The sequence below is a fragment of the Winogradskyella sp. genome (assembly GCF_045105575.1).
Classification (GTDB): Bacteria; Bacteroidota; Bacteroidia; order Flavobacteriales; family Flavobacteriaceae; genus Winogradskyella.
Genome location: NZ_JBGCDQ010000030.1, coordinates 1 through 54,393, shown reverse-complemented (window position 1 = coordinate 54,393; position 54,393 = coordinate 1). Strand labels below are relative to the sequence as shown.

Below are 54,393 nucleotides of genomic sequence, written 5' to 3'. Positions count from 1 at the left end.
TAGAGGTAGAATTTAGACGTGATGAGCGTTTTATGCGTTACTTAACTGTGAGTTTAGACAAACATGCTATTTCATGGGCTGAGAGAAGAAGAGAAAAAATGAAAGTTAAAGCAAAAGCAAAAGCGTAATTATGTCATCAATAGAACAACAAGCAAAAGGAAAAAAGGACGGAGAAATTAGATATCTTACTCCTTTAAACATAGAAACTTCTAAAGTAAAGAAGTATTGTCGTTTCAAAAAATCTGGAATCAAGTATGTAGATTATAAAGATGCAGATTGGTTATTAGGTTTTGTAAACGAACAAGGTAAATTGTTACCAAGACGTTTAACAGGAACTTCTTTAAAGTACCAAAGAAAAGTATCTGTAGCTGTAAAAAGAGCAAGACACTTAGCTTTAATGCCATACGTAGCAGATTTATTAAAATAAAATATCATAACAATGGAACTTATATTAAAACAAGACGTTGAAAATTTAGGATTTAAAGACGATATTGTATCTGTTAAGAACGGTTATGGTAGAAACTTTTTAATTCCTCAAGGACATGCTGTAATGGCAACATCTTCTGCTAAAAAAGTATTAGCAGAAACTTTAAAGCAACGCGCTTATAAAGAGAAAACGATTATTGCTGATGCAGAACAAACTGCTGAAGCTTTAAGAGCGTTAGAAATTAAAATCACAGCTAAAGCTGGTACAGGTGCAACTGCTGGAGATAAATTATTTGGTTCTATTACCAATATGGATTTAGCTGCTGCATTTAAAAACGCTGGTCACGATGTTGATAAGAAATTTATTTCTATCAATGGTGGTAACATTAAGCGTTTAGGTCAGTATGAAGCAGCAATTAGATTACACAGAGCCGTAACAGTCGATTTAACTTTCGATGTGGTAGCAGACGCCTAATCTTTTTAAAATTATTTTTCAAAAAACCGTTTAGTTTTCTAAGCGGTTTTTTTGTAACTTTTTTTTGACTGAGTAGGTCTTTAATGTTAGCCTATGATAAAGTAGATTTTAACCTTTCAGGTTTTTAAAACCTGAAAGGTTTTGCTGAAAAAATATACTATTTTCATTTCTATATCAAGGTTTAAACTAAAACAAACGTGCGCATTGGTTTTATTACCGAGGAAAATGATTATAATCGAACAGTTCCTATAGTTATAGGAATCTCCGCAAAAAAATGAATAAAACACATGAAACACTTTTTTTTAATTTTTTTAGTTTGTGCTTTTGTTGGATGCAAACAATCTAAGGAGCCAGCAACTACGGTTGATGCAAAACCGTCTAAACTTATAGCACTTTTTAAAGCCTCTAATTCTGATTATCCAAATATTAGCGTGCATCGTGGTGGTAGAGGTTTATTAAATTATCCTGAAAATTGTTTAGAAACATTACAATATATTAATGATAGAATTTCAGGTGTTTACGAAATTGACGTAGTGCAAACAAAAGATGGACAATTGGTTTTATTACACGATAAGTCCATCGACAGAACCACAACAGGTACTGGTAAAATTGATGAGCTGACATACAACGAACTGGCCGATTTTAATTTGGAAGACGATTATGGAAATGCAACACCATATAAAATCCCGTTATTTTCTGAAGTGCTAGCATGGTCTAAGCAAAATGACGTTATTCTAACAGTAGATATTAAGCGCAGTGTCAGTCAGGAAGCCGTTGTTAACGCAATTAGAGCAGCGAAAGCCGAAGATATAAGCATTATAATTACATACAGTATTGACCAAATAAAATCAGCTTACGACTTAGCGCCAGAGTTGTTATTTTCTGTATCCGCAAGAAATAACGAAGAATTTGAGCGTTTACTAGACGCTAAAATTCCAACTAAAAATATGTTAGCTTTTACAGGAACACGCCTGTCTGATGCTTCATTATTTAAACGTTTACATGATGAAAATATCGTTTGTATGCTCGGAACACTTGGGAATTTAGATAAAAGTGCAGCTGCTAATGGAGACCAATTGTATCGTCAGTGGCTAGAAAATGGGGCTGATATTATAGCAACCGATAGACCTTTTGAAGCTTACAAGGCCATAAATAATTAACTTAAAATTTTATAATTTTGCTGTCATATTGAGTGCAGTAGAAATCCTAAAAAAAATATAAATAAGAATTAAACAAATTCTGCATGATGTGCAGAGTGACACTTAATGAGATACTGAAATAAATTCAGCATAAATGAAATACACAAGATTATCCAAAGAACAATTTGAAGAATTACATCAAGAATTCATCAATTTTTTAGCCACACAATCTATTACAGCAGATGAGTGGGAAGACATTAAAAAAAACAAACCAGAGGCTGCTGAACAAGAATTAGATGTCTTTAGTGATTTGGTCTGGTTTGGTGTTTTAGGTAAAGTGGAATATTTAGAGCATATCTCGCCACAACAAATTCACTTATTTCAATGTAATGAAAAAAGCATGCGTTTAATTGCTTTAAAAATTGAAAATGAGGCTGTAGATTTTACCACCAAGGAAGGATTTGAATGGTTAAGAAACAATCTATTATCAGATGCTATTGAATTTTTTAATGCGAAAAAAGAATACTCAGAGGATAAGCATTTAGATTTATTCAAAATGATTCAGTCTGGAGCGAATATCACAAAAGGTGAATTGTTTACTTATTTTGCGGATTTGATAAAGGGTTAAATGCCATAATTCCTTTGAAAAAAGGAATCTCTTATTAAAAAAGAAACCATGTTAGTCTATACTCGAGTTGATAGCAAACCTATTTTTTACAAATCTGTTACCCAGAGGGATTAAACCTTTGTAAAAAGAGTTTAATGTTTCTTGATATCGACTCCAGAGGAGTCGTACTTTTTTAGACAGTTTTCAATTAAGATGGTTCCACTCCTCTGGAGTCGCAAGAAATGTAAGTATTAGTTTGTTATAAACGTTTGATGCCTCTGGCATCAGAAAAAATATTAGAATTGTTATAAATGTTATTTGTAATTAATGGTAATTACGCTAGCATTGTTATTCTTTTTCACTAACAATACTAAATATTAAAGTAAAAAATAATACTCGTCATACGAAACAAGAAATCATGTTAGTCTCGACTCGAGTTGATAGCAAACCTACTTTTTTAAAATTCGCTATAATCCCAAAGGGATTAAACCTTTGTAAAGGAGTTTAAGGTCTGTTGGTATCGACTCCAGAGGAGTCGTACTTTTTTAGACAATTTTCAATTAAGATGGTTCGACTCCTCTGGAGTCGCAAGAAATGTAAGTATTAGTTTGTTATAAACGTTTGATGCCTCTGGCATCAGAAAAAAATGATCTAATTGTTATGAATGCTATTTGTCATTAATGGTAATTGTGCTAGCATTGTTATTCTTTTCCACTAACAATACTAAATATTAAAGTAAAAAATAATACTCGTTATATTTCGATAATGAGATTCCTGCCTTCGCAGGAATTTGTTACTCGTAGCGCAGAGATTCAATAGGATCTAGCTTAGCAGCTTTTGTCGCAGGATACAATCCAGAAACCACAGCTACAATAAACGCAATACTCGTGGCCCAAATCATAGCAACCCAAGGCGTAGAGAAATCGAGTTCAAAACCACTCGCTACAGCCATGCCAATAAGTATTCCAAGTAAAATACCTAAAATACCACCAAGTTGACCAATAATGATGGTCTCCATAAAAAATTGAAATGCAATGGTTTTACTTTTTGCACCAAGTGCTTTACGGACTCCAATCTCTCGTGTACGTTCACTTACGGAAACGAGCATAATATTCATTAAGGCAATCGTAGAGCCAAAAATGGTAATGATACTAATAATCCAAGCTGCAACATAAAGCGCATCTATATTTTGTGTAGCTCGTGTTAACAAATCATCACTGCGAACAATACCAAAATTATTTTTTTCAATTGGGTTAAGTCCTCTAATATTTCTAAACGTTAAAATAGCATCTTCTTGAGCGCTTTCTAACATATCCTTATTATCAACTTTAATACTTAAGTCGTAATTAATATTTGGGTTGGTATAAATAGAGCGCGCTTTTTGAATGGGAAGAATCACTCTTAAATCTTGATTATTTCCAAATGTGGCTCCTTTTTCTTTCAGTACTCCTACGATTTTAAATTTAGAGCCTCTTATGCTAATAGTTTTATCAACAGGGTTTTCATCAGGAAATAGTGCCTTTTGTAAATCACTACCAATCACACAAACTGAATTACTGTTTTTAACATCAAAAATGTTTAACGACCGACCATTATCCACTTCTAAACCAGCATTTTCAATATAAAAGGCATTGGCACCTAAGACACCAACTTCAGGATCTGTTTTTTTACTATCATATTTTACCTCCGCTCGTGATGTTCCGAAAAAAGAAACACCAACAGTGGTAAATGGAAACTTATAATTATCCTCAAAATCCTTTATATTTCTATAATCAATAACAGGATTCACTTTTTGGCGCTCTCTACTACTTTGGCGTGAAGCGGTAAACTCATAACGCTGAAAATTAAAGGTATTAGAACCCATCGACGAAAAATTACTAGAGATGGTATTTTCTAATGCAGACACACCACTTAATATTCCAACCAAAGCCATAATACCGATAGCGATAATTAAAACCGTAAGAATGGTACGTAGTAATTGACTTTTTATAGAATCGAACGCAATTCTGATATTCTCTCTAGCTAATGAAAACATAGTTTTTCTGGAGTTAGTTGAATCGTTTAAAAGTATAAGACTATTAAAACATGATAAAGTTACTATAAAATTGAAATAAGATAGGAAAGGCTCTGAAAATTATAATATTTTTGTGACTTAAGAGCGTGAACTTCGAAGTTCACACACTTAAGTCACACTGAGCGTCGTCGAAGTGTTTTTGAAATAAAGAATAAAGTTTCACTAAAAAAGATGCCTGCCTTCGCAGGAAATGATATGGCACAAAAACCAAGCATACCAAAAGGCACTAGAGATTTTAATTCTGAAGACGTCGCGAAGCGTTCTTATATCATGGAAACGATAAAAGAGCAGTTTCAAGTTTATGGATTTCAACCGATTGAAACGCCAAGCTTCGAAAACTCAGACACCTTAATGGGAAAGTATGGTGATGAAGGGGATCGTTTGATTTTTAAGATTTTGAATAGTGGTGATTATTTGAAGAAAGTATCAGATGAAGATTATAAAACAAAATCTGAAAGTTTAATTACGCCTAAAGTTTCAGAAAAAGCCCTAAGATACGACCTTACAGTCCCTTTCGCAAGATACGTCGTACAACACCAAAACGACATAGAATTCCCTTTCAAACGTTACCAAATGCAACCCGTTTGGCGCGCAGACCGTCCACAAAAAGGACGTTTTCGAGAGTTTTATCAATGTGATGCCGATGTGGTAGGTTCAAAATCTTTGTTTCAAGAAGTAGAATTCATACAATTGTACGATGCGGTATTTTCAGCTTTAAAATTAGATGGAGTTACAATTAAAATCAATAATCGTAAAATTTTATCTGGTATTGCTGAAGTGATTGGTGCGCAAGATAAACTCATCGACTTTACTGTCGCTTTAGATAAATTAGATAAAATAGGAGAGGAGAAGGTAAAAGATGAAATGCGAGGCAAAGGTATTTCTGAAGAAGGCATTTCTAAGCTTCAGCCTTTATTCACGTTAAAAGGTGATTTTGGAAACCAGATAGAAAGTTTAAAATCTATGTTAAGTTCATCTGAAATCGGTTTAAAAGGCATCGAAGAACTCGAATTTATAAACACAGCCATTTCAAACTTAAAACTAAAAACCGCAACGTTACAGTTAGATGTCACTTTAGCAAGAGGTTTAAACTATTATACAGGAGCTATTTTTGAAGTCTCAGCACCAGAAGGTGTAAGTATGGGTTCCATTGGAGGAGGTGGTCGTTATGATGATCTTACTGGTATCTTTGGCCTTAAAGACATGAGTGGAGTAGGGGTTAGCTTTGGTTTAGATCGTATTTATTTGGTGTTGGAAGCGTTAGGTTTATTTCCTGATACTATTGCTGATAGCACTAAAGTTCTTTTTATCAATTTTGGAGAAAAAGAGGCTATGGCTTGTTTACAAGCGGTGACCAAATTAAGACAAGATGATGTGAAGGCGGAATTGTATCCGGATGCTGCGAAGATGAAAAAGCAGATGAATTATGCAAATCGTCGTAACATTCCTTTTGTGGTTTTGGTGGGTGAAGAAGAATTGAATTCGGGTGTCTTCACATTAAAAAACATGACTTCGGGTGAACAGCATAAAGTAGAATTTTCAGAGTTGTTGAAGTTATTAAAATAAAGAAAGCCTCAACCTTACAAGGATTGAGACTTTCTCATCACTAACTAAAAACAATCAACTATTTCACTATAATTTTTTTGGTTATGCTACGATCTGTAGCGGTTTGTAATTTTATAATATAAGTACCAGGACTTAAATTATCTATTTGGTATTCTGAATAATTCTGGTCTGAAATATGATTTTCAAAATAAACGGATTGCCCGAGTATATTGTATACTTCCATACTATTTAGTTCTACTAAACTTGGATTTACAATCACAATTTTTTCAATAGCACTAGAGTATAATACATTTACCTTATTGGTAACGTCATCTTCAATACTCAACGCAAGGTTTGGATTACTGAATGTAATTTCAAAACGATTAAGATATTCGCCTGCATTTAAGAAAATGTCGTAATTACTGGTTCTTAAATCGTGATAAACATCTAAATCTATATCGTGTAAATACACATTAAGATTGTTAGGGATATTTTCCAAAGCATCAATCATTATGGTATTTATGCCATCTGTATTTGTTTTAATTCCTAAAGGATATGTCGTTTCAACTTCAGTCGAATTACTGGCTTGGATAATATAAGATTCGTCATTAATAATCCAATACATATCATCCATTTGGGTTTCGTTGAGAATGCCATCATAAGCCCAATCAACGTTTGGTGTGGCATTGTCATCAATAGTTAATAATAATTCACGTTTTATGGTATTCACAGAATTGAAACCTATTCTAAATTTCATTCGTAAGTCTTCTTCTACGTTTTCTGTTGTTGTATTAGTCGGATTTTGAGACGTTGAAACAAATGCGCTACTTATAAATATTGAGTTATTGCCTTCTTTTCTAAAAATGCGTTGTGAATTATTAAATTTTATAGTACCAGAATTTTGACCTACGATAAAGAAACCTTGACCAACAGGAATGTAACGTCCAGGTTTTTCTGTAGGATTTGATCCAAAAGCTAAGTCTGGATGGTTATTACCTTTATAAGCAGCACGAACACCTCCAGAATAGTTATAAGTTGCATAACCACCTTGATAATCTTGTAAAAAATGAGAACCTCCTGACCAATGTTCCCAAAAGTAAAGGGTCCCAGTTATTAAAGGAGTAGATCCTGAAATTGGTCTACCGTTAATACCTAACTCTGGTCCATTATCTCTAATGAATCGGTTAGCATCAATGGCTGAAGGGTATGGATTTCCTAATAAATAATCATTATTTGCAGCAAGTGGGAGGTTGATATCTCCGTTGTTTGGCATACCAGAAAACACATAGTTTTGAGGCGTGTCTATGGATCCTGTTCCTGGACCTTTCATGGTAAATCCTTCACCAGGAAAGATATTACCAGTACGTCTTATATGTTGCCAAGCCGAATATGTGTTAGATGGTAAATTGGCATATTTCCAAATCCAATAATCCGCAATTTGAATAGGGTTTGTTCCAGCTCCGTCATATCCTGAGGATGAAAAATTAATTGCTTCAGGATGGTTAGAGTCAGAGCCATCATGCATGACATCCATAATTCTAAAATTATCAGATGCTGAATTTTGTCGTTTTACTGGTGAAGACCAATAATTGTAAGTAAAGGTATCCGCAGTACCTTGTTGATCGCGTTCAATTTTACCAATACTCGTTGAATCGAGCATACTGTCTTCTCCTTGTACTAATTGCGATTCTCCTTCGAGATCAATAAAACCATCTAGTTTTAAATACCAAGAGACATTGAGTTCTGAGTCGTTTGTAACATGAAATTCTATTGGGTTAGCAAGCGCGTCATGTTCGTTTATTACTAAGGAGAGGTGTTTTTGTGTAGCATCAAAAGTAACATCATTGTGGGTAATGTTTACTATGGACCAGTCGTAGGTGATAGCGTCATATCCATTAATACCATGTTCTATATTTGTAAGCGCAGAAGCAAGATGACCACTACTTTGAGATCTAAAAGGCATTGGTGCTGTTTGAGGTACTATTTGAATCATATTATGAAGGCGAGCACCTGTTGTAACGTCAATATCTGGTGTTGTTAAATTATCAGTAATTGCACCTCTAAAACTATCAAAACGATAATATTTTATAAGATGATCCCAAGAAAGTGTCGTTATGTTCCTCGGTACTTCTGCACCACGAATGGTTCCTCCATTTTGAATTTCTTGATATACCATTTTTTGAATTTCGTCATCCGAAAGCCCTTTGTTAAATAGTCGTACTTCGTCAATATGTCCTTTAAAATACCAATGATTTGTACCTTCGTGTTTTCTTCCGATATAAAACGGAGTGTTATCTTCTTTCAGCGCTCCGGTAAACTCTTTATGTGTAACTTTTAAACCATTCACATAAAGTTTAAGTGTGTTAGTTTCATTACTAAGAACAGCACTAAGATGTACCCACTGGTTCGTAGGAAGTGGAGTTGAATATTTTAAACTAGTATCGTTGGCTCTTATAATGACGCTGTTGTTGTTGGATAATATGACGCTAAAATTGTTTTGACCAAATACAACTTGAGATTCATTTACTGTAGGGTCTATTTTTATCCAACCCATTAAGGACACGTCAGTCCACTCACTTAGTAATGAGGTATCTTCAATATAATCATCGATACCATCAAAATAGAGTTGAAACTTACCGTCCAGATTTTCCGTCTCATTAGAGGTGTAAGAATTTAAGTCATTTGTAGGTGGTACAAGGCTATTTTGTATTGTATGTAACGAGAGGGACGCTATATCTTCAGATGTAATGCTAGTGTCGAATAATGTATTTTGAGCAAACATTACCAGACCGAACATAAGTAAGGTGCACAACAGAAAGCGTTTCAGTAAAATAGTAATACTGATCATAAGTAGTTAAATTTTAGTTTGGGACTAAATTCTTCGACAAACATACATCTTTAATCTTTAAAACGCAAATAAATCAGTTAAAATGCATTTTTATATCAGAATTTAGAACTGTATAAAGTTTGTAATGTCGATTTTTCCAACATAAGTTGTGACTGAAATAGTATTTTAGGGAGAAATGATGTAACAAAAAATCTTATTATGATGTGTAACTTATCTTATTTTTAATTAAACCATACATCAATTAGAAAAAAATAGCTGAATAGATGACGTGTTGTTAGCACTGATTATCCAAGATGTTGTCTCTAGCTCAATCATTTATAGTCTCTTTACTGAGAAATCTTAAAATTTATTAACAAACTAGCATGTTTAGTCGCATCTTATTAACAAACTCTTGTTTTTGATTTTTCAATTCTAAGATTTTAGTAACTTCAAAGGCTTTAAGGGATTAGCTATTATATTATGAGGGAAGTGAAAAATGGTCTGTTACTGGCTGTTGGTCTTATTTTTTGTGTAGTCAGTGCGTTGACCATTTCAGAAAAGGGTATTTTAAATATAAGTACTCAAGATATCTCATACGCTATTGTATCTATTGAAATGCCACCAGAGGCCACTATTACTGGAGGAGATGTAACAGTCTGCCAAAATGAGAATCCACCACCACAAATTACATTTACAGGTGATTTAGGCGTGCAGCCTTACACATTTACATATAGAATAAATGGAGGCTTGCTGCAAACGGTTATAACAGAAGATGCCAATGATTCCGTATCTATAAATGCCGATATTAGTGCTGTTGGTACATTTACATATACGTTGGTTTCAGTTGCAGATGGAAATGGCGATTCTCAAAATATAAATGCAACCACACAAATAGTGGTTATTCCGTCACCAGATGGTTCATTAGGCGGCACAGGATCGGGTACATTTTTTAATGGTTTACCTGTGTTTAGACAGTGCATCGATATGAATTCTGTTTTCACATTTACCAACCTGTCAACCACACCAGGACTTAATGTGAATTATAATATTAGTTGGGGAGACGGCTCACCAGATTTTAATCAAGCAAACTGGACCACAACCACACACAGTTATGACGTTGGGATATTTAATTTAGTTTATACTATTGAAGGAAGTAATGGCTGTACTAGTGTCACAAATTATACGGTATTTGTTGGTTCTAATCCAGGAGTTTCTCTTGGAAATCCAGGAAGTACGAACATTTGTGATGTAAGTCCATTAACCTTCCCTATAACAGGAACTGAAAATAATCCACCTGGTACTATTTATACCGTAACATTTAATGATGGCTCAGATCCTTTTATATTAACGCATCCTCCGCCAGCTACCATTACGCATACCTTTGTAGAATCGTCTTGTGGTACAGTAAGTTCTGATGGTACTAACTTATATGAAAATTCATTTTCAGCGATAATTGTAGCATCAAATCCTTGTAGTACATCATCAGTCGGAGTGGTTCCTATATACGTATCTATCGCTCCTGAAGCAAGTTTTACTAGTCAAGCCATTGCCTGTACAAATACAGCGGTGTGTTTTAACAATACCTCTATTGGAGATGAAAATAATGGTTCAGGGAATTCTTGTGATGCGAGCCCAAATGTAATTTGGGACGTTGTACCTGCTACAGGTTTTACGGTGACAAATGGTGATTTGGGTAATGATTTTGGCTCTGATACTCCAAGTGTATGGTTAGCAGGAACAGATAATATTTGTTTAAATTTCACCAATCCTGGAACCTATGCCGTAACGTTAAAAACAGGAAATCGATGTGGCTTAGATGAAGAAGTTAGAATCATTTGTGTTGAAGAAGATTTAGTTCCTGTTTTTAGTACTAGCGTAAACGAAGTCTGCACGTCCTTAGAAGTGACCACTACAAATACAACGGACGAATCTCAAAGTTGCGCACCAGTAACTTATTTATGGGAAGTGAATTATTCTGAAGCGTTTTGTGGTACAGCTCCTAATTGGAATTTTACTAATGGCACAAATGCAACTTCGGCAAATCCATCGTTTCAATTTGAAACGGCTGGGACGTATGAATTAACAATGACAGCTTCAAATTTTTGTGGTGATTTTACAACCTCGCAAGTTCTGGAAGTAAGGCAACCACCTACGGTAACCATAGATCCTGTTGCAGATACTTGTGGTTCTGCTAGTTTTACTCCGACTGCTATGGTAGATTCTTGTGCAGATCCTGCGGATACCATAACTTATAACTGGTCATTTCCTGGAGCTGTTCCGGCAACATCGAATCAATTAAATCCTGGTATCATAAATTATCCTGCGGTTGGTGATTATACCATTTCATTTAGTGTTACAAACAATTGTGGCACAACGACTGTAACAGAACTATTTTCTATTGTAGAACCACCAGTGTTAACAAATACAAACGTTTCACAAATAATATGTTCTGGAGTAGCATCAACTGCTATTAATTTAACAGCAGATGACCCAAATGCAACATTTTCTTGGGTTTCAAATGCTCCATCAGGTCTTACAGGTTATATTCCTAATGGTACAGCAAATAATATTCCTGCACAAACTATTACCAATTCAACAAATGAACCAATTACGTTAATATATGAGGTGATTCCTGAAATTCCAGCGTGTGAAGGTTTACCTGTTATATTTGAAATTATTGTAGAGCCAGAACCATTCATCACTTTACAGCCTGTATCGAGTGTGGTATGTCAAAACGGGAATGTAAATGATTTAGCAGTAGATTTTCAAGGTGCAGGAGCTCCAAATTATCAATGGTATCAAAACAACGCAAATAATACCACGACAGGAACGGCCATTGCAGGAGCAATTAATCCAACATTTTCTCCATTAACAAATACAGTAGGCACTACTTATTACTATGCCATTATATCATTTTCAACAGGTGGTTGTAATCCAATAGTGTCAGATATTGCAGTGATTGAAGTCGCACCAACTACCCAAATAGATGTACAGCCTTTAAATACACAATCGATTTGCATTGGAGGGAATCCAGAAGCACTTTCTATTGATGTTTCAGGAGGTGCAGCCAACCCAACTTATCAATGGTTTAGTAATACCGAAAATAGTAATGTTGGTGGAACTTTAATTCCCGGTGAAATCGCAGCGACCTATTCTCCTCCTTTGGCGGCTGCAGTAGAAACTTTATATTATTACGTTGAGGTGAATTATGCCACTAACGGTTGTGCAACTCTTGTAAGCGATGTGTCGGAAATAAATGTTGTTGCAGATCCGATAGTTATAATGCAACCACTGTCATTTCAAAGTTTATGTCAAAATACAGACGCAGATGATTTAGAAGTTACGGTCTCAGGTGGTTTAGGAGAATTAACCTATCAATGGTTTGTAAATACTGTAGATAATAATAACTCTGGTTCTGAAATAACTGATGCCACTACAAGTCTGTTTTCTCCGCCAACGACGACCATTGGCATATTGTATTATTATGCGGTAATTACTCAAAATGTATCGGGTTGTGAGGTTACAAGTAATACGTCTCAGGTTGAGATAACAGCTTCAGCACAGTTTAACGCTCAGCCTATTTTAGACGAGTTATGTTTAGGAGAGACTACGAATCCTTTATTTGTTTCATATACTAATGGTACAGGGAATCCGTCTTATCAATGGTATCAAAATTCAGATGACGACACACTAACAGGCACTCCAATTACTGGTGCAAATAATGCCACTTATAATCCTGATGTTAACACTGTTGGTAGTACCTATTATTATGTAATTATTACGTTTGATAGTGGAGGGTGTTCAGAAATTATTTCTGAAACCGCAGAGATTATCGTTAATGAAACCGCAAGTATTAGTGACGCACAGCGCTTAATTTGTAGTGGTAATTCATTTGAATATTTACCAGATACTACAAATGGCGATGTAGTACCGTTAAATACAGTTTACACTTGGTCTAATCCAACAATATTGCCAACAGGAAGCGTTACAGGCACAACAGTACAAAGCACACCAGTAACTTCAATTTCAGAAGCGTTAGAGAATATCACTTCAAATCCTGCAATCGTAACCTACACCATAACGCCAGTTACAGGTAATTGTGTGGGTGAAAATTTTGAAGTTGAGGTCACTGTTAACCCAACCATTTCTATTGATGCAAACGTCATTCAGAATTTATGTTTTGAAGCGAATACAGCATCCATTGAAATTGATATTTTTGGTGGTGTACCGTTTATAACAGGAGATGATTATACCATTTTATGGACAGGTCCTAACGGATTTACAAGCGCAGACGAAGATATTTTTAATCTTGAAGCTGGTACTTATGTTCTAGATATTCAAGATAATGGCGGTTGCCCATATGTGGAAACTTTTACCATAACAGAGCCACCATCTTTTATATTTAGTAATGTAGATTTTGATCCAGAAACCATTTCGTGCTTTAATGAAAATGATGGTACCATTGCAATAGAAGTTTCGGGTGGTGTGCCACCTTATATGTACTCTTGGACTTTAGATGGATTGCCATTTTCAACAGATCAGAATCTTTCAAATCTAGCACCTGGAAATTATAATATATCTGTTACAGATAGCAATAATTGTGGGCCGATAAATCTTGATTTTAATATTGAAGAACCACAGGAGTTACAAGTTACCTTGCAAGAACAAATCAACGTTTTATGCTTTGGCGATGCTACAGGTTCTATTACTGTAGATGTGACAGGAGGTAGAACAGATTATATCTTTGCTTGGATAGGACCAGATGGTTTTACTAGTACTAGTCAAAATATAACTTCTTTGTTTCAAGGAGTCTATAATCTTACGGTTACAGATCGTTTGGGTTGCACAGATATGATCCAAGTTGAAATTATTCAGAATACACAAATTGAAGTTGATCTTACAGTAACACAAAATAGTTGTGACGGAGACAACAATGCATCTATTACAATAGATAATATTTCAGGCGGAGTTGCTCCTTATGATATCGCTTGGAGTAATTTAGGAACAGGCAATTCTCAAACAGATTTATCTGGTGGACTTTATACAATTACAATAACCGATGATTTGGGTTGTGAGCGACAATTTACAACAGAAATCATTGATCCACCTGCCTTTTTTATAGATCCAGAAGTTACACAAATGTCTTGTGCAGGTGAAAATGATGCAAGTATTTCACTTAATTTTCAAGGAGGAGTAGATCCTGTTAATTTGGTTTGGACTGATGATCCTTCTGCAGGCATGGAACGTAATAATTTGTCATCAGGTGAATATGAAGTAACCATAACAGATGGTTCTACTTGCGTTATTCAAGAGAGTTTTATTATTATTGATTTAGTACCGCTATCAGTATCTGCGAACGTCACAAATGCGCTTAATTGTGAAGATACCAATTCTGGCAGTATTAATTTACTCATTGAAGGCGGAACACCACCTTTTGATGTCATTTGGTCAAATGGAGAAACATCTGAAGATTTAACAGGTTTGCTGCCAAATATTTATGCTGTAATTATTACCGATGCAAGAGGTTGCGAAGTAGAAGGATATTGGGAGGTCACTCGATTTGAACCATTAGAGCTTAATGTGCAAGATCAGTCAAATATAGACTGTGAAGATGGTATTGTTGGCAGAACATTTATAGCTAGTGCAAGTGGAGGAGTACCGCCTTTTCAATACAATTGGTCTAGTGGAACAGTCACTGGTGAGCATAACGAAATGATGACCACAAACCAGGCTGGCTTAGTTATTTTAGAAGTTGTAGATAGCTTGGGTTGCACAGCAAATTATACCTTTAATGTAGATACAATCACATTTGGTGAACCCGATTTTGAAACCACGTCTTTTGGTTTTTTGAATTATGGTGTTTATGCCATACAAGATCCTATTGAATTTATAAATTTAGCCACAGGTAATTATCAAAGTATTTTGTGGGATTTTGGTGATGGTAGGTTTTCAGCAGAAGAAAATCCGTTTCATACCTATGTTGTGCCAGGAGATTATCTGGTGACACAATCGGTAACTTACGATTTTGGTTGCGTTTTATCCAAAGAATTATTCCTGAGGGTAGAAAAAGGATATAAAATTGTAGTACCTGACGCATTTACACCAAATGAAGATGGTATTAATGATTTTTTCGCGCCAGTGTCTTTAGGATTAAATACGTTAGAAATTAATATTTATGATACTTGGGGAAGTCTTATTTATAAGGAGTCTGGAGATACGATTAGAGGTTGGGATGGTAGGGTAAAAACAGAAGAAGCAGAAAATGGAAATTACTATTACACATTTTCGGCCAAAACATTTTATGGTGAAGACATAACTAAACAAGGAGCTTTTGTATTTATCAAATAAAACAGCAATGACCATTAAAGTAATCAGCGCCATTATAACTGCGGTTTTATTTGTACAAATCTCCAACGCCCAAGATCCCATATTTACGCAATCTAATTACATACAAGAAACCATAAATCCTGGTTTTTCTGGTTTTGAAGATAATGATAGAATTAGCGCTGGTATTTTAAGCCGTACGCAATGGCCAAATTTAGATTTACAGGTTAGTACACAATATTTTTATATTAATAAATCTTATGAAAACAGAAACAGTTCTGGTTCTGGTATAGGTTTTAATGCACTTTGGCAAAATGAATCGTTTACCAACTATAATTATTATCAGGCTAATGTAAATTACATGCATCGCGTTAATCTCAGTGGAGGTTGGTTTTTTAGACCTGCAATCGAAGTTGGTTTTGGGTTTAAGGATATCGGATTTAGCAGTTTAACCTTAGCGGATCAGATTAATATTAATTCTGGTGTGATTAATCCGGTTTCCGCAGATCCTTTTAGCGGTAACCTCGATAATGTTGCTTTTTTTGATGTATCCTCAGGTTTGGTATTTGAGAAAGTAGGTTACAATGGTTCATCTTATTGGTTTGGTGTTTCTGCCAAACATCTCAACCGTCCTAGTATTTCCTTTTTAAGAAATGAAAACGTGCCTTTAGATATTTTCTACTCCATACATGGCAACTACCGTTTCCCTTTTTTAAATGATTATACGATTATGATGACGGCCAACTACATGCAACAAGGAGAATATAACCGTTTAGATATTGGATCGTTATTTCAAGTCAATCAATTTTTAATTGGTGTCACAGCAGCTACAAACCCAGCTCGTAACGATAATGATAGTCATTTACTCACTTCAATTAATGGATTCATTGGTTTAGAATACACCAATTTTAGATTCGGATTATCCTACGATGCTAATGTGTCTAATATAGGCAATACCAATGGTGTCTATGAGTTTTCGCTAACCTATATGTCGCGTTGTCGCAGTTGTCCTACGGATCGCAGTCGCAAGCGTTAGGATTCACAAAAATAGTAAGGCAGAGGTTCTGTTTATTCACTTTAAAGCCATTATCTTTATAACCAAATACAAATATAGATTTATAATTTATGGACATAAAACTAGCAGTACTTATCGATGGAGATAACATACCATCAGCTTACGTAAAAGAAATGATGGAGGAAATTGCCAAATACGGCAACCCTACTATTAAGCGTATTTATGGCGATTGGACCAAACCACATTTATCAAAATGGAAAAATATGTTGCTAGAAAATGCCATAACGCCAATACAGCAATATGGCTATACTACAGGTAAAAATGCAACCGATTCTGCCATGATTATTGATGCTATGGATATTCTGTATTCCGAAAAAGTAGATGGGTTTTGTTTGGTATCTAGTGATAGTGATTTTACACGTTTGGCAACACGTTTGCGAGAAGCAGGCATGGCGGTTTATGGTATTGGTGAAAAGAAAACACCAAATCCGTTTATTGTGGCTTGCGATAAATTTATTTATATCGAAATTTTAAAGCAACAAACCACAGAAAACGAATCTGAAACCTCAGAAACAACCACAACCTCAAAAAATACTTACGATAAAATAACTCAGAAAGAAATCCGATTTATTTCAGCAACAATCGATGCTGTAGCGGATGATGATGGTTGGGCATTTTTAGGTGATGTTGGTAGTTTACTTCAAAAAAAACAACCCAATTTCGATTCCAGAAATTACGGGTTTCTAAAGTTAACTCCGTTAATTAAATCGATACCTGCTTTCGAAATAGAACGACGAGAAGATTCAAGAGGTCATAAAAAATTAATTTATGTAAAACTAAAAGCCTTAAAAACTAAAGGTAAAAAGAGTTAATAAAGCCTTAGTAGTTTCCCTATAAACATGAGGTCTTTTGCTGAAAATTGAGTGCAATACTGAGTGTTTATTTGATAAAGGCATAAATTCAATTAACAAAAAATTAAATTGTCTTTGTCTAGCAGAACAATTAAGGTGCTTATCTTTGCAAAAAAAGAATTGCAGCCATGTCTAAAGACAAGAAACCAGATCAGATTGTATTTAATGAAGATTCCCAGCGTTATGATGCTGCTTTAAAACCTTATGCCACGAGTGTTGGTGCTCCGTCAATAATAGTTACGGACAATTCTACTTGGAAAAATAGAAATATCCACAAGGCCAACAAGCAAATTAAAGCCAAGTATATTGAGCTAAAGGCTGAATACGAAAAAATGATGAAAGAGCTCGAGTACAATACGCTGGTTTATAATTCGCGATATACTTTTGAGCCTATTGTTGGTGAAACGTATCATTTGTATCGTGATAAAAATCAGAAACCATTTTTATCCATCATTATACCATCACAATGTAATTTCGATTTTATCGGTAGTTTTGTTATCAATAGTGAATTTGTTTGGAAAAAAGTAGAAGATTCAGAGGATCTTACCACAACTTTGTAAGAGACACTTCATCTTATTTTGACTAGTGTTTAGTCTATAAAAAAACCCAAAACAGCTGTTTTGGGTTTTTTATTGTAGCGAGAACGAGAATTGAACTCGTGACCTCCGGGTTATGAATCCGACGCTCTAACCAACTGAGCTACCTCGCCATTATTTCGGCTGCAAATATAGAAACAAATTCTACGACAGCAAACATAACATTCTAAAAAAATAATTTTTAATTTAAAGTTCTTAATTCTTCTATAATTGTATATATTGAGCACATAATATAATGCAGTTATGGACGATAAAGTAAAATTTGAAATGGAGTTTGTTATTCAGGCATCTCCAGCCCTATTATATACATATATATCAACACCTTCTGGTTTGTCAGAGTGGTTTGCAGATAATGTAAACTCTCGTGGTGAGCTATTTACCTTTATTTGGGATGGTTCAGAGGAGCAAGCAAAATTATTGAGCAAAAAAAGTGGTGAGCGTATTAAATTTCGTTGGTTAAGTGACGATGAAGATGGTGTAAACTGTTATTTTGAAATTCGCATACAAGTAGACGAAATTACCAAAGATGTCTCACTGATGATTACAGATTTTGCTGAAGATGACGAAGTGGAAGAAGGCAAGATGCTTTGGGATAACCAAATTTCAAGTCTGAAACAAGTTTTAGGTTCCGCATAAGAGCTAACTAAGTATTCTATCATATCTTTGTCTCGATTTATTTTTAAAACTAAATCGAGACTTTTTTTATGATAAATTTTAACGGCACATTGCTTTTACCTTCAGAAGCAAAACTTACAGTTCACAATAGAGGTTATAATTATGGCGACGCACTTTTTGAAACTTTAAAAGTTGTCAATGGACATATTTTTTTCTGGGAAGACCATTATTTCAGATTAATGGCGTCTATGCGAATTCTTAGAATGGATATTCCTATGAATTTTACGATGGAATTTCTAGAATCTGAGATTTTAAGAACGCTTGAAGCAAACGATTTATTAAACGCTGCGTCTCGCGTAAGACTTAACGTGGATAGAGGTGAAGGTGGAAAATATTTACCGTCAAATGAGGCGAAAGTGCAATTTAATATTAGTACAGAGCCGCATGCTAATCCGTTTTATACTATTGATGCGGATGCGTCTTACGTGGTAGATCTGTATAAAGATTATTTTATGGCACCAGGATTACTTTCAGGATTAAAATCTAATAATAAAGCCATACAAGTCATAGGAAGTATTTATGCTAAAGAGAATGATTTTGATAATTGCTTGGTTCTAAACACTAACAAAAGTGTCATTGAAGCTTTAAACGGCAACTTGTTTTTAGTAAAAGGAGATAAAATTAAAACACCACCATTAGAAGATGGTTGTTTAAAAGGCGTTATGCGAAAGCAAATATTAGAACTTTTATCTAAAGATGTCAATGTTATTATTGAGGAAGCATCTATAAGTCCGTTTGAACTTCAAAAATCAGACGAATTGTTTGTAACCAACGTCATTAAGGGCATTGTGCCAATTACAAAATATCGTAAAAAAGAATATGGAAGTGATTTTGCGCAAGGTCTTATCAAGAAGTTAAATGCGAAGTTGAGGTTGTTGTCGTGAATTGAAGACCAAGATGAAGATGAAGATGAAGACGAAGCCGACGATGAAATCGAAAATCTGAATGGCCTTTGTTATTTCTTATTTGGGTTGACGTTGAAAAAATAGTGATTGATAACACCATTTTTCTACTAAATACTCTGCCTTTTATATGTATCTCAGTTTAACAATTAGTAAAAAGGTGTACTGAATTTATTTTCTTTCAAATTGAATAGTGTGTTCTCTATTTTAGAGTGATGATGACTCCATAAAAATTTATGAAAATTATTAAAGTTAGTGTCAAGTTTTTTCAATGAAGCCAAAATATCCAACTAGACTTCGTATTCTACTTCATCTTCATCTTCATCTTGGTCTTCACCTTCAACTTCAATTATAACTAGGATTTTCCGGAGCGTTAGACCAAATGCTATAATCACCACCCAGCTCTAGCATTTTTTCGCGCCAAAACGATATGCACGATTTAGAAATAATATCTTTATTGTAGATGTTTTCAGAGATGAGCCAAGCATGAGACTTCAGTTCGCTATCTAATTGTTGTTCGTCCCAACCAGAATAGCCCAAAAAGAAACGAATATCGTCAGTAGAAATATCTCCTTCATTAATAAGGTTAAGCACTACGGCAAAATCGCCTCCCCAAAAAATACCATTCGATATTTCAATGCTATTAGGTATTAATTCTGGTGATTTATGAATAAAATAAAGATTATCCTGCTCTACAGGACCTCCGTTATAAACTGGAAATTCCGATTCTGTACCTTCAATAAGGTCTTTGAGATTGTAGTTTAATGGCTTGTTTAAAATAAACCCAACGGAACCTAAAGCGTTATGATCTGCTAGAAGAATCACAGCACGATTAAATGAAAGATCACCAATTATGGATGGTTCAGCAATTAGTAAATTGCCTTTTTCAGGTTTACTCATTTTCGCTTTTTGATATGTTAAGATATCTAAATCTATGTTTTTTTTGCTTAAAAAACAACTTTTGGTCGACCTAATGTGTAACTAGTTCGTTCTCTATTTTTGTTTTTAATGATAATGTATAATTTTAAACCGTTTAAAAATGAGCACAAAAAAAAGCCTACTCAATGAGCAGGCTTTGTATTTTAAACAAAAAATGTTTTAGTTTACAGCTCCACTTAAGTCAGAACCTGCCTTAAATTTTACTACATTTTTAGCTTTAATTTGAATCGTCTTTCCAGTTTGTGGGTTTCTTCCATCTCTTGCAGCTCTTCTAGTCACTGACCAAGAACCAAATCCTACTAAAGATACTCTGTTACCTTTTTGTAAAGATCCTTCGATATCAACTAATAAAGAGTCTAATGCTTTTTTTGCTGCTGCTTTTGTAATTCCAGCATTCTCTGCCATCCCGTTGATTAAATCTGTTTTGTTCATAAAATATTTCTTTTAAATTATTAAAAATTCGGTTTTAAAATTGTTGTTCTTAAAATCCTTAGACAAAATTATTAGGAATATTCAGCTACACAAGTAATAGCAAGGGAAATACGGCTTTTTGTTAATAACTTATAACATTTGTTAATAAAGGATGTGTATTTCGTCGGATTTTTAGCAAAACCAATGATAATAAGGGTTTAGAGCAGTTTTGCGGATTCAGAAAAATTAAACCCATTTAAAAGCGATTTTACGTCCAGTTTTCGTTTTCCTGGAAGCTGAATTTCAAGAATATTTATATAACCTCCTTTGCAAGCGACTTTTAACTCATCTTTTGTTGAAATTAATTGTCCTGCATTATAAGTGTGACTTTCTTTTTGTTGTTCCACTCCAAATAGTTTAATGCTTAAAGTTTCGTCATCACCATTATCTAAAAAGCACCAAGCTGCAGGAAACGGATTTAAGCCTCTAATTTTATTATAAATAAGGTCTATAGGTTGCGACCAATCAATTTTACAATTGTCTCTATTTAGTTTGTAAGCTGTTTTTAAGTCTTCGGATTGTGGTTGTATTTTAGTGCTAACCTCATTGTTTGCAATTTGTTTCACAGTTTCAACAACCAGTTTGCTTCCAATTTCCATTAAGTCGTCATGCAATTCGCCAACGGTTGTTTTTGAACCTATGGCTGTGGCTTCACTTTGTATTACAGCACCAGTATCTATTTTTTCATCTATAAAAAACGTAGTGACTCCTGTTTTTGTTTCACCATTAATAATTGCCCAATGAATAGGTGCTGCACCCCTATATTGTGGTAGTAATGATGCATGTAGGTTAAACGTGCCATATTCTGGCATTTGCCAAACCACCTTAGGTAACATTCTAAAGGCAACTATGATTTGCAAATTGGCATTTAGTGCTTTTAATTCTTCAATAAAAGCGTTAGCTTTTAAATTTGTTGGTTGTAAAATGTTGAGATGATGCTCTAAAGCAAACGCTTTTACAGCCGATGCTCGTAATTTTTGACCACGACCAGCAGGACGATCTGGTGCTGTTATAACACCAACAACATTATAGTCATTTTCAAGTAGTGCTTTTAATGTGGCCACCGCAAAATCTGGTGTGCCCATAAATAAGATCCGTAAATTGCGTGTTGAACTCATATAAGGGAATAGGTGTTAGCGTGTGTTAAGATGATTTGTTTTGTTTCTATTAATTCTGAAATACTTTTTAAAAGTACCTTTTCAGAACATTGAAGTTCTTGTAATAATTGGCGCGAAGATAAAGGCTTATCTTTTAACTTTTTTAAAATTTGATGCGCAATAGATGCCTTTAATAGCGTATTTGAAGCTACTGCTTTAGCCATACAAACCGAACATTTACCACAGTTCTTGTTCGACGCTTCTTCAAAATAATATAAAAGTTGTTGGCTTCTACAAACGGTATCGTTTTTAATATAGGCTAAAACTGATTCAATTTGCTGATGTTTTAAAGTATGCTGCTGTTCTATAGTTTTTGCGATTGGGTTAATGGTGATATCATCTTCACGTGGTTGCAAAAATGTGATTTCAGAATCGGTATTTGCCATGTTAAGACTTATCACCTCGTCTTTTTCTAAGCGTTGTAATTGTTCAATAACCTGTTTTTCGGATAGTTTTGTTTTCTGAAGCACCAAACTAAGGTTCACTTTGGTTTCGTAATCAAAAATACCTCCATAGGTTCTAAGCAGCACTTTTACTAATAGGTTTAGGTCGAGATGCGTTTCTAAATATTTAAATAAAACGGCATTCGAGGTGGTAAACTGAATTTTTGTTCTAAAATTGAATAGTTGCGTTAAGGTAATAATGGCATTTCGGTCTAATAATAAAAGTGCATTATACGTAATACTGGTGTTCAACTTGTAAACGTTACAAAATGATTTAAAATCGAATTGATGCGTCATGTTTTCACCTTCACCATATGAGATTTGAAAATAGTTACACAACTTATTATAAACTGTTTTTACAAAAGCTACAGACGGTAAAGTGCTAAGAAACTGACTGCGTAAATGATCTTCATCGATATGCTGCTTTAAAATAGTGGCATAAGCCAATTTGCCATCTCTACCAGCTCTGCCAGCTTCTTGGTAATAACTTTCTAAACTTTCGGGTAAATTAAAATGAATAACAGTTCTTACATTGGCTTTGTCAATTCCCATTCCGAAAGCCGTAGTGGCTACCATAATATCTTTTTGCCCATTAGTCCATTGTTGTAAACGGTCTTGCTTCTCTTTATTAGTTATGCCACCATGATAAAATGTTGAAGACAAGCCTTTAGCATTGAGAAAATTATTAATATTCACTGTGGCCTTTCGGTTTCTAACATAGATAATGGAAGCACCAGGATTACTTTTTAGAAGATGTTCTAATTGAAATAATTTATCATCGGTATGCGTCACATTATACCCAATATTTGGTCGTAAAAATGAAGCCTTAAAGATGTTTGGGTTTATAAAATCGAGGTTGTTTACAATATCATCAATCACATTATGTTTTGCCGTTGCGGTAAGTGCAATGCAATTGACATGCGGATGAAGCTCACGTAAAATAGTGATGTTTTTATAGGCAGGTCTAAAATCATTTCCCCATTGACTAATGCAGTGCGCTTCATCTACCACAATTAAATTAACTTGCATTTGCTGAATACGCTGTTGTACTAAGGTTTGTTGCAAGCGTTCTGGTGAGAGGTATAAAAACTTATAATTGCCATAAATACAATTGTCTAATTGCGTGTCTAAGTCTTTGTAAGCCATGCCAGAAGTTAAGGCAATGGCTTTAATCCCTTTTTCTTTTAAGGTAGTCACTTGGTCTTTCATTAAAGCAATTAGAGGAGACACTACAATACAGATACCATCTTGGATAAGCGCAGGAATTTGAAAACAAACTGATTTTCCGCCACCAGTTGGCAATAAGGCAAAAGTATCCTCATGGTCTAAAACCGATGAAATAATTTCTTCTTGTAGCGGTCTAAAGGATGTGTGATTCCAGTACCGTTCTAAAACTTCTATAGGATGCATTACTGCAAATTTAAGGACTCTAAAATAAAATCGACTCTAGAGTCTACATTTCCGAAGGGCACATCAGTTAACTCATAACCAAAACGCTTATAAGTGTCTAATAAATGATGGTGAATTTCTATAGCTTCTTCAAAGTTTTCATACCGTTCGCTATCACTTGTAAAAATCTCTTGCCATGGTGCCAGAATAAAAATAGCATCGTAAGTATGGGCTTCACAAGCGTCAATAAAAGGCTTAGGGTAAGTATCTCCAATATAATCCATATAGGCAATGACGTCTGGCAAACCTCGATCTAAAAAAACAGTCGCTTCTGTTTCTTGGGCAGCATCTTTAAATTGTTGTGTTCTGCCTTCTAAAAGCTTTTGACTAAATAAAAGCGGTTCGGTTAAAAAAAGTTGCTCAATACCATCTTGTCTTGCTTGCAAGGTGATTTGCCTAGAAATTTCATCGTAGCACAAAAAACCACGCTGTTTTAAGGCATTGATAATGGTGGTTTTTCCGGTACCTGGACCACCTGCGATGACAACTTTTTTCGGATTCAAATTAAGACTGTTTTATCATGTAAAATTCGGTATAAAAATTTAAACCTTAAAATCTAAACTTAATGTATCTTTGCATTTGAAAATTTTTAGCATGGATAGTTCAAAAAATACAGACGAATTTTACGAAAAATTAAAGTCGCAACTCTACGATACAACCCTTTGGCCAGCTGAATATTTATATAAGTTTATCGTGTTGTCTAAAAGTTCTGGTGTTAATGAGATTGAAGCACTTTTTGATAATTTAGGTGCGGTGATTACCACAAATGAATCTAAAAAAGGAAAATACACCAGCGTTTCTATCAATGTACGAATGAAAAATCCCGAAGCAGTGATTGCTAAATATAAGGAAGTCGCAGAGAAGGTTGAAGGTGTTATTTCTCTTTAGACAAAACAAACGACTTAGTGACCTTTTTTTGAAATGTAATCTGTCTTAAAATTGAATTTGTAATAGGGTATTTTCACATAAAGATGAGAGCATATTTAGAAGCATGTTTATTCTATTTTTTTTTCATCAGCGGATAATGCATAATTTGCACAGAATATTTGTTTAACACTTCGTTATTTTTTGTACTTTGCAACAAAACCTAGAGACTACGGGTTTAAAATTATTTACTACACACATTTTACAATTTTGATTGACGATTTAGAATACAATACCGAGCGCGAACATTTAATTATACCAGAGTATGGACGTCATCTGCAAAAGATGATTAATTATGCTAAGTCTCGCGAAACGAAAGAAGAACGCAACAATTTAGCAAACGCCATTATTTCTGTAATGGGAAATCTACAACCTCATTTAAGAGATGTACCAGATTTTAAACACAAATTATGGGATCAGTTATTTATTATGGCTGATTTTGATTTTGATGTAGAGTCTCCGTACGGATTACCTTCAAAAGAAGAAATACAAGCTAAACCTGAACCTTTAAAATATCCGCAAAACCATCCGAAATATCGTTTTTATGGTAACAACATAAAAACCATGATTGATGTGGCCTGCAGTTGGGAAGAAGGAGAACTCAAAGAAGCGCTTAAATATACCATTGCTAATCACATGAAAAAGTGCTTCCTCAACTGGAACAAAGATACCGTTGAAGATGCAGTGATTTTTAATCATTTATTTGAATTATCTGATGGTAAAATAGACCTAAAAGACAGTGAAGAAGATTTAAGTGATTCTACAAGTTTATTGCGTACCAAATCTAAATATGGTAGCAAGAGTAGCTCAAATAAGAAGAGCAATAATACAGGCAAGAAAAAATATTCTAATAACAGAAAACGTTACTAAAACGTATGAGTACATTTAAAATTGAAGGAGGCCACCAACTAAAAGGAAAGATTCAACCTCAAGGAGCAAAAAACGAAGCTTTACAAATCTTATGTGCAGTGCTTTTAACTGCCGAAGAAATTAAGATAGACAACATACCAGATATTATTGATGTAAATAAACTCATTGCTTTATTAAGAAAGTTGGGAGTAAAAATCAGTAAAGTTGGTAAAGGTTCTTATACATTTAAGGCGGATGAAGTAAATCTTAAATACTTAGAGTCGGCAGAATTTAAAGAAGACGGTAAAGGTTTAAGAGGTTCAATTATGATTGTGGGTCCTTTATTAGCACGTTTTGGTAAAGGGTATATTCCTAAGCCAGGAGGTGACAAGATAGGTCGTCGTCGTTTAGATACACATTTTGAAGGTTTTATAAATCTTGGTGCAACGTTCCGTTACAATAAAGAAGATTTGTTTTATGGTGTTGAGGCAGACCGACTAAAAGGCACTTATATGCTTTTAGATGAAGCATCAGTAACAGGTACGGCAAATATTGTTATGGCTGCAGTTTTAGCAGAAGGTACAACGACGATTTACAATGCTGCTTGCGAACCATATTTACAGCAATTATGTAAAATGTTGAATCGCATGGGAGCCAAAATCTCTGGAGTAGGTTCTAACATGTTAATTATTGAAGGCGTTGATAGTCTTGGTGGAACAGACCACAGAATGTTACCAGATATGATTGAAATTGGCAGTTGGATCGGTTTAGCAGCAATGACCAAAAGCGAATTAACAATTACTAACGTGAGTTGGGATGATTTAGGTCAAATACCAAACGTCTTCAGAAAAATAGGAATTACAGTAGAGCGTCAAGGTGATGATATTCATATACCAGCGCATACCAACGGTTATGAAGTTCAAAATTATATCGATGGTTCAATTTTAACGATTGCAGATGCTCCGTGGCCTGGATTTACTCCAGATTTATTGAGTATCATTTTAACCGTTTTAACCCAAGCCAGAGGAAGTGCTGTGGTGCACCAAAAAATGTTTGAAAGTCGTTTGTTCTTCGTTGATAAATTAATTGATATGGGAGCAAAGATCATCCTTTGTGATCCGCATAGAGCGACCATTATTGGGCACGATTTTAAGTCGACATTAAAGGCAACAACCATGACCTCTCCAGATATTAGAGCAGGTGTTTCTTTATTAATTGCAGCCTTATCAGCCAAAGGTACTTCTACCATTCATAATATTGAACAAATAGATCGTGGTTACGAAAATATAGACGAACGTTTAAGAGCTATTGGAGCTAAGATTGTTCGTGTTGAAGGAAATTAATAGTCTTTAACCATTTTAAATATTTAAAAAAAAGCCTCTGTTTTCAGAGGTTTTTTTTGGTTCTATGCGTTTGCAAAAGTCTGAAATGTTCTAATGAAACCAGAAAATCTCCAGAGGCATTCAATTTAAAAAACAGCCATTCAGCATAAATACTACTAATTTTAACAGGTAATTTACAAGTTAATAATGAATTAGACGTATCTTAGAATAGAAGAAGCGAATTCTTAAATTGATGAATGCTAATATCCCTCTAAAGCACTATTTTTTCGCATTGTTTTTAATGATAAGCCACACTGTGTTTTGTCAATTGAACGATTTTAATTTTACAGTTTCCGCCATAGATGAAACTTGCGCTGGTAATGGATCTATTTCAATGACCGTTTCCGGAATTACAGAAAATGCGACGGTGACTTACACACTGTACTTATATCCCGATTCAAATACTCCGATTGCACAGACCACAGCCGATACGTTTACAAATTTAGACAGTGGAGATTATAGGGTAGAAGCCATGCAAACTTTGGGTAATGCTCAAAACACACAAAGTGCTGATATTACTATTAATAATTCAATTTCTGCCTTAGATTACGACATAGAACAAGCCTTTTTTGGTGATTGTAACACGGCAGGTTTGGTGATTAATATTACCAATGGAACGGCTGAATTATATGAAATTATATCAGGTCCTATAACGGCACCTTTACAAACAGAAAATAGCTTTAGTGGTCTTGTTGAAGGCACGTATGTGATTCGTGTTTTTGATAGTTGTAACAATGCGCTCACTAAAACATTTACCTTGTTAATTGGTAGTACTACGTTTACGGTTAGTAATACCATACCATCTGGTGTTTTAGATAATTGTACAGAAGTAACAATTACAAATGTAATTGCAGCAGGTAATGGTGGAGGACTGGTTTATCCAATTTCTGTAAATTACGTCATATTTCCGCCAGATGATTCAACTCCCTTAACTTTTGAACAGACGTATCAAACTGGTGCAGATTTGGAGTTAGAAGCTACAGAAACAATTGCTAATTACGAAGACCAAAGTTTTGAGATCGAAGTGATAGTAGAAGATCAATGTGGTAATATGGTTTCGGTGATTAATGTAATAGATCCAAACCCTCAGGTTAATATGTCTATGGTTGCTAGCTTTTGTGGATTCAATCTTAATATTAATGTGACTAATGTTTTACCGCCTTATACTTTAGAATTTACGGAAGCACCTGAGGGTTTCGATCCTTTGGCACATAACAATAGCACTGATGGTATTTACACGGAATCAAATATTAGCTTTGGTGAAGAAGATAGTAGCTTACCGTTTGGTATGTATAGTGTTCTTGTAACAGATGCCTGCGACAGAGCAGGTACTGCAACCATTGAATTGATAGAAGAGGAAATTGAACCAGAAATCTCAGTTTCAAACGGAGGCTGTAATCCACTTTTTGCAACGTTGAATGTAAATATACCAGATAGGGATATTGTCTCAGCAATATTTACAGACGCACCAGAAAATTATGAGAATACCATTCCTGATGCTGTATCAGACTCAATTACAGAAAACGGAATTTTGATTATTGAAAATTTACCAGAAGGAGATTATACCTTAGAACTGATCGATGAATGCGATACTATCTATGTTTTAGAGATTAATGTTTCAATTGAATACGATGTATCACCAACTGTTTTTACTACTCCTAATTGTGCCACAGAAACAGGTACTTTAAGAATAGCAAGTCCTATTGGTAGCATTCAGAGTATTGTTGTAACAGAAGCACCAGAAACATTTACGCAGGCATTACCTTTTGATTATAGTGCCAACATATTATCAACTGGTGTATTTTATGTTGATAGTTTGCCAGAAGGCACTTATACCATAGAATTTAGCGATACTTGCGAGAATGAATTTAGCATTGAGCAAACTATTGTAGCTTATCAAAGCGATTCATCCATTTATAACGTACAACGCAATTGTGGCTCTTTTGATCTTGGTATTTTCGACAACGACACTTCTGTTTTTGACCAAACGTATTGGTTACAAGTGTACTCAGAAGAAAGTGATCGTTGGGTGCATCCCAATACAAATGTACCTTATACGGAAGGTGAGATACCTAATGTTTCAAATGCTATTGCACTCGAAAATAATGAAACGCTATTAAACATTTTCGTGACAGGAAATTTTAGATTGATTAAAGTTTTTCAGCCCTTCAATAACCCTAATCCTGATGAACGGTGTTTAGATATTTTTGCAGAATTTGAAGTGGTGTCAGATTTAATTATAAAGGATGTTTTTAACCTTAATTGCGAAGGCGGATCAGGTCCATCAGATATTTTGGTAGACGTTTTGGGTGTGGCACCTTATCAGTTTTCAATTGTTTCACCTGTAGTAATTGAAAATGGGAGTGATAATATTTTCACTAATTTAAATCCGGATATTTATGAAATTAGAGTAGAAGATGTTTGCGGAAGCATTGAAACCATAACGGTGAATTTAGAAGATTTATTACCTGTGGTCAGTGTTGGTACACCTTCAGATATAGTGGTTTGTAGTGATTTAGGAAACGGACAAGCCGTTTTCGATTTGGCTCAGCAGAATGACACCTTATTAGGAATTCAAAATCCTGAAGTGATTACCGTGACGTATCATTTAAATCAGAATGATGCAGATGAAGGCAGCAATCCTATTCCAGAAAATTTCGAAAATTCCATAAATCCTCAGACCATTTATGCCAGATTGGATCATAATACACTAGACATTTGTTACCAAACCGCATCTTTTCAATTAATAGTTGGTGATATTCCGCAATTAGGACCAGATGAGGTTTTAACACTTTGTGATGGTGGTTTTGTGACGCTTTCGGCTGGCTTAGGCTACTCTAGTTACCTTTGGTCTACTGGTGAATCATCGTCTTCAATAGTGGTGAGCAGTGCAGGAAATTATAGTGTTACGGTTTCAGAAAACTACAGTGATTTTTCTTGTGAAGCAACAAAATCATTTTCTGTAGATGTTTCAGGAATTGCCACTATTGAATCGATTGAAACTGAAGATTTTTCCCTTAATGGTAATTCAATCACCATCAATGTTTCAGGATTTGGTGATTATCAATACTCCTTAGATGGTATTAATTACCAACCAGAAAATAGATTTATCAATTTACCAACAGGCGATTATATGGTTTTTGTAAGGGATAAAAATGAATGTGGTGTCGTAACGCAACAGGTTTATCTTTTAAATTATATGAAGTTCTTCACACCAAATGGTGATAATGTTAATGAATATTGGCAAATTTTAGGAGCAGAATTTGAACCTAGTTTAAAAATTTATGTCTACAACCGCTACGGAAAACTATTAACTGTATTTAGAGGTATTGATACAGGTTGGGATGGCCGTTATAATGGAGAAATTATGCCGACAAGCGATTATTGGTTTGTTGTAGAACGTGCTCATGGCAAAACCCATAAAGGTCATTTTACTTTGAAGCGGTGATTTTGTGCATGACTGAGGAATTGATGATATGTGCTGGTAGAACACTTTTTTATTAGTTAATTCCTAAATCGTTGATAAATGTATGTTTTAATTGAATTTCGGAAATGGGAATTCCTATTATTTTACTAACAATTCCTAAGACAATGCGTTCAATCTCATATGTATTACTGATGTTTTGAATGTCAATAATCTTCTCAAAATTTAAAGATAATATCCAATCAATTAATGATCTGATAGTACCTTTTGTAACCGCTAAATTTCTTTTGATAGTTCTAATTCCAAAAAAATTTACGTAGGCGTCCAAATTAGGATTAAAGTCAATAGCAACTAATTCAGGTAATTTAAGACCGAGTTCAACTTCTAATCGTTGCCAATTTAGTTTTAGAGCGGATGGTGTAAGCAAATCTGAAATTTTGCTGTTTGGTTCTATTTCTAAATCCGTTAAGTTCAATTTCTTGAATGCTTTTCTAATTCTATAAAACACGATTTGGGTTAAGCATTTATCTATAGGGTTCAAAATGATTTTTCTATAAATAGCATCCATAAAGTCTTTTACGGTAAAAACTTTTTTAGCCTCGGAATCATCTATTCTTATTCCAAAGGTATCCTCAACTGACATTAGTAATGCAATAGAATCTAATCCCATATGCGTTTAGTTCTAAATTTTTTATAACAGTGTTATATTAGAAAAGTGACTTTCAATAAGTAAAAATTAAATCTAAGTTTTGAGAAGATTTATACAAACTATGACAATGACGTAATTATATATAAATTTAGTTTTCGCAGTTTTTTCTCAAATTTATAAAACTAAAAATCTACCAACCAACCTAGTCCATAGCATAAAGAAAATGCTCATTAGTGATTTTACCGTCCTTAACTTCAAAAATGGCGAGTTCTTCCATTTGTTGTCTTCCTCTATCTTTAAAGGTTAGATCGAATTTCATTTTTGTTGTAAAATGATTTCCAGCGACAATAGGTGCACTGATAGATCTGCCGTGAAATTCTTCTACACTATCTAACCAAGCTTTATTTTTATTCCACACATTTTGTTTGCCAATAATATGTTCTCCTGGCATTCCAGGCATTTCTTTACTCACAACATTTTCGGCATAGAGTTCGTTAATGCACTCTAGATTCTTCCCTTTTTCGCACATTTCTTTCCATTTTTTTGCAACTCCCCAAGTATTCATATCAGTAGTATTTTAAATTTGTGTTCCTAAAGATAGCAAAACATTTTTAAGACCCTGTATTTCAGTAAGGCTAGAAACTAAAAAAGCTCTGAAGACTAAATCAGAGCTTTTAAAAATTGTTTGTTGAAATGGTTATTTCGGTTAAAACCTAAACGGTCTTATAATTAGCAACGTAAAAGATTTCATTTTATTGTATTAAGAGTAAAAAAAACTCAATTTAAAGCAGATTTATAAGTTTCTAAACAACGTTCTCTTGCCATTTTATGATCTACCATAGGTTGCGGATAGGTAAGTTCTTGAAAATCTGGCACCCATTTTTTGATATATTCTAAGCTTTTATCAAACTTTTGAATTTGTGAAGTGGGATTAAAAATCCTAAAATAAGGGGCAGCATCAACACCAGATCCTGCAACCCATTGCCAGTTACCCACGTTACTAGACATATCATAATCGTGTAATTTTTCTGCGAAGTACGCTTCGCCCCATCGCCAATCTATCAATAAATGCTTACAAAGAAAACTGCCCACTAACATGCGAACGCGGTTGTGCATAAAACCTGTTTCGTTGAGTTGACGCATACCAGCATCGACTAGTGGATAACCAGTTTCACCGTTGCACCACAGTTTAAATTCAGCTTCATTATTTCGCCATTCAATTCTATCGTATTTAGATTTGAAGGCACTGCCTTTGGTATGTGGAAAATGCCATAGAATTTGCATAAAAAATTCGCGCCATATTAATTCGGACCAAAAGATTTCATTCTCTTCAGCGATTGCTTTTTCAACCATTTTACGAATACTCACAGTTCCGAAACGTAAATGTGGACCTAAACGTGAGGTTGAATCTTTAGCTGGAAAATTTCGGGTGTCCTCGTAATTTTGAATCAAAGCAGGTGTCACTTCATAAGGTCTTATCTTTTGATTGGATGTTTCAAAACCCATATCTGCTAAACTCAAGTTCGGAAGTTTACTGTTTTCAATTAAATTATCAAAATAGGCAGCTGTATCATAAATTTGAAAATCTAAGGTTTTAAATTGTGCCTTCCAAACACGCATATAAGGTGTATAAACCATGTAAGGCTTTCCATCTTTTTTTACGACTTCGTCCTTTTCAAAAATAACCTGATCCTTGTAGGTTTTAAATTCAATTTGGTGCTCTTCTAAAAACGTTTTGAGTTCATGGTCACGTTCTGTGGCATAAGGTTCGTAATCATGATTCGTATAAACGGTATTAATCTCGTAATCAGATATAAGCTGTTTGTAAATATCTAATGGTTTCCCATGAAACATCGCAATACTGCTCTTATGCTCGTCTTGTAACGTTTGCCGCATGGTTTGCAGTGTTTCATGTATAAATGTAACACGTGCATCATCTTTTGGTAACTTATCTAGTATTTCTGAATCGAAAATAAAAATAGGTAACACCGAATAATCGCCTTTTAAAGCTTCAAAAAAACCTTTATTATCGTCTAGTCTTAAATCGCGTCGGAACCAAAAGAGGTTTACTTTTTTCGTCATAATTACAGATGAAATTTTGTTTTTGGTGATTGGTTATTTAAATCAAAATTCGAATTTAAACATAATTACTATACTATAAACTCGAAATGTTTTAAAGCTCAAATATTACAATTTTTGAAGAACATAATGAAATCAGAAACTCTTATTTTTTATACGTTCCAAACATCGCTTCCATTTGTTCTTTTCTGTAATTAAAGGTCGCTTCGAGCTTTGGTTTCACAATTAACGGATTTACAATTTGGCCGAGTATACCAAGTGGTACTTTGTAACTGATGAGGTCTTCCATTTCTACACCACCTTCAATTTCGTGTACAAAATGCGTATGATGCCAAAAAGCATAAGGGCCATAAAGCTGAATGTCTACAAAGTATTTTTTGTGTTCATATTGGGTGATTTCACTAACCCATTTGGTTTTAATGCCTGCAAGAGGTGTTACACTGTATTGTAAAACTTGGCCTGCGTACATCGGACGGTCTGCACCAGAAATAATTGTCATGTTCATTTCTGCGGGTGTTAATTTAGACAGGTTTCTTGGGTTACAAAGAAAATCCCAAGCGTCGTCTAAAGATATGGGCAGTTTTTGTTTTTGATGTATGTTATAGATTTTCATTGATATGTTTTTGGTAGCTAAATGCAGTTAATTATGGTGGCTGAGCTAAGCCAAAACTAATTATAAAGCACAACATATGCATTTAAAGATGTTGCGATACAAAGCCAAATGATGTAAGGCAATAATAAATATTTTAAACGACTGAGTTTATCGTCTCCAAAACTGATATAGAAATAGGTGATCACAAGTGTTAACAAAGTGATATTGACTAAGGCTAATGTTGTTAATTGTGGATTAAAAAACAGGTAATTCCAAGCGACGTTTAAAAGGACTGCGACACTGTAAACAGCAATCACAAACTTAGAATTTCTGATACTAAACAAATAGCTTAAGTATATTGAAAAACACAACATAATGAGCGTCCATGCTGCTCCAAAAACCCAACCTGGTGGTGTCCAAGGGGCTTTGTTTAGGTTGGTATACCATTCTCCAGTAACAGCATCTCCCATAAACCAATTTCCTAAGGCTAAACCTCCGAAATTAATCATAAGAAATAATACGAGAAGGTAGCCTTTCTTCACTTTAGCCCTTTTTTAATTTTTCTATTTTTTCAGCAATGCGTTCTGCTTCGGCATATTTTTTATCACTTTCACCACGATCTGTTGTAGAGAGTCTGTGCCAATCTGCCATTAATTTTTCATATTGTTTTTGAAGTTTATCAACTTCTGAAGTTTTCTTAAATAGTCCGAACATAGCCTTTATTTTAAATATTTTGTAATTCTTGAACTTGTTGGATTAGTGATAGAGTAGTAGAAGTCTACAAACTCACCATTTTTATCAATCAAGTACTTTTGAAAATTCCATTTTACGGTAGAGTTTTGTTTACCGTTAACTGCTTTTTTGGTTAACCAAGCATATAATGGATGTTGGTTACTTCCTTTAACATCGATTTTTTCAGTGATTAAAAAGGATACACCATAATTGACCTCACAAAATTCTTGAATCTCATTAGAATTGCCAGGTTCTTGTTTACCAAACTGATTGCAAGGCACACCAATGACTACTAAATTGTCTTTATAGGTATCTTGTAATTTTTGTAAATCTTTATACTGAGGTGTGAATCCACATTTGGAAGCCACATTTATAAAAAGTAGATTTTTACCTTTAAATTGATTAAAATCAATTGGTTGGCCTTGAAGACTATTGATAGCAATATCATACAAGGGTTTCGAAGCGTTTTGCTTTACATCTGTATCAGTAGTGCCGATTGTACCAATAAATGCTTTTAATGGATTCATGTTGATGCTTATATTTAGTCTTATTGAATGCGGTCGAAACCTATGCTTATGTTTGATTGAAACATGGTTTTTACCGCAGTCAAGTTGACATTCTGATTATATTTTAAAACTTACAATACCACAATCCATTTCAAATATCTGACCCGATAATGAGGCTGCTTTTTCTGATAATAAGAAACCTGCCATATCTGCAACTTCTTGAGGCTGTAAATATTTTTTAAGCGGATGACGCTCATTCATATTTTCGATCATACGTTCATTACGTAATAATTTCGACGCCAAATCTGTATCAGTAACGGTAGGTGCAATAGCATTTACGCGTATGGTTGGTGCTAATTCTGCTCCTAAAGATTTCGTTAAACCTTCGATAGCAGCTTTTGAAGCTGCAACGCTTGCGTGAAAGGGCATGCCTAGTTTTGCGGCAACTGTACTAAACAACAAAATTGCTGGTTTGTTACCCTTTTTTAAAGCTGGTAAATACTTCTGAATCGCTTTTACGGCACCAATCACATTAATATCGAAATCCGATTTAAAGTCTTCAATACTTAATCTATTAATAGGCTTTAAATTGATACTTCCAGGACAATATACCAAACCATCGGCTTCGTCTATATCTGGTAGTTCATCATTAAGAATATCGCAGGTATAATGTTTTAAATTAGAATGCGTTGTTTCTGGTGCTGTTCTGCTAATATTTACGACTTCGTCATAAGAAGAAAGCAAAGATGTGACAATTGCATTGCCAATACCTTTGCTTCCTCCAACCACTATTAATCTACTCATACCTTAAGATGCCGTTAACGGTCTTCCTTTTAAACGTTTTTCAATTTTTTGTTTGATCACTGTTAAACGTTTCATGAGATCCATAAGTTTTGAATCTTTTTGTTCTTTATATAATTCGTTGACCTCTAGTATTAAGTCTTTCGCTTCTCTAGCAGCCAAAATTCTGTCACTTGTTGTTTTGAAAGAAAACTTTCTGTTTTCAAATTCGATAGCTTTTTCTACTGTGTCCATAGCTTAATTGTTTAAATAATTCTGTAATTCTGCGATCTTCGCAGAGGTATTAAATTCACCTCCATAATACGTGGTTACTGTTGCAGAAGTATCGTCTTTTACTCCTCTTGATGATACACATAAATGTTTTGCATCAATGATTACAGCAACGTCATCGGTTTCTAAAACTGTTTTCAGTTCGTTTGCAATCTGGTTCGTTAAACGTTCTTGTACTTGTGGACGCTTCGCGTAATATTGCACAATTCGGTTTAATTTTGAGAGGCCTATTACTTTTCCAGATGATTTGTAGGCAATATGCGCTTTTCCTATGATCGGCACAAAATGATGCTCACAATTCGAGTAAAAGGTAATATTTTTTTCCACTAACATCTGGTTGTATTGATATTTATTATCAAACAAGGCCACTTTAGGTTTGTTTTTAGGGTCTAAGCCCGAAAATATTTCCTCAATATACATCTTAGCTACTCGGTTTGGTGTACCTTTTAATGAATCGTCAGTGAGGTCTAAACCTAAAACATCCATTATTTCTGTAAATAAAATTGAAATGCGGTTTTTCTTTTCTTCGTCAGACATATCAAAAGCGTTCGGCTTCATTGGTGTGTCTAAACTTGTAAAAAGGTGGTCGTCTCCAATATCTTCAATGCTGAAGTTTTCTAATTTTTGACCGTTTTTGTTAGTAATTGTTTCTGTGTTCATAAAATCTTTTTAATGTGCTGGCTTTAAGTACTCAAAGCTTAAATCAAAGCACTTATTAACGTTTTGAAATTGAGTTATTTGAAATTGATCTTTGACGCGAACATTTAAATCTGCCTTTATCAAAAGTTCTTTTTTTACTGTGTTTAGTAGCTCTGCCTTGGACTCGTGCTCTCCATAATCTGAAACTACTTGGTTTTAATTCTCTTCGCATTAAATTAATAACCTCTTGTTCTTTTAAATTAAATTGAAATGTTATTGCTTCAAAAGGGGTTCTATCTTCCCAAGCCATTTCTATAACACGATCAATTTGTCTGTCTTCTAAATTCATACTAAATCGTGTGGCATTGAAAATTGTGCATCATACTTTACTTTTTCATCGAGCATTTTGTCGAAGAATTTTTTATTCTCTCTAAATGTTTTACTGTTTCTAAAGTGCACAAAGCGACCTTGTGCATGAATGCTTGATCCATTTATCTTGTAAATTACCAATTGATAGTAAGGAATGACCCAAGTGAAATTCTTAAGACCTTTATTAATCATTATTAAAATGCCTTTCGGTCTTAATTCTATATTGGCATAGTTGGTATCCGAAACCATATTCATCATGGATTTCATATTCGGACTCACATCATCAATAATCATGCGTTTAGATCCTACACCTCCTAGTTTCAATTTTTGTACCAAAGTGAACGAACTGCCAATTAAATCAGCAATTAGTTGTTTATGCTCTGGATTAAAATGTGTGGTATTTAATATCATATACTGTAAAGTTACAAAATGTTTAACCTTTAATAAGTATCGTTAAACAAAAATTAACAGAGAATTAGGATTGTCAGAAAAATGGTGCAATTGCAATGAAGGCTATTCGTTTTTTAGCAGGCGGTTACGGTCTGTAATGGTATGTCGTTTTAGAATGCGAAAACTATCGCGCACGACATCTGCATCTTTTTGCATATTCCATAAAATATCACTTGCACGTTTTCTGTTTTCCTTAATGTTTACGATAGGTTCTGGGTAATTTTCACCGAGTTTAAAATTGTAAAAGACTTGTTCTAATTCGGTCATTAAATAAGGTTCGTGTACAAAAGGTGTCTCTAAATCTGCCAATTCTGGCACCCATTTTTTTATGAATGTGGCATCAGGATCATGCTTAAGACTATTGGTTGTGGGATTATAAATTCTTAAGGTATTAATCCCAGTTTCGCCAGCTGCCATTTGCAATTGTGGAAAATGTATGCCTGGTTCAAAGTCTAAAAATTGTTTAGATAAATGTGTGGTTGCGGCTTGCCAGGGCTGCCATAAAATATGAGTGAAAAAAGATGCCAACATGGCACGCATTCTAAAATTGACATAACCTGTGGCATTAAGACAACGCATGCTGGCATCTACTAATGGAAATCCTGTTTGTCCTTCTTTCCAAGCGGTTTGGTAGGTTTCGGATAGTACTTTCTTCAGTTTATGATAGCCTTTGTTCACACTAGCTTCTTCCATAGTATGTTCCATCTCAAACTTTTGAATAAAATGAGATTGCCATCTTAAACGCGATATAAACGCACCAATATGTTTTTTGTCTTTTGAGGTTGTTTTTACGTGTTTTGCTTTTTGAAATACTTGACGTATCGATAAATTTCCCCAAGCAACGTATGGCGAAATTCGGCTACAACTGCTGCGTGAGGCTTCTGGTTTAGAAATATTAAACATGTATTCTTCATGTCTACTTTCAAAAAAACTATTGGCATAACGCCAACCTGTAGTACTGCCTCCTTTTTGAAATTTAGCAGCTTCAGGTGTCTCTAGATTGGTCTTGGTAAAAACATTTTCGAGCGTTTCAATTTCTGAAGTGTTTAATAATTGATTCGTTTTTGGCTGAAACACTTCTAAATCTTGATGCATATAAGCCTCCCAATTATCAAACCATGAATCTCGGTTGACCAAACCACGTTCTACACCATTGTTTTTACTTTCTTCCCAATTGATAAAATTATTACGACAATATCTGGTAAATTCTTTGTCTCTATTATAGGTGATTAATAATCCGGTTTCTACATGAGAATACACAGTGTCTATTTTGTAAAACTCTTGCAGTTGATTAAATGCACTGGTGATATCGCTTGTAACGGCTAACACTTTTGAATTAAAAGGTGCTAATTGTATATTTAAATCTCTAACAGATTCTTTAACAAAATTGAAATGCCTGTCGTTATAATGGTCGTCGTTCAGCAGGATATGTTCAAAAACATAAATTATAAGCGTTCGTTTTCCTGTTTTTAAGGCATTGGCAATGGCTTCATTATCTTCTAATCTTAAGTCACGCTTCAACCAAACCACATTTATAGCTTCTCTTTCACTCATCATCTAAAATTTTAAAAAATTGTTTGGCTGCTTCAAAATGATTCTCTTTAGTTTCCGTTTTCATTTTGTCGAAGGTGTGAATCAGCATGCCCAATCTTGGATTACTTAAAAAGAAATCGCGATGTTTATCCATAAACGTCCAGAATAAACCATCCCAAGTGGCTTGCCAATCTCCTTTTTTATAGTCGCTCATTTTTTTAATATAATTGCTACTACTGATGTAAGGTTTTGTGGACATTAAACCTCCATCTGCAAACAAGCTCATGCCATACACATTTGGTACCATGACCCAATCGTAAGCATCAATAAAGAGTTCCATAAACCACTCGTACACGTCGTCTGGATCAAATTCGCAAAGCACCATAAAATTACCGAGAATCATTAAGCGTTCAATATGATGTGCGTAACCAGTTTTGAGAACTTTTTTAATGACATCATCAATCGGTTGAATGCTAGTTGAGCCATCATAAAACGAAGCCGGAATTTTTCGATTAAAGTTCCAGAAGTTTTTGTTGCGTTCTTCGGTGCCTTTTACTTCGTAAACTCCTCTAATAAATTCGCGCCAGCCTAAAATTTGTCTTACAAAACCTTCGGTTGAATTTAAAGGAATGTCATTGGCTTTGGCAAAAGCAATGGCTTCATTAATGACGGTTTCTGGCTTTAACAAACCAACGTTAATAAGTGGCGATAAAATACTGTGATTGAGATAATGTTCTTGTCTAACAATAGCATCTTCATAAATTCCGAATTCATGAAATCTGACCTCCAAAAATTGTTGGAACCAAGCATCTGAAGTTTCATAATCAATAGGGTAGAGGGCAAAATCAGTTAATTCGCCATAATGATTACTGAAGTTTGTATTTACATAAGCTTCGGCTTCTTTATGATAATCTGTTTTATCAGGAAACTGAATATGTGGTGGTGTTTTGTCTTTTGGATATTTTTTTCTGTTATCGCTATCGTAGGTTAATTTCCCACCTTCTGGTTCGCCTGAAACCATCAGAATATCGCGTTCTTTTCTTTGTTGTTTGTAAAAAGACGTTTGGAAAAATTTCTTTTTAGTCGGCTTGAAAAAGGAACTTAATTCGTCTTTACTATTGATGAAAAGTTCATTTTTATACCAATTAACACTAATAGTGCTTGAAGCTGAATTGATACGTTTTTGAAGCCAATTATCCGTTGGATCTGTTATGTGAAGCGTTTCAATTCCATCTTCAATAAGTTTAGAAATGAGTTGTCTTGCATCGCTCTGGTCTGTTGTTGCTTCTATATAATGAACCGTCTTATTTATGGATTGCAAATAGCTTTCGTAAGACTTCATCGTAGCGCGATGAAATGCTATTTTCTGTTTATGGAATTTATAATGTTTAAAAAACAAGAATTCTTCTATCAAATAAATAGCGCAATCAGTATCTAAAATGGTTGCGTCTTTAAATAGTTGGTGTGGAAATATGAGTATGGCTTCTTTTGTTTTCAATGTTCTTTGTTTTTGCTTTTCTAAACCTCAAAGGTTTCCAAAACCTTTAAGACTTTTAATAATCTTTTTATTTCAATTGCTTTATGCTTTTGAGACCTCACAGGTTTTGAAAACCTGTGAGGTCTTTTATCATTTTGAGTTTATTTAATAATAATTTATAATTACAATTTTTTTGAAACCATGCAAGATTACATTCTGTTTCAGAGTTCTTTTTATTAGAACTTCTCTGTTTGTCAGGTCGAGCGCAGTCGAGACCTTGTTTGTATAACATTATTTAACGACCTCTTAACTGCACTTAAGGTAGTAACTATTATAATTTTATACCTACAAGGTTTTCGAAACCTTGCAGGATTTTTAACGATAATAAGCATAGTTTTATTAATATTTTAAACACCTAAAACAAACTCGGCTGCAACCAAAGTTTTCGAAACTTACCATGCTCGTCATAACGTTCGGCCTGTAACTGCACATTAAATTTTCGATCTCTTGGATCATTGCCAACTCCTGCTACGTACATCCAATTGCCATAATTACTATGCACGTCGTAATCGATGAGTAAGGATTCAAAATACGCAGCACCAATGCGCCAATCTAGTTTTAGTTCTTTAGCGAAATACGAGGCTACATTTTGTCGTCCTCTATTACTCATCCAACCGGTTTCTTTTAGTTCAATCATGTTGGCATTCACAAAATCTGATTGGGTTTCACCATTAATCCATTTTTCAATTTGATTGGGATTGGTGCTCCATTCATAATCCTTTCTCAGAATACCATCTATTTTAAAGATTTGGCTGCCATGTTTTAATGAGACGTATTTAAAATAATCGCGCCAAATCAATTCGAAAATTAACCAGTAGGTCGATTGATTTTTATAATGTTCGGTTTCAAATTGTTTCACTTTCCAATAAATTGTTCTTGCAGAAATTGATCCATTTGCTAACCATGCCGAAAATTTTGAACTGTAATCTGTGCCAACTAAACCGTTTCTTGTTTTTTTATAGAAGCCTAGTTTTTTCGTGTTAAAAAAGTAATCATCGAGACGTTTTAAAGCTTCCGTTTCGCCACCTTTAAATGGAAAGGCCGAATGTGGATGTCTTTCAAAATCTTCCAAACCTAAATCATGTAAGCTCGGAATTTGAGTAGTGTTTTCAATACGATTCGTTATTTCGAGTTGTTCAATAGTCGCTTCTTCTCTTATAGCGACATACTTTTCTAATTTCTTTCTAAAAACCGTAAATACTTGTGGTGTTTTTTCAATTTCGAAATTAATATCGTCAGGATGGTATAAAAATTGGTTATAGATTTTATGAAATGCAACGGTCTTTAATTCTGACTTTAACGCTGTTTCGGTGGCAATTTCATCTTTTGTCCAATCGTTTTGAATATAAATATCAGACACATTATGATTTGCACAAACCGTCGGAATGACGTTTTCAGGCGCATCATGATAGACTAGCAAATCTATATTTAGTGCTGCCAATTGTGCTTTTAAATCTTCAATGGTTTCAATTAAAAATTTAGCTCTGTATTTTTCGGTGATTTTGAAGCCACGTTTATTGACTTCAAAATATTTTGGATCAAAACAATAGATACCAATAACGGCATTTCCATTTTTACAAGCCTCTGCTAAAACGGCATTGTTCTTTGTTCTTAAATCATTTCTAAACCAAACTAGGTTCGTGTTGTTTTTTGTCTTCTGCATCTTTCACTACAATATTTTATGTTATCCCAATCTTTTTCCCATTTTTTACGCCAAGCGAAAGGTTTTTTACAAACGATACAATCCTTTTCAGGTAAATGTTGTTTTTTGACTCCTTTTGGCATTTTTATGTTGTTTATCTTGCTAGGTTTGTACTTATGTTTTTCAATTCATTTCTTTTCAACCAAAGCATCAATCATCCCATTAAACACAAAGGCATGAAATGGTATGACCGAATACCAATACAATCTGCCCCAAACTCCTTTTGGTCTAAAAACAGCACGTTGGTAGAGTTTGTCTTTTACGATTTTAAATTCGAGCCAAGCCTCTCCAGGTAACTTCATTTCAGCAAAAAGTAACAAGCGTTTTTCGGTTTTATCGGCATAGAGTACGCGCCAAAAATCTAATGGATCTCCAGCTTCTAAATAGGTGTCGTGTGTTCTTCCACGTCTTAATCCAACACCACCAAAGAGTTTATCCATGTAGCCTCTAAGTTTCCAAAGACGATTAAAACTATACCAACCGTTGCGTCCTCCAATACTCCAAATACGGTCTAATGTAAAATCAACGTCTGTTACTGTTCGGTTCCGTACATCTTTAAAGCAACCAAAATGCGGTAATTCAATATGTTTAGAAAGCTGATCTTTAAAAACACCGCTACTCACGGCATCTTTCCAACTGGAAACTACAGCATTTTGTTCAATTTTTTGAAATGCTAAATCGACTGCTGTTTTGTAATCCATTGGTTTTACGCCAATAATAGCATCGATGTTACTGGTTTTTCCAATCACTTCAACTTTCATACTATCTACTAAAGCAGAAGCGAGCTGAAACGAGGTAGAGGTTACAAAATACAACCAATACGATGATAATTTTGGTGTCAAAATGGGCAATGTTAGAATATGCCGCTTTAATCCTCGAACTTCTGCAAACTGCAACAGCATTTCTTTGTAAGTCAGTATTTCAGGACCAAAAATATCGAAGTGCTTGTTATAGAGTTCTGTTTTGCCTAAGGCACCACATAAAAAACTAAGCACATCTCTAATACCTAAAGGTTGTGTTTTCGTGTTAAGCCATTTTGGCGTGACCATTACTGGTAATTTTTCAACAATATCTCTAATGATTTCAAATGAGGCACTGCCACTACCAACTATAATTCCAGCCCGTAATGTGGTGAGTGCATAAGCATCTGACTGTAACGTATTCTCAACCTGTAATCGCGATTTCAAATGTTTTGATAACGAATCATCATTGACAATACCACTTAAATAAATGACCTGTTCGCAATCGGTTTTGGACACCAAACTTTTAAAATTGGCAGCACAAGTTTCTTCTAATGCTTCAAAATTACTTGAAGACGTTGCCATGGAATGAATTAGATAGTAAGCCGCTTCAATATCTTTTGGAATTTGGGCTTTTTCTGGTTTTAGAAAATCAACTTTTATAAAGGTACAATTGGGATGCTCTTCGATTTCATCGGGAATACGGCTCATATCTCTTACGCAACATACAAGTTGGTGATCGTCTTCGAGAAGTTGAAGCGCTAGTCGTTTGGCAATGTAGCCTGTGGTTCCTGTGATGAGTATTTTCATGCGCCTTTTTTCTTTAGATTGTTAATTCAATTTTCGCTTAACGTATCCAAAGGGAAAAAGAATTACTTGTCGTTAGTGTCTTTTGGCCTTTGGTAGTCTTGGCGTACTTTCAGTTCAGGAATTGCATAACCATCTAAACCGTTTATTGTGGCAACTTTACCTTGAGATAAATCGATATAGCCGTCTTTTTCTAATAGTGCGTCTGGCACATAGAGTTGTTCAATTTTACCAATAACTAAAATGGTATTATTGGCTTTTATTGGATATTCTTCAACATAACTCATAGCCATTTGCACTGGACATCCTTTTACAAAGGGTGCTAAAAAGTTAGCCTTATAATCTTCTTCGAGTTGAGTCATGTCAAACTCAGAAATTGAACCATCATATTTAGCAGAGGTGTGATGTGCATCGTCTAAAATACCTTCGTGAATATGGTTAATGGTGTACGTTCCTGTTTCTTTAATATTGTGATAGGTATTACGCATCACTGTTGTTGGTCTTAGAAAAAATCCTAACAAAGCAGGATTAGAACCCAAGTGCGTCACCGAACTAAATACAGCAACATTAGAAACACCATCAGTACTTTTAGTGCCAATGAGGTTTGCTGATTTGTAACCACTACAACTATTAATTAGATTAATGCGGTAGAGATGATGTAACGCGTCAATGTCCTTAGCACTAAATTCTGCCATTTATAAGGTATTGAAATTGTTGATTTTTACGTTTTCAGCCTTCAAATCAAACATTAAGTTATACAAGCCAAAGAACGTTCTGTTAATGTAAATGAAATGGGTAGAGCCTCGGTCTGCATTCATTTTACGTAATTCTGTACTTTTAGAATAGCGTTGTCCCATTTCTGAAATTTGGTTGAAAAATTCTGGATCAGAAAAATCAAATTCTTCAGCATGAAATGGTTTAGTGAACAAGCTTAACAATTCATGAAACATGGCACTAAAAAACGCAATTTCATCTTTGGTATCTGTAGTTTTCAAAATTTCTAATTCGTGCAATTTTTCTGAAAACTTAATAGGATCGTTAATCACTTCTTTTTTCGCCAGTTCAAAATACGGTGTGTAAAAATCCATTGGTATGGCTTTCATACATCCAAAATCGAGCGCAATTAAATTACCTTCTTCAGAAATTAAAAAATTACCAGGATGTGGATCTGCATGCACCTTTTTCAATTTATGAATTTGAAACATGTAAAAGTCCCAAAGTGCTTGTCCTAATTTATTCGACTTTTCAATATCGGTATTGGTTGCTACAAATTCTGAAAGATGATCCCCTTTCATATAATCCATTGTAATGATACGCTCAGAGGAATATGCTTCGTAATACTCAGGAAATTTTAAATTAGGGATGTGCTTACAAGCATTGGCAATTTCCTTGCTCTGCGCAATCTCTAAAATGTAATTGGTTTCTTCTGTTAATTTGTTTTCAACCTCTTTAAAATATTTGTCGGAATCTTTTCCTTTAATATTAAACATCTTCATGGCAATTGGTTTTACCAAAGCCAAATCAGACGATATACTTTCCGCAACTCCAGGATATTGGATTTTCACAGCAAATTTCTTCCCATTCTTCTCTGCAATATGGACTTGGCCAATACTGGCAGCGTTAACAGAAGTTGCATTGAAAGTATCAAATAAATCTTCGGGATGTTTCCCAAAATATTTTTTAAATGTTTTTATAACTAAAGGTGGTGATAATGGTGGTACTGAAAACTGAGATAAAGAAAACTTTTCTACATAAGCCTGTGGTAACAAGCTTTTTTCCATACTAAGCATTTGTGCTACTTTTAAGGCACTACCTTTTAATTTTTTAAGACTGTCGTAAATGTCTTCCGCATTATTTTCATTAAGTCGATTTTTGGCATCCTCCTTAGAGTTGACCATCTTATCTCCATAATATTTCAAATAATTGACACCTACTTTGGCACCTGTTGAAACAAGTTTCGAGGCGCGCGAGATTTTCGTAATTGGAATACTGTCTATAGTTTTCATATATGCTGAACTTGCTTCAGTATCTTATTTAGTTAGAATGCATTTTTTCTTTGTACAAAAATTTGCCAAAGTCGATGATGCTTTTTAAAGGTGTGGTGTCAATTAAATCAAAGCTCGTTTTAATTGATTTTTCGATGAAAATATCCGTCTTTTCAAAAGAGGCAGAGGTATCATCTAACCAAAATTTCATGGTTACTAATAATTGAAACCAAGCCGATTCCTTTATGGAGCGCTTTTGAAATCTTTCTAATTGTTCTTGCTTAAGATCAATGGTATGGATGTCTAATTGCTCTATATAATTACTGAAACTTTTCTTTAAGTGTTTTAAGACTTTAAGCGATGCCATTTTATTTTTTTCGGAATGTAAGGCATGCACCACGTAACTGCGATTTGCCGTTAAAATTTCAAAAAAGGTAAAATAGAAACTCAGTAATTTATTTCTTGCATCGAAAGATTGATAGTCCTCACTTTTTTCTAAAGCCACTAAAGTATGATCGAAAAATATTTTGAAAATTGATTGTTCTAAAGCATCAAACGTTCCGAAAAACTCATAGAATTTTTGCTCCTCAAAGTTATTCTCTTTTGCAAATGCATATACGGATTTTGGCTTGTGGTTGTGCGTTAACACATGATCCATATAAAATTCTATAAGATCTGATTGTTTAATTGATTTCTTTTTAGCCATTGTAATTTAATTTTAATACAGCGTAAAGATACGAAATGTTTAATCTATTTAGTCAATAGTTAAACAAAATTTAACAAGAAAATGGGATATCAAAAATATGAAAGCGTCATGTGGTCTTTACTTGCTCTTAGGCTTTATTCTTGCTCATAAATTTATAACTCAAAACAGCTAAAATACTGCCAATAAAAGGCGCAATTAAATAGAGCCACAAATGTTGTAGCTGTCCGGAAATGACAGCAGGTGCCAACGACCTCACAGGATTCATAGACGCTTTAGTCATTGGTCCAGCAAACATGGCTTCTAATAAAATAACAGCTCCGACTGAAATACCTGCCATAGTTCCTATTTCTTTACTTCCTGTAGAGACGTTAATAATAACAACCATTAAAAAGAACGTGAGTAACAATTCAAATATAAATGCTTTGTAAGGTGCAAAACCATCTGCAGGATAGGTATGACCAAAACTTTCACTTTCAGGAAAAAGCACCCACAACATTACAATAGCCAAAAATGCACCAGCCGTTTGAAATATGATATAAACAGGAACTTGTTTCCAGCTAAATTTATCTGCTATAGCAAAACCAACCGTTACTGCGGGATTAAAATGCGCGCCAGAGATTTCACCAAAAGCATAAATCATGGCCATAACCACTAAACCCCAAGTTATAGCAACACCAACATGTGTAATGCTTCCTCCTGTGATTTCATTAACCGTCATGGCTCCACAACCACAAAACACCATGGTAAACGTACCGATGAATTCTGCTAATCCTTTTTTTCCTAAAGTCATTTGTTTGTTTGAATTGTTAAATGGCTCAGCATTTAGTTTTCTAAGGGTTTTACGTTTAAAAACACATACTTTAATTCAGTAGCAATTTGGAGGCTACGTTCTCTGTATTTTTCTGCCTGTTCAGGAGTGTTATCAAATGCTTTTGGATCTTCATAAGTTATAGAAATGCGTTGTTCTGCACCAGCAATGAATGGACAACCGTTATCAGCACTAGAGCAGGTTAAAATTGCAGCAAATTCAGATTCAGGATTAAAGGCATCATCATAAGTTTTAGAAAATCCGATGACAGGATGCGCATTCTCCGCATAGGAAATCGCATAGACGGAATTTGTGGTCTCAGATAGTTTTTGAATTTTAAATCCAACATGTTCTAATGTGTTTGCAGCCACAGGAAATAATGCCGTCGCTTCTGTGCCGCCAGAATAGCAAAAGACATGACTTATATCGAAATAATGTGCCATAGTTTGCGCCCAAACTTGAGATAAATGGCTACGTCTTGAATTGTGTGTGCAAATAAAGTTGAGATTGATAATACCTTTAGACGTATGTTTAGTTTGAATGAAATCGATCAACGGTTTCAAAATCAATTGACGTTCTTTTGAAATTGACGAGGTGTCTAGTGTTTCAATCAGCTTATTTAGTTTATGATATAGCATTATATTTATGTTTTTTAGCAATAGCCAGACATGGGATTACAGTTGTTATTCGAATCTTGTACTTTGGCATTAATATGAGCTTTTACTTTTGGATGTTTTGCACTAGGTTTTTCAGCATAAACGGTAACACTAAAAATACCAACGTTTTCTGAGTTAAATTCAGCGATTATGGCTTCATTCATATATTTGCTGAGAATATCGTCTGGTATTATAATTGGCTTTTCTTTCTGAATGGTCATGTTTGAAAAACCAGCATCCATAATATATTGAAGATATTCTGTTTTTTGTATCGCGCCAGCAACACAACCTGCATACATTTCCGCGTCTTCTTTTAAAGCCTTTGGTAAATTACCGACTAGCACAATATCTGAAATACTAAAGTGACCACCAGGTTTTAAAACTCTGTAGATTTCCGAAATCACTTTTTGTTTATTCGGTACTAAGTTTAAAACGCAATTGCTAACAATGACATCAGCAGCATCATCACTTACAGGCATATCGTCAATGTCTCCTTCTCTAAATTCAACATTATTATAGTGAAGCTTCTCGGCATTATATCTTGCTTTTTCAATCATTACAGGTGTAAAGTCGATACCAATAACTTTTCCTTCTACACCTGTTTCATGTCTAGCCACAAAACAATCATTGCCAGCTCCAGAACCTAAATCTATAACCGTATCTCCATTTTTAATTTGTGCAAATTGAGTAGGTAATCCGCAACCTAATCCCAAATCTGCATCGCTTGCATAACCTTCAGTTTCTGAATAATCGTCCATCATTATATGATACACTTTGTTAGACGTCGTTGTGGCGCCACAGCAAGATGCTGCATTATCAGTTTTAGTTTGTTCGGCAATTTTTGAGTAACGTGATTTAACGATATTTTTTAGTTCTTGTTCGGTTTTCATAGTCATGTTTTTTTAAGGTGAGATGAGTTTATTAACAACAGGTAATTTTTAGTCGATGTCTATTCCAAAGTTGTTTACCTAAATTGGAAGCTAGAAACAAATGCAATAGCCCTAATAACATAGCACCAGGCAAAATAGTTACCGCAATCAGTTGTGTGGTTTCAAAAATATGAGAGGATAAAAATGCAGTGGAGTAGACGATACTTGAATCTGCAATGGTAAAACGCGTAGCAATGATTAAAATAAGGGCAGCAAAATGAAAGCTATTGGCAAAGAGGTGTAAAATGTATTCCCATTGTGGTAAGCCATTCATAAAACTGCGACTTTCTTTTTCGGAATAAGCATCCATACCTAAAACAAGGACATCTAAAGCTACAAAAGCTAAACCTATAAAAAAGGCGATACTACTCGTTTCTATAAATAACAGCCAAACGATGAGCGGAAATAAAAGTGCTCTAGCTGTATGTGTGTGGTGTTCAAAATGACTTTCTTTTTTGTTGAATAACTCAAATTTCCAAAGGTGAAGATACGCACCATCGTAAGTGGCTAAAATCATAAAAGCCGTTAAGCATAGCATGGATAAGAGGTGTAAAATTTCCATAATTGGTTCTGTGTTTAAGGTGATGCATTTTGCTACTAACAGCAATTTTTAATCAGATTTTGGTCTAAGAAATCTGAGATAACGGTTTTCATTTCGGCCCATTTGTGTTCATCAATACAATAGCAAACGCTAGTGCCTTCAATATTTCCTTTAATTAATCCTAAGGTTTTTAATTCTTTTAAATGCTGAGAAATGGTAGGTTGTGCCAGTCCAATTTCATCCACAAGATCTCCACAAATACACGATTTAATCTTGAATAAATATTGAAGAATAGCAACTCTTGCAGGATGCGCAAAAGCTTTCGCAATCATGGCTATTTGATTTTGTGGTGTGGTAAACATTTCAGATTTCGTTAAACCCATAATTTTAATATTTATATATTGCAATATTACGATTAATAACTTTTGTTTACTAGTTTTTAGTCGTTTAATTTAAATAGTGCCTCAGAATCCCATCCTTTTTAAGTATTCCTTAACATAGATGATTTGCCTTTAGTTGTAATTTTGTGTGTTATTAAAAACAAACACATAACACTATAAATTATGAAGAAATTACTACTTTTTACATTTGCTTTAACTTTAATGTTTTCGGTAAATGCACAGATTAAGACACCACAGCCAAGTCCTTTCACTAAGATTGAGCAGCAGGTTGGTTTAACAGATGTGACTTTAGAATATTCTCGACCAAGTATGAGAGGAAGAGCCATTTTTGGAAATTTAACGCCTTACGGTAAAATGTGGAGAACAGGAGCTAACAAAAACACTATGATTACGTTTAGTGATGCTGTTACTATCGATGGCCAAGAGTTAAAAGCAGGTGCATATTCTATTTTTGTAACACCAAACGAAACGTCTTGGGATGTTGTCTTTTATGCAGATACTGAAAATTGGGGAACACCAAGAAAATGGGACGACACTAAAGTCGCTGCAAAAACGACGGTGAAAACTATGAAAATGCCAATGACTGTTGAAACGTTCACCATTACGTTTGATAACTTAACCAATAACTCAGCCGAGTTAGGTTTTATCTGGGAAAACACAATGGCGAATATTAAGTTTGAAGTGCCAACAGACAAAACAGTAACGTCGTCTATTGAAAAAGTAATGGCAGGACCATCTGCTAACGATTATTATGCGGCTGCAGTTTATAATTTAACAGAAGGTAAAGATTTAGAAAAAGCTAAAGAGTGGATGGATACAGCGATGTCTATGGTAAAAGAACCAGCATTTTGGCAATTGAGACAGCAGTCTTTATTGTACGCAAAACTGGGAGACACTAAAAACGCTATCGCTACTGCTAAAAAATCTTTGGCTTTAGCTAAAGAGAATAAGAATGCAGATTACGTTAAAATGAACGAAGATTCTCTTAAAGAATGGGGAGCTAAGTAGGGTTTTAGATGCTAGACGTTAGATATTAGACTTTAGAAAATAGAGACTAGAATCTAGACGTCGCTCAAGAAACATAACGCAACGGCTTTGGTTACTAATATAACTGAAGCAGTTGCGTTTTTTTATATATTTTGAAGGTGATTTTGAATGAAACGATTTTTAAATAGTACCAACCAAGAGTGCACTGTTTAAAGATTAAATTGAATTTCTTCAAGCATATTTCAAACCAATTAGCGTTCTAATCTGGTCTAATGTAGAAATTAACTGACGACTCTTTTCTAAAGTCATAATATTACTTTCAGTTTTACCAGTTCTAATCAACTGATTAAAATGTTCAATTTCATAACTATAACCAATGGTGTTATAATCAAAAGTCTTTAATTCAGAATTACCATAGTTATCAATTAAGGTGACTGTTGCTGGCTCATGAAAGCGACCGTTAATTCTTATAGTTCCAGTGTCGCATTTAAAAATAGCTTCGGTTTTAGTTTCTTTTAGCAAGGTACTTTTTAGAAGTGCTTTTGAATTATCATATTGAAACACAATCGAGCATTCTGAATCTGCTCCGGTGAGAAAAAATTCTGCATTAGCTTCAATTGTATTGGGTTGTCCTAACATTGTAAGTGCAACAAACACTGGGTATATTCCGATATCCAATAAACTGCCACCACCAACAGACTTATCGAATAGTCTTGAGCTTTCATCATAAGGTGGAAAGAAGCCAAAGTCGGCTTCTAAAGACTTTACGTTTCCGAAATGTTTGTTTTTAATGAGATCTTGTACGTATTGAAAATGAGGTAAAAAAGCTGTCCATAACGCTTCCATTAAAAGGGTGTTCTTTTGTTTTGACAGTTGAATCATCGCTTCAACGTCTTCTAAATTCATGGCGAATGGTTTTTCGCAAAGCACAGGTTTATGATGCTTTAGACATAATAAGGTATGTGTTTTATGAAAGCTGTGTGGTGTAGCAATATAAATCGCGTCTATATTCGGATCTAAAGCAAGACGTTCATAATCGCCATACGCTTTATTTGCATTGTAGTGTTTAGCAAATTGTTCGGCTTTATCTAAAGAACGCGATGCAATTGCATAAAGCTTAGTGTTTTCTATTGAATTTAAGTCTGTGGCGAATTTATGAGCAATGTTCCCAGCACCAATAATTCCCCAATTAATTGTTTTGAATGTCACTTTGTGCTTTTTTAGGTAATACCGCTTGAAGAAGATTCGCAATACCAATAACCACAACACAACCAAAAAGATTGAGCCATAAATACGGCATCCAATCGAACCACCAGCCCATAACAACAATTACTTGAGTGATGAGTGCTCCAATAAAAACAGCATTGCCTTTAATGTGCTTAAAGAAAAAGGCCAGCAAAAATATACCCAATACATTCCCATAGAATATAGAACCGATAATATTAACGAGTTGAATTAAATTTTCGGCCAAATCTGCAAAACAGGCAATAATAATCGCTACAATTCCCCAACCTAGGGTAAACCATTTGGTGACTTTTACCATATGGTCGTCACTTTTATCTTCTTTCTGATTTCTACCGTATAAATCAATAGAGGTAATAGTGGCTAAGGCATTAATTTCTGAAGCTGTGGACGACATGGCTGCGGATAAAATCACGGCCAATAATAACCCAATTAAACCAGTTGGTAAATGGTTTAAAATAAAGCGGATAAACATATAATCTCTATCGTTGGTTTGCGTGTCTTTTGCTGCGTCTTTATAAAGTGTTGTAAGTTCAGCAGATTTTAAGATGTAGGCTTCGCTTTCAGGATTCGATTTTAGAGCATTAATTTCAGATTGAAGGGTGTTGTATTCTAAAGTATAGTCTGGATCGATCGCTTTTTTAATCAGAAATTTAGATTCTGAACGGTAGGTTTTTTCTATACTATCGAGTTGAAATAGTTCTCGTTTTAAGCTCGAATCTTCACTTTTAGACAAGGCTAAACTAAGGGTTTGTTTCTTTTGAAATAATGTGGCTTGTTTATCTTGAAGTGCTCTATAGTCATCACCATAATCTGATGCTAAAACGGTTCGCGTAGACGCGTCAATAAAGTTTAAAGGCGACGGATTAAATTGATAAAACACAAAGACCATTACACCGACCAATAGTATAAAAAATTGCATTGGCACTTTAAGCATACCATTAAAGAGTAAGCCCATTTGCATTTCTTTTATAGATTTACCAGAAAGGTAGCGTTGCACTTGGCTTTGGTCGGTTCCAAAATAAGACAACATTAAAAAAGTTCCACCAATAAGGCCTGTCCAAACGGTATAGCGATTTTCTAAATCGAATGAAAAATCTAAGACTTCCATTTTACCAGAAGCACCAGCAATATCGATGGCATCTGTAAAAGAAACCTCCTCTGGAATTAAACCAATAATGATAAATAAAGCGGCAAACATACCAGCAAAAATGACAAACATCTGCTGTTTTTGGGTTACAGTTACGGCTTTTGTACCACCAGAAACGGTATAGATAATGACTAAAACACCAATGACGATGTTAAGGGTAACGATGTTCCAACCTAAAACGACAGAAAGAATTATGGCAGGTGCAAAGATGGTGATGCCAGCAGCCAAACCGCGTTGAATTAAAAATAGGATGGCTGTAAGACTTCGGGTTTTAAGATCGAATCGATTTTCTAAAAACTCGTAAGCCGTATAAACTTTAAGTCTGTGATAAAGCGGAATAAATACCAAGCAGATAATGACCATGGCAATAGGAAGTCCAAAATAAAATTGAACAAATCCCATACCATCAGAAAAGGCTTGGCCAGTTGTAGAAAGGAATGTAATTGCACTGGCTTGGGTTGCCATTACTGATAAACCGATGGTCCACCATTTTGAAGTGTTACCACCTTTTATGTAATCTTGTGCATTTTTACGACCTCTGGTTTTCCAAGTGCCATAACCTACAATTGTGGCTAATGTGGCAATTAAAACCGTCCAGTCAATCCAATCTAAAATTTGAGGCATGCTATGCGAATGACGCTGTTATAAAGTAAAATAAAACGATGTATAAAGCATTTGCAATTAATACGGCAGTGTACATTTTATTCCATTTTTGCTTCGGTTGTGGTTGGTCTTGGTTGTGCATGTTGGTTGTTGTTAGTTAGTTAGTTAGTTAGTTAGTTAGTTAGTTAGTTAGTTCCACCTTCGCTAAAGCTTCGGATGGATGTGGATTGTTAGTTGTTTGTTCTTAAGTTGTTTGTTGTTAAGTTAATTGTTGTTAAATTATTTGTAGCTTCTCACTTCTCACTTCTCACTTCTCACTTCTCACTTCTCACTTCTCACTTCTCACTTCTCACTTCTCACTTCTCACTTCTCACTTCTCACTTCTCACTTCTCACTTCTCACTTCTCACTTCTCACTTCTCACTT

General features: G+C 34.6%; 50 protein-coding genes, 1 tRNA gene and 1 pseudogene. 17 read left to right on the top strand and 35 right to left on the bottom strand.

What is annotated here, in order from left to right; translation table 11 throughout:
• From AB8B52_RS08075 to AB8B52_RS08055, 5 genes and pseudogenes are all read left to right on the top strand, one after another.
• Nucleotides 1-128, top strand: a pseudogene (locus AB8B52_RS08075) (30S ribosomal protein S6); the annotation flags it as partial.
• Nucleotides 128-427 (top strand): 30S ribosomal protein S18, encoded by a 300-nt coding sequence (rpsR, locus tag AB8B52_RS08070; RefSeq protein WP_173588564.1) that lies wholly within the window; start codon nucleotides 128-130, stop codon nucleotides 425-427. The pseudogene AB8B52_RS08075 and the gene rpsR, both read left to right, overlap by 1 nt.
• Nucleotides 428-439: 12 nt before the next feature.
• Nucleotides 440-901, top strand: coding sequence for a 50S ribosomal protein L9 (rplI, locus tag AB8B52_RS08065; protein ID WP_406026958.1), 462 nt, complete (start codon nucleotides 440-442; stop codon nucleotides 899-901).
• Between the two features lie 287 nt (nucleotides 902-1,188).
• A complete protein-coding gene (locus AB8B52_RS08060) occupies nucleotides 1,189-2,061 on the top strand; it encodes a glycerophosphodiester phosphodiesterase family protein (protein ID WP_406026957.1) in 873 nt (290 codons plus the stop codon).
• A gap of 133 nt (nucleotides 2,062-2,194) precedes the next feature.
• Nucleotides 2,195-2,668, top strand: a complete 474-nt coding sequence (locus AB8B52_RS08055; RefSeq protein ID WP_406026955.1) for a DUF6495 family protein — start codon at nucleotides 2,195-2,197, stop codon at nucleotides 2,666-2,668.
• 772 nt (nucleotides 2,669-3,440) lie between these two features.
• Here AB8B52_RS08055 and AB8B52_RS08050 read toward each other — a convergent pair.
• Nucleotides 3,441-4,682, bottom strand: a complete 1,242-nt coding sequence (locus AB8B52_RS08050) for an ABC transporter permease (protein WP_406026953.1) — start codon at nucleotides 4,680-4,682, stop codon at nucleotides 3,441-3,443.
• Between the two features lie 234 nt (nucleotides 4,683-4,916).
• Between AB8B52_RS08050 and hisS the strand changes: the two genes are divergently transcribed.
• Nucleotides 4,917-6,287, top strand: coding sequence for a histidine--tRNA ligase (gene hisS / locus AB8B52_RS08045; protein ID WP_406026960.1), 1,371 nt, complete (start codon nucleotides 4,917-4,919; stop codon nucleotides 6,285-6,287).
• 58 nt (nucleotides 6,288-6,345) lie between these two features.
• Here hisS and AB8B52_RS08040 read toward each other — a convergent pair whose 3' ends face one another.
• A complete protein-coding gene (locus AB8B52_RS08040) occupies nucleotides 6,346-9,114 on the bottom strand; it encodes a LamG-like jellyroll fold domain-containing protein (RefSeq protein ID WP_406026951.1) in 2,769 nt (922 codons plus the stop codon).
• Nucleotides 9,115-9,573: 459 nt separating this feature from the next.
• On the opposite strand from AB8B52_RS08040, the gene AB8B52_RS08035 reads away from it, so the two are divergent.
• The 4 genes from AB8B52_RS08035 (at nucleotide 9,574) to AB8B52_RS08020 (ending at nucleotide 17,903) form a co-directional block, all read left to right on the top strand.
• Nucleotides 9,574-15,441: a PKD domain-containing protein gene (locus tag AB8B52_RS08035; RefSeq protein ID WP_406026949.1), complete on the top strand. Its 5,868-nt coding sequence runs from the start codon at nucleotides 9,574-9,576 to the stop codon at nucleotides 15,439-15,441.
• A gap of 7 nt (nucleotides 15,442-15,448) precedes the next feature.
• On the top strand, nucleotides 15,449-16,453 hold the full coding sequence (locus AB8B52_RS08030; RefSeq protein WP_406026947.1) for a PorP/SprF family type IX secretion system membrane protein: 1,005 nt from the start codon (nucleotides 15,449-15,451) through the stop codon (nucleotides 16,451-16,453).
• A gap of 89 nt (nucleotides 16,454-16,542) precedes the next feature.
• The gene (locus AB8B52_RS08025) at nucleotides 16,543-17,304 is read left to right on the top strand and encodes an NYN domain-containing protein (RefSeq protein WP_406026945.1); all 762 of its coding nucleotides are present in this window, start codon (nucleotides 16,543-16,545) and stop codon (nucleotides 17,302-17,304) included.
• Nucleotides 17,305-17,471: 167 nt separating this feature from the next.
• Nucleotides 17,472-17,903, top strand: a complete 432-nt coding sequence (locus tag AB8B52_RS08020; protein ID WP_406026943.1) for a DUF2452 domain-containing protein — start codon at nucleotides 17,472-17,474, stop codon at nucleotides 17,901-17,903.
• Between the two features lie 75 nt (nucleotides 17,904-17,978).
• Here AB8B52_RS08020 and AB8B52_RS08015 read toward each other — a convergent pair.
• Nucleotides 17,979-18,052: transfer RNA gene (locus AB8B52_RS08015), tRNA-Met, on the bottom strand.
• A 130-nt stretch (nucleotides 18,053-18,182) separates the two neighbouring features.
• Between AB8B52_RS08015 and AB8B52_RS08010 the strand changes: the two genes are divergently transcribed.
• A complete protein-coding gene (locus tag AB8B52_RS08010; RefSeq protein ID WP_406026942.1) occupies nucleotides 18,183-18,575 on the top strand; it encodes an START-like domain-containing protein in 393 nt (130 codons plus the stop codon).
• Nucleotides 18,576-18,643: 68 nt separating this feature from the next.
• Complete coding sequence (locus AB8B52_RS08005; protein WP_406026941.1) at nucleotides 18,644-19,498, top strand: aminotransferase class IV; 855 nt, start codon at nucleotides 18,644-18,646, stop codon at nucleotides 19,496-19,498.
• Nucleotides 19,499-19,861: 363 nt separating this feature from the next.
• Here the strand turns inward: AB8B52_RS08005 and AB8B52_RS08000 are convergent, their stop codons facing one another.
• The 5 genes from AB8B52_RS08000 to AB8B52_RS07980 all read right to left on the bottom strand — a co-directional run bounded on the left by AB8B52_RS08000 (nucleotide 19,862) and on the right by AB8B52_RS07980 (nucleotide 24,478).
• Nucleotides 19,862-20,416: a YqgE/AlgH family protein gene (locus AB8B52_RS08000; RefSeq protein ID WP_406026939.1), complete on the bottom strand. Its 555-nt coding sequence runs from the start codon at nucleotides 20,414-20,416 to the stop codon at nucleotides 19,862-19,864.
• 198 nt (nucleotides 20,417-20,614) lie between these two features.
• On the bottom strand, nucleotides 20,615-20,887 hold the full coding sequence (locus tag AB8B52_RS07995; protein WP_406026937.1) for an HU family DNA-binding protein: 273 nt from the start codon (nucleotides 20,885-20,887) through the stop codon (nucleotides 20,615-20,617).
• A gap of 197 nt (nucleotides 20,888-21,084) precedes the next feature.
• Complete coding sequence (fmt, locus tag AB8B52_RS07990) at nucleotides 21,085-22,044, bottom strand: methionyl-tRNA formyltransferase (RefSeq protein ID WP_406026936.1); 960 nt, start codon at nucleotides 22,042-22,044, stop codon at nucleotides 21,085-21,087.
• The gene (locus AB8B52_RS07985) at nucleotides 22,041-23,936 is read right to left on the bottom strand and encodes an ATP-dependent DNA helicase RecQ (RefSeq protein WP_406026934.1); all 1,896 of its coding nucleotides are present in this window, start codon (nucleotides 23,934-23,936) and stop codon (nucleotides 22,041-22,043) included. Before AB8B52_RS07985 ends, fmt begins: the two co-directional genes overlap by 4 nt.
• A complete protein-coding gene (locus AB8B52_RS07980) occupies nucleotides 23,936-24,478 on the bottom strand; it encodes an AAA family ATPase (protein WP_406026932.1) in 543 nt (180 codons plus the stop codon). The genes AB8B52_RS07985 and AB8B52_RS07980 overlap by 1 nt, the downstream gene beginning before the upstream one ends.
• Nucleotides 24,479-24,569: 91 nt before the next feature.
• On the opposite strand from AB8B52_RS07980, the gene AB8B52_RS07975 reads away from it, so the two are divergent.
• From AB8B52_RS07975 to AB8B52_RS07960, 4 genes are all read left to right on the top strand, one after another.
• Entirely contained in the window at nucleotides 24,570-24,863 is a 294-nt protein-coding gene (locus tag AB8B52_RS07975) for a DUF493 family protein (protein ID WP_406026931.1), read from the top strand.
• Between the two features lie 246 nt (nucleotides 24,864-25,109).
• Nucleotides 25,110-25,769: a DUF4290 domain-containing protein gene (locus tag AB8B52_RS07970; RefSeq protein WP_406026929.1), complete on the top strand. Its 660-nt coding sequence runs from the start codon at nucleotides 25,110-25,112 to the stop codon at nucleotides 25,767-25,769.
• A 5-nt stretch (nucleotides 25,770-25,774) separates the two neighbouring features.
• Nucleotides 25,775-27,091, top strand: a complete 1,317-nt coding sequence (gene murA / locus AB8B52_RS07965) for a UDP-N-acetylglucosamine 1-carboxyvinyltransferase (RefSeq protein ID WP_406026927.1) — start codon at nucleotides 25,775-25,777, stop codon at nucleotides 27,089-27,091.
• A 280-nt stretch (nucleotides 27,092-27,371) separates the two neighbouring features.
• Complete coding sequence (locus tag AB8B52_RS07960; RefSeq protein WP_406026925.1) at nucleotides 27,372-30,578, top strand: T9SS type B sorting domain-containing protein; 3,207 nt, start codon at nucleotides 27,372-27,374, stop codon at nucleotides 30,576-30,578.
• 52 nt (nucleotides 30,579-30,630) lie between these two features.
• Here the strand turns inward: AB8B52_RS07960 and AB8B52_RS07955 are convergent, their stop codons facing one another.
• The 25 genes from AB8B52_RS07955 to AB8B52_RS07835 all read right to left on the bottom strand — a co-directional run bounded on the left by AB8B52_RS07955 (nucleotide 30,631) and on the right by AB8B52_RS07835 (nucleotide 49,968).
• Nucleotides 30,631-31,224, bottom strand: coding sequence for a phosphopantetheine-binding protein (locus AB8B52_RS07955; RefSeq protein WP_406026924.1), 594 nt, complete (start codon nucleotides 31,222-31,224; stop codon nucleotides 30,631-30,633).
• A gap of 181 nt (nucleotides 31,225-31,405) precedes the next feature.
• Nucleotides 31,406-31,768: a SnoaL-like domain-containing protein gene (locus AB8B52_RS07950; protein ID WP_406026922.1), complete on the bottom strand. Its 363-nt coding sequence runs from the start codon at nucleotides 31,766-31,768 to the stop codon at nucleotides 31,406-31,408.
• Between the two features lie 212 nt (nucleotides 31,769-31,980).
• The gene (locus AB8B52_RS07945) at nucleotides 31,981-33,285 is read right to left on the bottom strand and encodes a cryptochrome/photolyase family protein (protein WP_406026920.1); all 1,305 of its coding nucleotides are present in this window, start codon (nucleotides 33,283-33,285) and stop codon (nucleotides 31,981-31,983) included.
• Nucleotides 33,286-33,427: 142 nt separating this feature from the next.
• Nucleotides 33,428-33,895, bottom strand: a complete 468-nt coding sequence (locus AB8B52_RS07940) for a cell division inhibitor (protein WP_406026918.1) — start codon at nucleotides 33,893-33,895, stop codon at nucleotides 33,428-33,430.
• A 56-nt stretch (nucleotides 33,896-33,951) separates the two neighbouring features.
• Entirely contained in the window at nucleotides 33,952-34,416 is a 465-nt protein-coding gene (locus tag AB8B52_RS07935) for a TspO/MBR family protein (RefSeq protein ID WP_406026916.1), read from the bottom strand.
• Between the two features lies 1 nt (nucleotide 34,417).
• Nucleotides 34,418-34,588, bottom strand: coding sequence for a Lacal_2735 family protein (locus AB8B52_RS07930; RefSeq protein WP_406026914.1), 171 nt, complete (start codon nucleotides 34,586-34,588; stop codon nucleotides 34,418-34,420).
• Between the two features lie 5 nt (nucleotides 34,589-34,593).
• Nucleotides 34,594-35,133, bottom strand: a complete 540-nt coding sequence (locus AB8B52_RS07925; protein WP_406026913.1) for a glutathione peroxidase — start codon at nucleotides 35,131-35,133, stop codon at nucleotides 34,594-34,596.
• Between the two features lie 96 nt (nucleotides 35,134-35,229).
• On the bottom strand, nucleotides 35,230-35,916 hold the full coding sequence (locus AB8B52_RS07920; protein ID WP_406026911.1) for an SDR family NAD(P)-dependent oxidoreductase: 687 nt from the start codon (nucleotides 35,914-35,916) through the stop codon (nucleotides 35,230-35,232).
• A gap of 3 nt (nucleotides 35,917-35,919) precedes the next feature.
• Complete coding sequence (locus tag AB8B52_RS07915; protein ID WP_406026909.1) at nucleotides 35,920-36,147, bottom strand: hypothetical protein; 228 nt, start codon at nucleotides 36,145-36,147, stop codon at nucleotides 35,920-35,922.
• A gap of 3 nt (nucleotides 36,148-36,150) precedes the next feature.
• Nucleotides 36,151-36,843 (bottom strand): GTP cyclohydrolase I FolE, encoded by a 693-nt coding sequence (folE, locus tag AB8B52_RS07910; protein WP_406026907.1) that lies wholly within the window; start codon nucleotides 36,841-36,843, stop codon nucleotides 36,151-36,153.
• Nucleotides 36,844-36,898: 55 nt separating this feature from the next.
• Nucleotides 36,899-37,171: a TIGR03643 family protein gene (locus AB8B52_RS07905; protein WP_406026905.1), complete on the bottom strand. Its 273-nt coding sequence runs from the start codon at nucleotides 37,169-37,171 to the stop codon at nucleotides 36,899-36,901.
• A complete protein-coding gene (locus AB8B52_RS07900; RefSeq protein ID WP_406026903.1) occupies nucleotides 37,168-37,602 on the bottom strand; it encodes a hypothetical protein in 435 nt (144 codons plus the stop codon). The genes AB8B52_RS07905 and AB8B52_RS07900 overlap by 4 nt, the downstream gene beginning before the upstream one ends.
• A gap of 102 nt (nucleotides 37,603-37,704) precedes the next feature.
• The gene (locus AB8B52_RS07895; RefSeq protein ID WP_406026901.1) at nucleotides 37,705-39,198 is read right to left on the bottom strand and encodes a deoxyribodipyrimidine photo-lyase/cryptochrome family protein; all 1,494 of its coding nucleotides are present in this window, start codon (nucleotides 39,196-39,198) and stop codon (nucleotides 37,705-37,707) included.
• Nucleotides 39,188-40,672: a cryptochrome/photolyase family protein gene (locus AB8B52_RS07890; RefSeq protein ID WP_406026899.1), complete on the bottom strand. Its 1,485-nt coding sequence runs from the start codon at nucleotides 40,670-40,672 to the stop codon at nucleotides 39,188-39,190. Before AB8B52_RS07890 ends, AB8B52_RS07895 begins: the two co-directional genes overlap by 11 nt.
• A 394-nt stretch (nucleotides 40,673-41,066) precedes the next feature.
• On the bottom strand, nucleotides 41,067-42,374 hold the full coding sequence (locus AB8B52_RS07885; protein WP_406026897.1) for a DASH family cryptochrome: 1,308 nt from the start codon (nucleotides 42,372-42,374) through the stop codon (nucleotides 41,067-41,069).
• Nucleotides 42,344-42,496 (bottom strand): DUF2256 domain-containing protein, encoded by a 153-nt coding sequence (locus tag AB8B52_RS07880; RefSeq protein ID WP_406026895.1) that lies wholly within the window; start codon nucleotides 42,494-42,496, stop codon nucleotides 42,344-42,346. Before AB8B52_RS07880 ends, AB8B52_RS07885 begins: the two co-directional genes overlap by 31 nt.
• A gap of 45 nt (nucleotides 42,497-42,541) precedes the next feature.
• Complete coding sequence (locus tag AB8B52_RS07875) at nucleotides 42,542-43,963, bottom strand: SDR family oxidoreductase (protein WP_406026893.1); 1,422 nt, start codon at nucleotides 43,961-43,963, stop codon at nucleotides 42,542-42,544.
• 62 nt (nucleotides 43,964-44,025) lie between these two features.
• Nucleotides 44,026-44,655, bottom strand: a complete 630-nt coding sequence (locus AB8B52_RS07870; RefSeq protein ID WP_406026891.1) for a flavin reductase family protein — start codon at nucleotides 44,653-44,655, stop codon at nucleotides 44,026-44,028.
• Nucleotides 44,656-45,966 carry an ABC1 kinase family protein gene (locus AB8B52_RS07865; RefSeq protein WP_406026889.1) on the bottom strand — a complete coding sequence of 437 codons (1,311 nt, stop codon included), beginning with the start codon at nucleotides 45,964-45,966 and terminating at the stop codon, nucleotides 44,656-44,658.
• Nucleotides 45,967-45,994: 28 nt separating this feature from the next.
• Nucleotides 45,995-46,651 (bottom strand): TetR family transcriptional regulator C-terminal domain-containing protein, encoded by a 657-nt coding sequence (locus AB8B52_RS07860; protein ID WP_406026887.1) that lies wholly within the window; start codon nucleotides 46,649-46,651, stop codon nucleotides 45,995-45,997.
• A gap of 127 nt (nucleotides 46,652-46,778) precedes the next feature.
• Nucleotides 46,779-47,441, bottom strand: a complete 663-nt coding sequence (locus AB8B52_RS07855) for an MIP/aquaporin family protein (protein WP_406026886.1) — start codon at nucleotides 47,439-47,441, stop codon at nucleotides 46,779-46,781.
• Nucleotides 47,442-47,473: 32 nt separating this feature from the next.
• Nucleotides 47,474-48,097: a low molecular weight phosphatase family protein gene (locus AB8B52_RS07850; protein WP_406026884.1), complete on the bottom strand. Its 624-nt coding sequence runs from the start codon at nucleotides 48,095-48,097 to the stop codon at nucleotides 47,474-47,476.
• Between the two features lie 14 nt (nucleotides 48,098-48,111).
• The gene (locus AB8B52_RS07845; protein ID WP_406026882.1) at nucleotides 48,112-49,005 is read right to left on the bottom strand and encodes an arsenite methyltransferase; all 894 of its coding nucleotides are present in this window, start codon (nucleotides 49,003-49,005) and stop codon (nucleotides 48,112-48,114) included.
• Nucleotides 49,006-49,036: 31 nt separating this feature from the next.
• Complete coding sequence (locus AB8B52_RS07840) at nucleotides 49,037-49,606, bottom strand: hypothetical protein (protein WP_406026880.1); 570 nt, start codon at nucleotides 49,604-49,606, stop codon at nucleotides 49,037-49,039.
• A 35-nt stretch (nucleotides 49,607-49,641) separates the two neighbouring features.
• On the bottom strand, nucleotides 49,642-49,968 hold the full coding sequence (locus tag AB8B52_RS07835; protein WP_406026879.1) for an ArsR/SmtB family transcription factor: 327 nt from the start codon (nucleotides 49,966-49,968) through the stop codon (nucleotides 49,642-49,644).
• Nucleotides 49,969-50,148: 180 nt separating this feature from the next.
• On the opposite strand from AB8B52_RS07835, the gene AB8B52_RS07830 reads away from it, so the two are divergent.
• Entirely contained in the window at nucleotides 50,149-50,994 is an 846-nt protein-coding gene (locus tag AB8B52_RS07830; RefSeq protein WP_406026877.1) for a DUF2911 domain-containing protein, read from the top strand.
• Nucleotides 50,995-51,204: 210 nt separating this feature from the next.
• Here the strand turns inward: AB8B52_RS07830 and AB8B52_RS07825 are convergent, their stop codons facing one another.
• Together AB8B52_RS07825 and AB8B52_RS07820 are read right to left on the bottom strand one after the other, a co-directional pair.
• Nucleotides 51,205-52,182, bottom strand: coding sequence for a Gfo/Idh/MocA family protein (locus AB8B52_RS07825; RefSeq protein WP_406026875.1), 978 nt, complete (start codon nucleotides 52,180-52,182; stop codon nucleotides 51,205-51,207).
• Nucleotides 52,163-53,989: a sodium:solute symporter gene (locus AB8B52_RS07820; RefSeq protein WP_406026873.1), complete on the bottom strand. Its 1,827-nt coding sequence runs from the start codon at nucleotides 53,987-53,989 to the stop codon at nucleotides 52,163-52,165. Before AB8B52_RS07820 ends, AB8B52_RS07825 begins: the two co-directional genes overlap by 20 nt.
• Nucleotides 53,990-54,393 lie beyond the last annotated feature (404 nt).

Bases quoted from the DNA above. Each gene is read 5' to 3' on its own strand.
- AB8B52_RS07875 (WP_406026893.1), bottom strand. From the start codon at position 43,963: ATGAAAATACTCATCACAGGAACCACAGGCTACATTGCCAAACGACTA.
- AB8B52_RS08035 (WP_406026949.1), top strand. From the start codon at position 9,574: ATGAGGGAAGTGAAAAATGGTCTGTTACTGGCTGTTGGTCTTATTTTT.
- rplI (WP_406026958.1), top strand. From the start codon at position 440: ATGGAACTTATATTAAAACAAGACGTTGAAAATTTAGGATTTAAAGAC.
- AB8B52_RS07945 (WP_406026920.1), bottom strand. From the start codon at position 33,285: ATGACGAAAAAAGTAAACCTCTTTTGGTTCCGACGCGATTTAAGACTA.
- AB8B52_RS08060 (WP_406026957.1), top strand. From the start codon at position 1,189: ATGAAACACTTTTTTTTAATTTTTTTAGTTTGTGCTTTTGTTGGATGC.
- AB8B52_RS08050 (WP_406026953.1), bottom strand. From the start codon at position 4,682: ATGTTTTCATTAGCTAGAGAGAATATCAGAATTGCGTTCGATTCTATA.
- AB8B52_RS08055 (WP_406026955.1), top strand. From the start codon at position 2,195: ATGAAATACACAAGATTATCCAAAGAACAATTTGAAGAATTACATCAA.
- AB8B52_RS07950 (WP_406026922.1), bottom strand. From the start codon at position 31,768: ATGAATACTTGGGGAGTTGCAAAAAAATGGAAAGAAATGTGCGAAAAA.
- AB8B52_RS07880 (WP_406026895.1), bottom strand. From the start codon at position 42,496: ATGCCAAAAGGAGTCAAAAAACAACATTTACCTGAAAAGGATTGTATC.
- AB8B52_RS07995 (WP_406026937.1), bottom strand. From the start codon at position 20,887: ATGAACAAAACAGATTTAATCAACGGGATGGCAGAGAATGCTGGAATT.
- AB8B52_RS07865 (WP_406026889.1), bottom strand. From the start codon at position 45,966: ATGAAAACTATAGACAGTATTCCAATTACGAAAATCTCGCGCGCCTCG.
- AB8B52_RS07985 (WP_406026934.1), bottom strand. From the start codon at position 23,936: ATGCATCCTATAGAAGTTTTAGAACGGTACTGGAATCACACATCCTTT.
- folE (WP_406026907.1), bottom strand. From the start codon at position 36,843: ATGAACACAGAAACAATTACTAACAAAAACGGTCAAAAATTAGAAAAC.
- AB8B52_RS07930 (WP_406026914.1), bottom strand. From the start codon at position 34,588: ATGTTCGGACTATTTAAGAAAACTTCAGAAGTTGATAAACTTCAAAAA.
- AB8B52_RS07835 (WP_406026879.1), bottom strand. From the start codon at position 49,968: ATGGGTTTAACGAAATCTGAAATGTTTACCACACCACAAAATCAAATA.
- AB8B52_RS07895 (WP_406026901.1), bottom strand. From the start codon at position 39,198: ATGATGAGTGAAAGAGAAGCTATAAATGTGGTTTGGTTGAAGCGTGAC.
- AB8B52_RS07915 (WP_406026909.1), bottom strand. From the start codon at position 36,147: ATGGACACAGTAGAAAAAGCTATCGAATTTGAAAACAGAAAGTTTTCT.
- AB8B52_RS07840 (WP_406026880.1), bottom strand. From the start codon at position 49,606: ATGGAAATTTTACACCTCTTATCCATGCTATGCTTAACGGCTTTTATG.
- AB8B52_RS07975 (WP_406026931.1), top strand. From the start codon at position 24,570: ATGGATAGTTCAAAAAATACAGACGAATTTTACGAAAAATTAAAGTCG.
- AB8B52_RS08030 (WP_406026947.1), top strand. From the start codon at position 15,449: ATGACCATTAAAGTAATCAGCGCCATTATAACTGCGGTTTTATTTGTA.
- AB8B52_RS07850 (WP_406026884.1), bottom strand. From the start codon at position 48,097: ATGCTATATCATAAACTAAATAAGCTGATTGAAACACTAGACACCTCG.
- fmt (WP_406026936.1), bottom strand. From the start codon at position 22,044: ATGAGTTCAACACGCAATTTACGGATCTTATTTATGGGCACACCAGAT.
- AB8B52_RS07820 (WP_406026873.1), bottom strand. From the start codon at position 53,989: ATGCCTCAAATTTTAGATTGGATTGACTGGACGGTTTTAATTGCCACA.
- murA (WP_406026927.1), top strand. From the start codon at position 25,775: ATGAGTACATTTAAAATTGAAGGAGGCCACCAACTAAAAGGAAAGATT.
- AB8B52_RS07905 (WP_406026905.1), bottom strand. From the start codon at position 37,171: ATGAATTTAGAAGACAGACAAATTGATCGTGTTATAGAAATGGCTTGG.
- AB8B52_RS07940 (WP_406026918.1), bottom strand. From the start codon at position 33,895: ATGAAAATCTATAACATACATCAAAAACAAAAACTGCCCATATCTTTA.
- AB8B52_RS07860 (WP_406026887.1), bottom strand. From the start codon at position 46,651: ATGGCTAAAAAGAAATCAATTAAACAATCAGATCTTATAGAATTTTAT.
- AB8B52_RS07955 (WP_406026924.1), bottom strand. From the start codon at position 31,224: ATGGGATTAGATTCTATTGCATTACTAATGTCAGTTGAGGATACCTTT.
- AB8B52_RS07870 (WP_406026891.1), bottom strand. From the start codon at position 44,655: ATGGCAGAATTTAGTGCTAAGGACATTGACGCGTTACATCATCTCTAC.
- AB8B52_RS07845 (WP_406026882.1), bottom strand. From the start codon at position 49,005: ATGAAAACCGAACAAGAACTAAAAAATATCGTTAAATCACGTTACTCA.
- AB8B52_RS08010 (WP_406026942.1), top strand. From the start codon at position 18,183: ATGGACGATAAAGTAAAATTTGAAATGGAGTTTGTTATTCAGGCATCT.
- AB8B52_RS07900 (WP_406026903.1), bottom strand. From the start codon at position 37,602: ATGATATTAAATACCACACATTTTAATCCAGAGCATAAACAACTAATT.
- AB8B52_RS08005 (WP_406026941.1), top strand. From the start codon at position 18,644: ATGATAAATTTTAACGGCACATTGCTTTTACCTTCAGAAGCAAAACTT.
- AB8B52_RS08040 (WP_406026951.1), bottom strand. From the start codon at position 9,114: ATGATCAGTATTACTATTTTACTGAAACGCTTTCTGTTGTGCACCTTA.
- AB8B52_RS07960 (WP_406026925.1), top strand. From the start codon at position 27,372: ATGATAAGCCACACTGTGTTTTGTCAATTGAACGATTTTAATTTTACA.
- AB8B52_RS08025 (WP_406026945.1), top strand. From the start codon at position 16,543: ATGGACATAAAACTAGCAGTACTTATCGATGGAGATAACATACCATCA.
- AB8B52_RS07885 (WP_406026897.1), bottom strand. From the start codon at position 42,374: ATGCAGAAGACAAAAAACAACACGAACCTAGTTTGGTTTAGAAATGAT.
- AB8B52_RS08020 (WP_406026943.1), top strand. From the start codon at position 17,472: ATGTCTAAAGACAAGAAACCAGATCAGATTGTATTTAATGAAGATTCC.
- AB8B52_RS07830 (WP_406026877.1), top strand. From the start codon at position 50,149: ATGAAGAAATTACTACTTTTTACATTTGCTTTAACTTTAATGTTTTCG.
- AB8B52_RS08000 (WP_406026939.1), bottom strand. From the start codon at position 20,416: ATGAGTAAACCTGAAAAAGGCAATTTACTAATTGCTGAACCATCCATA.
- AB8B52_RS07925 (WP_406026913.1), bottom strand. From the start codon at position 35,133: ATGAATCCATTAAAAGCATTTATTGGTACAATCGGCACTACTGATACA.
- AB8B52_RS07855 (WP_406026886.1), bottom strand. From the start codon at position 47,441: ATGACTTTAGGAAAAAAAGGATTAGCAGAATTCATCGGTACGTTTACC.
- AB8B52_RS07920 (WP_406026911.1), bottom strand. From the start codon at position 35,916: ATGAGTAGATTAATAGTGGTTGGAGGAAGCAAAGGTATTGGCAATGCA.
- hisS (WP_406026960.1), top strand. From the start codon at position 4,917: ATGGCACAAAAACCAAGCATACCAAAAGGCACTAGAGATTTTAATTCT.